Here is a 57,671-nt window from a genome sequence, read left to right as displayed (position 1 = left end):
GCTCTTGAAATTTTGAGATTAGCAAAAGAAAAAAATGTTCAGGTTCATATTCCTGTTGATGTTATTGCTGCAGACGATTTCTCAAACAATGCAAATACTCAGGTTGTAGATGTAACTGCTATTCCTGACGGATGGCAAGGTTTAGATGCAGGTCCAAAATCTCTAGAAAACTTCAAAAAAGTAATTTTAGAGTCAAAAACAATTCTTTGGAATGGTCCATTAGGAGTTTTTGAAATGGAAACGTTCTCTAAAGGAACAATCGCATTAGGAGATTATATCGCAGAAGCTACAGCAAATGGAGCATTTTCATTAGTTGGTGGTGGAGATTCTGTTGCAGCAGTAAAACAGTTCGGATTTGAAGATAAAATGAGCTACGTTTCCACTGGTGGTGGGGCTATGCTAGAAATGTTAGAAGGAAGAACTTTGCCGGGAATTGCGGCAATTTTATAACAAAATAGGACATTTAACATTTTTTTAAACACTTTTCTTCGATAAAGGGCTTAGATTTGCAAAAATACAACTCTTGTAATTTGTTGAATTACAGAATTTTAAAATAATGTTATATGATTGTAAAAAAATTATCACTAGTGGTTTCCGCTTTCTTTTCGTTAGCTGTATGTGCACAGGAAAAGGCAAAGACAGACATAGAATTGAAGCCAGAGGTTAAGCTTTCATATTTAGATTCTATTAAAAGTACATTCAAAAAGAACGATCTTGCTACAAAAGTAGATAGTTTATGGATGAACGAATTAGTAAGTCTGGATATTTATGATGATCTAACCAAAGACATTCAAACCATTAACAAAGATGTTACTGTTGATGAAGAACTTCCAACCGAACTTTTAAAAGAGCGTTTGGCAGCGATGAATCAGAAATCACCTTTTGAGATTGAATACAATCAAGGTCTAGAAAATATAATAAAGTCATTTCTTAAGAACCGTAAAAAATCGTTTTCTCGATTAATGGCTTTATCAGAATATTATTTCCCAATCTTCGAAGATGCTTTTGCCAAACAAAATGTTCCTCTGGAAATAAAATATTTAGCCGTTGTAGAATCTGCTTTAAATCCTAAAGCAGTTTCTAAAATGGGCGCTACGGGACTTTGGCAGTTTATGTATGGAACCGGAAAACAATACGCTTTGAAAATCGATTCTTATATTGACGAAAGAAGTGACCCTCTTAAAGCTACAGCTGCAGCATCTGAGTACATGACCAAAATGTTCAACATTTTTGGCGACTGGGAACTGGTTTTAGCTTCTTACAACTCAGGTCCAGGAAATGTTACCAAAGCAATTCGTCGTTCTGGCGGAAAAACAAAATACTGGGACATTCGTAACTATCTTCCAAAAGAAACTCAAGGTTATGTTCCAGCTTTCTTAGCAACAATGTACCTTTTTGAATACCACAAAGAACATGGCATTAATCCAGAAAGAGCTGTGGTTAAAAATTTTGAAACGGATACAGTAGCGGTCAAAAATCAAATGTCTTTCAAACAGCTAGCCGATTTGTTAGACATGCCACAATCTCAAATTCAGCTTTTAAATCCGTCATACAAAATGGGAGTTATTCCGTTTTATCAAGGAGAACAGCATTTTATCAGACTTCCAAAAGATAAAATCGCAACATTTGTTTCAAACGAAGAGCAAATTTATGCCTATGTAAAATATGATAAGGAGTTTAGAGCAACATCATCTAGATTAGCTGTAAAATATGCTCCAAAAGCAAAACCAGCAGTTGCAAAACCAGCGGCAGTTGAAAGTGGTGATTTTGAATTTTACAAAGTTAGAAAAGGAGATAATTTAGGTGCAATTGCCGCAAAGTATGATGTAAGTATTTCAGATATTAAAAAATGGAATAACTTAAAAACAAATGCTGTAGCAATCGGAAGAAGCCTAAAAATTAAAGCAGAAGAAGAGGTTCCTGTTAAAACTCTTCCTGCTGTTGTAGATAAGGAACAAGCAATTGCATCTGCAGAAAATAAAGAGAAAACAGCCGTAGATATGGACTATGTTGTAGTGGCTGGTGATAATTTAGGAAGCATTGCAAAAAAATTCGGTACGACTATTGCGGAGTTAAAAGAACTTAATAATTTAACTTCAAATAACATTGGTTTAGGAAAAACATTGATTATTTCTAAAGCAGCGGTCGTTATAGAAGAGCCAGCTTCAACAGCAATTGCATCAAACTCGGTTGATTCATTCAAGAAAAAAGCACCTTCTAAAAACGTTAGTGAAGATTATTACGTTAAAAAAGGAGATTCTTTATATAGCATTTCTAAAAAATATCCTGGAGTAACAATTTCAGATATTAAAAAATGGAATGGCATTAAAGATGAAGATATTAAACCGGGAATGAAACTTAAAATAAACGGATAATAGAATAATCTTATTAAATTTGGGTTTTATTTCATAAATTAAAAAAATGAATAAAACCCATTTTTTATTGCTATTAATTCCATTTTTCCTGACTTCTTGTTTCAAAAGTGAAAAGCAAAATGAAACAGTTTCTGGAAAAACGAATACCATTTCGGTCATTATCGATGACCAATTGTGGTATGGAGAAGTGGGCGATAGCATCAGAAATAAATTTGCCTCTCCGGTTCTTGGACTTACCCAAGAAGAACCGCTTTTTACCATAAATCAATATCCAGCCAGATTGCTTGAAGGTTTTGTGACCGATAGTCGAAGCATTATTGTGGTCAAAAAAGCATCTGTAGATAAATTTGAAATCATTCGAAGTAAAACATTGCCTCACAATACATTCCGTATATACGGGAAATCTGTAGATGATATTATTTGTAGTATTGAGTTAAACGCCCCGCAAATAATTAAAATTATTCATGACGCTGAAATTGAGAAAATTCAGGATGACAACAGTACCTCACTGTTAAATAAAGCAATCATAAAAAATAAATTTCATATTAATATTCAGATTCCGACAGGATATGAATATATGTTGCACAAAAAGAAATTCATCTGGCTTAAGAAAGAAATTATAAGTGGCAATACTAGTTTATTAATTTACCAGATTCCACTTTATAATTTCAAGAAGAAAAAAGATGTTGTCAATGCAATTGTCAAAATGCGGGATTCCATTGGGAAATATATCCAAGGTCGCGAACCTAACACCCAAATGATTACCAGTGAAGCATACGCACCCTATTTTTCAAAAGTAACTTTGGACAGTAAAAATGCATTCGAAACAAAAGGAACGTGGGAATTGAAAAATGATTTCATGACCGGACCTTTTATCAACTATGTTATTATTGATGAAACCTTTAACCGTGTTTTGGTTATCGAAGGATTCTCTTATTCTCCCTCACATCAAGAACGAGATTTAATGCTAGAACTAGAAGCAATCATAAAAACAGTGAGAATCGACAAACGATAAGGGTTTTTTGTTTCAAGTTTCAAGTTTCAAATTCTCGACGATTAACTGTGCGCATTTCTCAGAGAACTTCAACTTCTTAACAGCTTAGCGTCCTCTGCGCAAATATTCTGCGAACTTTACGGTTAAAAAGCCAAAGTATATCAACTTGAAAACGAAAACAAAATAAAACGAACAAGATTTTTTCGTACTTTTATTTATAACAAACATAAAAACAAATAGTTATGAAAAGATTAACCGCAACCTTAGCAATAATAACCCTGTGTTTTATTTCTTGTAAAAAAGAAGTGAAGGAAGAATCGACAACTCCAGCAGCGACAGATTCTGTTAAAACCGAAGAACCTGTTGCCGAAGCACCATTAGATTCTGCGGCGCAGATGAAAGCTTGGCAGGAATATGCAACGCCAGGAGATCCACATAAAATGTTGGCCGATGAAGTGGGAACATGGAATTGCGATATGACATTCTGGTCGGATGCAAATGCGAAACCCGAAAAAGAAACTTCTGTCGCAGAGATCAAAATGGTCTTAGGCGGTCGCTTTCAAGAAGCAACTTATAAAGGAACGATGATGGGACAACCATTTGAAGGTAAAGGAACAGTAGGTTATAATAATGCTAGCAAAGAATATATCTCCACATTTATAGATAATATGGGAACTGGAATGATGACCAGCAGAGGAAAGTATAACGAAAGTACTAAGAGTATAGAATATTTTGGAGAAATGGCCGATCCTGTAACTGCTAAAAATATCAAGTATAGAGAAGTGTACACCATTGTAGATGCTAAAACTAGAAAAATGGAAATGTACGATACAAAAAATGGAACCGAATATAAAAGCATGGAAATCGTGATGACGAAAAAGTAGTTTTCTTTTCTAGGTTCGCAGAAAATAGGCACAAAGTTTTATTTCAATGAGATACAATTTTGTGCCTTTGCGATTTCTATAAAAACTTTAGCGAAGCTAAAAAAATAATATAACTTAGCGCTTTCGTGCCTTCGCGGCAAAAACAATCAAAAATGGAATTAAACTGGAAAATAAAGCCTTTTGAGGCATTAACTGTTCATGAGTTATATGATTTGCTCAAACTACGAAGCAAAATCTTTGTAGTAGAGCAAAATTGCGTTTATTTGGATCTTGACGGGAAAGACAAGAAAGCTTTGCACCTAATTGGCCAGTTTGAAGATAAAATCGTCGCGTATTCACGTTTATTTGATGCCAGAATTAGTTTTGATAATGCTTCTATCGGAAGAGTAGTTGTAGACGCCAATTATAGAGATAGAAAATGGGGACACGAATTAATGCGCGAAGCAATAGCTGGAATTAAATCCAATTTTGGACAAGATAAAATCACGATTGGCGCGCAATTGTATCTGAAGAAATTCTACGAAAGCCACGGTTTTGTCCAAACAAGCGAAATGTATTTAGAAGATGATATTCCGCACATAGAAATGGTGAGAGAATAATTAAAAAGGAAGTAAATCCGCAATGATTTTTAGAATATTCCAATAAGCAAAAAACCTTAGAATTTTAGTAACTCAGCATCTTAGAAGCTTAGTAAAAACTAAATTTTAGTAATCACAAATTCCACTCGCCGATCGTAATTATCGCCTCTTCCCAATGGATATCGATTGCCACACCCAACATATGTCATACGGCTTTTGGAGATTTTTTTTGACATTAAATAATGAAAAACAGTTTTGGCGCGGTTCCAGGAAAGTCTTCTTTCTTTGGTATCTCTGTCAATTCCATCGCTGTAAATTTCTGGAGTGCAACAAACATGACCTCTTATTTCAAAATTAAGATTTCTATGATTTTGAAGTATGCCTGCAAATTTATCCAGTTCCTTTTTAGAATTGGGAGTTAGTTTTGCACTTCCAATTTCAAATAAAATAGATTCTAGATATACTTTATCTCCAACTTTCAGTTTGTCTTTGAAAGAAGTATAGACCCCTTTTCCAAAACTATTTTTCTTAACCACAATCAAATCAACCCGTCGATTTCGCAAACGTGTCTCATACAGATTTTCTACCGTATCCGGTTTTACGACAACACGTCCTTTTCCTTCAAGAATTATAATTTTACTCTGATTGAATCCTTTCTTAATCAATAGATTCTGAATCGTATTGGCGCGATTATTTGATAATCTAAAGTTATACTCATCATTGCCGCGATCGTCACAATAGCCATAAATCTGTATAGACTCAACGTTTGCCGTGTCTATGTTTTTTATAAAGTTTGAAACAACAGTAATTTGTTTATCTGTCAGATCATACCTGTCAAATTCAAAATAAATAGTTTCAACAGGTTTTTGCTGTGCCGTTACTGTATAAAATGAAAAAAGAGTCAGGGCTAGAGTTATCTTCATTCACTACATTTTTAATATCGTTTTATATTCTGTAGGGTTATTTAATACGCTAACTGCTCTTTTAATTTCTGAATTGTTTTTTAGATAGTACTGATATAAACCTTCTTGATATTGATATCTCTTGATCAACTCTTCCAAAATCATGTTTTTGATTTCTTTTTGGTTTTTATCCAGTAAAGTAGTTTCGCTTTTTTCTAAAGCAGTTAACAATTGCTGATATTCGGCAGTAATGGTCTCGTCTATTTTTTCTTTTTTAGCTGCAGCCAAAGTATTTTTCAACGCGACTTCAGTATCTGTGTCAAAAGTGATTTTATTCGTTTTCAGATACTGCTTGAAAGCGGTGTAATCTGCATCTGTCAAAGTTGGAATCTTATCTCCTAAATTTGGATTTTTGTAATAATATGTTGTAGCATAATCAAATACACCGTCGTTTTTAATTAAAGCTGTTGCAATGGCACTGGTTTTTGCCTCTTCCAATTCGATATCTGGCAAAACTCCTCCGCCATCATAAACTGTTCTTCCTTTTCTGGTTTTAAAAGCATTATAATTTTTAGCATCAGTTTTCTGAGCCACGCCATTTTTGTCTTTATGAGCATAATCCAAAGCCTGAATACATCTTCCAGAAGGCGTATAATATCTTGAAATGGTTACTTTCAGCTGAGTTCCGTAGGTTAAATCAACCGAACGCTGTACTAAACCTTTTCCGAAACTTCTGCTTCCTAAAATAACGGCACGGTCTAAATCCTGCAAAGCACCAGAAACAATTTCAGAAGCCGAAGCACTTCTTCCGTTTACTAAAATGGCCAACGGAATTTCAGTGTCAATTGGTTCTTTCTGTGTTTTATAAGTATTGTTATGTTTTTCAATTCTAGATTTAGTCGTAACAATTACTTCATTCTTTGGAACAAACAAATTGCAGATATCAATAGCTTCATTTAGTAAACCTCCAGGATTTCCTCTTAAATCCAAAACAATTTGTTTGGCGCCATCAGCTTTCAATTTTTCTAATGCATCTTTCACTTCCGCAGAAGCTTTTCTGCTAAAATGTGCCAAAACGATATAACCCGTTTTATCATCAATTTTTCCGTAAAATGGAACAGATTTAATATCCACTTCATCCAAAACCAAAACCGTAGTATTTGGTTTTCCCTGACGAAGATATTTAATGTTGATTTTAGTGTTTTTTGTTCCTTTTAATAATTGTGAAGCATCATCTTTAAAATCAGCAATCAAAACGTCACCGATTTGGATAATTTCGTCACCCGCTTTTAATCCGGCTTTGTCAGCAGGATAATTTTTATAAGGTTCACGAACAATCAGACGATCGTTTTTTCTTGAAATTAAAGCGCCAATCCCCGTATATTCTCCAGTATTATTGATTTTAAAATTGACAACATCTTGCTCGTTAAAATAAACCGTATATGGGTCTAAACTTCCTAACATGCTTTTGATGGCTTTATCCATCAAATCGCCTGGATTGGTTTCGTCGACATAATTGGTGTTTACAGCTTTAAACAAAGTTGTAAAAATTTCGATCTGTTTGGCAATTTCAAAAAAATCTTCTCTAAAACTGGTTCCAACAAACAACATTCCCGCCGCAGCGACTGGTATAATAAATTTCTTTTTGAAATACGGATACATGATTATTCTTTTTTTCTTCTTTTTAATCTTTTTCTAATAAAATAGGCTAATACACAAAATAGGATAATAAACGGCCAAATACTGATTAACGAAATTAAAAAATCGGATAAACTAAAGAATCCTGATTTAATTGCGTTCCAAATTTTTGAACCGTAAGATATTTTAACACCTTCTTTTTGAGCTACCGTCTTATAAAAATCAATAGTGACAGTGCTTTCAGAGACACGGCTTTCTAAGTATTTCAGCTGGCCTTCTTTTGATTCTATCTCCTCACGGATAGCTGAAATTTGTTTTTCAATTTCTAAAATCTCGCTTACTTTAGTCGCTTTCTGCAAGATTTGCAAATAGCGCTCTTCAAGTTTTTTCTTTGTATTTAATCTTGAAGTTAAATCAATAAATTGTTCTGTTACATCTTCTGCAGATATATTTTTGACCTCAAAATAAGAAACTCCTTTTGAAACATTATTTATAAAACGATCAAAATTCTGGCTTGGTACTTTTACAGTTAGACTTCTGTAAACACTATTGTAATCTTTTCCTTCAGAATCATTTATGATTCTTGCCTTGTTCTCTGAAACCGCTTTATGAATTTGATTAAAAGTGTTTTCTAAATTATCTGTTTCAAATCGGAGCGATCCCTGTTTGATTATTTTCTGCGGAATCTTAGTTGTTGAAGATTCGTTTAAATCTTGATCTTTTCTATTAGACTCACTCGCTCCAGCAGGTGGCGGTGGCGGAACCATAACGGCGCTTACTGCAACATCATTAGTCTCAGCTTCAGATTTACTGCAACCAGAAAGTATTAAAAATAAAACAGATAAAAAGAAAATATGTCGCATAAAATTTCAATTTAGAGCTAAAACTACGATTTTTTTGTCTAACTTGAATAATAATCTTACGTTTTGAAATTTACGCTTCTGTTTTCGTATCAGAATCTCGTGGTTTGTTGATTTGAGCTGCAAATTTCTCAAACAATTGAATCATTTTGGTATTGATTTCTTCGTAAGACAAACGGTCTTTGGTCTGATAAAAAAGCATGATCGAATAAGGCTGATCTAGATTATCTAAAAGCAAATGTTTGTTCAAACGATAGGTTTCTCTCAAAACTCTTTTAAAGTAATTTCGATCAACAGCTTTCTTGAAATATTTCTTAGAAACCGAAACGCCAATCTTGGTTTGTTCTTCTGAATTTGCTTCCGCTTGACGGTAAACCAAACGAAGCGGATATTTGGACACCGATTTTCCTTCAGAAAACAGTAAACCAATTGTCGTTTTGCTTTTTAAACGCTCGTTTTTAGGGTAAGTAAAGTTCATTTAATTCAGAAAAGATTTGCAAATTCTAGTGCAAAGGTACAATTAAACCATAAAAACAGTTATTGTTTTCAATTTTAATAAGTCTAAAAATATATTTACTACTTTTGCGCATTAATTTTTGAAGCATGGAAAAAATTATTTCTTATCCAATATCGGTAATTTACTATTTATTATTTGGTTTATGTTTGGCTGTTTTTCACCCAATTCAGTGGATTTGTTTAAATGTTTTTGGCTACCAGGCTCACAAAAAAAGTGTTGATTATTTAAATTTCTGCCTTTTAAAATGTACGAATCTTGTGGGAACAAGATATACAATTGAAGGCGTAGACACGGTTCCGAAAGGTGCGCCAATTATTTTTGTGGCAAATCACCAAAGTATGTACGATATCGTGGCAATGATTTGGTATTTTAGACGTTTTCATTGTAAATTTGTAAGTAAGAAGGAGTTAGGAAGCGGAATTCCGAGTGTTTCTTTTAATTTGAAATACGGAGGATCTGTCCTAATTGACCGAAAAGACCCTAAACAAGCGATACCAGTTATCAAAGGCTTGTCTGAATATATCGAAAAAAACACAAGATCTGCCGTAATCTTTCCTGAAGGGACAAGAAGTAAGACAGGAGTACCAAAAGAATTTGCGCAAAGCGGTTTAAAAATTTTATGCAAATACGCACCATCTGCGTATGTTGTGCCGGTAAGTATCAATAATTCTTGGAAAATGGTAAAATTTGGTTTTTTTCCTGTTGGTTTAGGAAATCACCTCAAATTTACAGCTCATAAAGCTTTGGCTGTCAAAGATTACAAATTTGAAGAGCTGATGGAGATTACTGAAAAAGCAGTTAAAGAAGGAATAAATGAGTATAAACAGGTTTAAGTTTTAGTCCGAGCTAAAACGTACAACCCAAATCTATAATAAGTAATGTCTATAAAAAACATTAGATTAGAAGTAATGCAGTTTTTGGAAAAAAACGTGGATAGCTTCGTTGAACAGTATTTAATTCCAGTGGAAAAAATTTGGCAGCCGTCGGATTTCTTACCAGATTCTCAAGGAGAAAATTTCTTTGAAGAGGTAAAAGAATTACGCGAGATTGCAAAAGAACTTCCATACGATTTCTGGGTTACGCTTGTTGGTGATACCATCACAGAAGAAGCTTTGCCTACATACGAGTCATGGTTGATGGATGTAGAAGGAATAGATCAGCAAGAAGGAAGTCAAGGAAACGGCTGGGCTAAGTGGGTAAAACAATGGACTGGAGAAGAAAACCGTCACGGAGATCTTTTAAATAAATACTTGTATTTGTCTGGTCGTGTAAACATGCGTGAAATCGAAATGACAACACAGCATTTGATCAACGACGGTTTTGATATTGGAACTGGAACTGACCCATACAAAAATTTTGTATACACTAGTTTTCAGGAATTAGCAACTTATGTTTCGCACAACAGAGTAGCGCAGATAGCGAAGAAATTTGGCGATAACAAATTGTCTAAAATGTGTAAAATGATTGCAGGTGATGAAATGCGTCACCACCACGCCTATAGCGAATTTGTTACTAGAATTTTCCAAATTGATCCAAGCGAAATGATGTTGGCGTTTCAATACATGATGAAGCAGAAAATCGTTATGCCGGCTCACTTTTTAAGAGAATCTGGCCAAAAAATTAGTACAGCTTTCGAACAATTCTCAGATTCAGCACAGCGTATTGGAGTTTACACTGCAAACGATTATGTTGAAATCATGCAGAAATTAATCAACAAATGGGAAATTGAAAAAATTTCTAATTTAAGTGATGAAGCTGAAAAAGCGCGTGACTATTTAATGAAATTGCCAGCTCGTATGGCGAAAATCTCTGAAAGAATTGTGATACCAAAAGAATCGCATATCTTTAAATGGGTGGAACCAGCGAGACTTTAAATTTTAGATTTTAGAATGTAGATTTCAGATTTTAGATTGGAATTTGGAATTTTTAGATTGAAATTTAAAAAGCAACATTGTTGCTTTAAAAGATATTTGTTGATTGTTGGAGATTTAAAATCTTTGGCAATCAACATTTTTTATAAAACGTAAAAACCTCTTTATGAGTGACTCAGCATTAATTATTAAAACCATTGCTTTTGTAAAAGAAAAACTAAACGATGCCGAAGGCGGTCATGATTGGTTTCATATCGAGCGTGTTTACAAAAACGCGTTGCTGATTGCAAAAGAGACAGAATGTGATCTTACGATTGTAGAATTGGGCGCTTTATTGCACGATATAGCCGATAGTAAATTTCATAACGGAGATGAAACTATTGGGCCAAAAACGGCAAGAGCGTTTTTAGAAGCCGAAAATGTTTCTGAGGATATAATTGACCATGTTGTAAAGATCATTGAAAATATCTCTTATAAAGGAGGAAATTTTGAAAAGAAATTCTCTTCTGTCGAATTAGATGTTGTTCAAGATGCCGATCGTCTCGATGCTATTGGTGCAATTGGCGTTGCAAGAGCTTTTAATTACGGTGGATTTAAAAACAGAGCTTTATACAATCCAGAAATTGCTCCTGTAACCAATATGACAAAAGCGGAGTATAAAAAGAACAACGCTCCAACTATTAATCATTTCTATGAAAAGCTCTTACTTTTAAAGGATAAAATGAACACAACGAAAGGAAAAGAAATCGCTGCCGAAAGACATCGTTTCATGGAAACTTTTCTTGCTCAGTTTTATGCAGAATGGGAAGGAGTGAAGTAGATTTCATTTACATATAAAAAAGAAAACGGCTCTAATCAAGAGCCGTTTTTTATTTGAGATGATTTTTAATTCTTAGAAGCAAGTACAAATTTCTGAATGGTATTCTTAAAATCCTTATTCTGTTCGTAATACAAAATATGGCCACCCTTAATAATTTTAACTTCTTGATTTGGGAATTTAAACAAACGATAATGTTCAGGGCCAATATTATTGTCTTTTGTTCCTGAAATTATAAGCGTTGGAACTTTAATAGAAGCCGTTTCTTTTGTAAAATCTCCAAAGTACAGCGGATCACTTAATGCATGCTGAGCAAAAGAAGAGTTTCTTTTTTCGCTATTATCAATACTGTCAAGCTTTTCAACAGTTGCTCTATTATCAGATAACATTTTATAATCTAAATCTGCTTTTTTAATTTGCTGTTTAGCTTCAAAAAATGTGTTTAGTATTGAGTTTTTGTCTTTTACAGGGAAATCTTTTCCAAGAGTTTTACCCATAAAAGCAATTTGATTGAGAAGTGAATCGTTGATGTCAAGTGTAGCATTTAGCAGAACTAAACCTTTTACATGCTGTGGATGTTTTTTAGCATATTTAGTGGCTAAAATTCCTCCGAAAGAATGCCCAATTAGAAATACCTTATCTGTTTTAAAGTGAGTTCGAATTTCTTCAATATCATCAATCATTCTGTCCATGCTGTAATTATTATATGCGGGAGATCTAGATCTGCCACATCCTCTTTGATCATAATAACACATGGTTAGTTTGTCTTCAAGAACATTTCCTCCAAATTCTTCAAAAGATTTGCTCCACGCACCAGGACCTCCGTGTACAAAAATACAGACTTCACCTTTTCCTGAAACTTTCAAAAACAAAGGAACTCCATCTGAAGTGGTAAACGTAATATTGGGATTTTGCGTTATCTCTGTTTTTGTTTGGCTAATTACACTCTGGGAGAAACAAAGAAACAGAATGAAAAGTAAATGGATTTTTGGGTTCATTTGAAGCCTTTTTTGCTGTTTTTAATAGGATAAAAGTATAATTAAAACAGCAGAGAAAAAACTAATGATTGGTTTTCATTATGAAATAAGTAATGATTGTCGCGCAGAAAAAACCTATCGCGAACCACAGTAATCGAGCCACTCTATTATCTCGTACTATTTCCATTCTATCTTCTGGTGTCATCTTAAATAAAATTTAGTAAGCAAAAATAGTTTTAGAAAATATACTAAAAAGGCGCTTTTGGGTTTTAAAATAACAGAATAAGACATTTTTTCTCATAAAAAAGCTTCAAATAAAAATTAAATCTATTTGAAGCGTTTAGTCTTAGTATCTTAGCGTCTTAGAACCTTAATGTTACGAACATCCACAATCGGTTCCACCTCCGCAGTCTTTTTTCTTTTTCGATTTAAAGAAGAACTTTTTGATCAAAAAAGCAACTGCAAATCCTAATATGGCAAAGGCTATAATTTCCTGAAACATAACTTTTTATTTTAAAAGTTGATACGCAATTAATGCGGTAAAATAAGCTAGACCACTCATGAAGACCAGCTGCATTGCAGGCCATTTCCATGAATTGGTTTCTTTTTTGGTAATTGCTAATGTACTCGCACATTGCATGGCAAAAGCATAAAACAGTAGTAAAGAGATTCCAGTTGCAAAGTCAAATACTTTTTCTCCTGTGTCTGGACGAACTTCTGCCTGCATTTTGCTTTTTATAGTCGATTCGTTATCCGTATCTCCAACACTATAAATTGTCGCCAAAGTTCCAACAAAAACTTCACGCGCTGCAAACGAACTGATTAACGCAATTCCGATTTTCCAGTCGTAACCTAAAGGTTGAATTACGGGTTCAATGGCTCTCCCCATTAGACCAATATAGGAATTCTCTAATTTTTGAGAGTTAACTTCATTTTCAAATTGAGTTTCGTCTAAAGTTGTGTTGGCAAACCTTTCTTTAACGATATTTTCGGCTTCATTAAATTCTTTTCCAGGTCCGTAAGAGGCCAAAAACCATAAAATAACTGATATCGCTAAGATAATTTTACCCGCACCAAGAACAAATGCTTTTGTTTTTTCCAGCACATTGATTCCGACATTTTTGAAAAGCGGCATTTTGTAGCTTGGCATTTCAACAACAAAGTATGTTTTTGATTCCAGTTTTAGAACCTTATTTAAGATGTAAGCCGATAAAATAGCCATAAAGAATCCTAAAACATATAACGCCATTAAGGTTAATCCTTGAAGATTTAATACTCCAAAAACTCTTTTACTCGGAATAACCAATGATATAATAATCGCATATACAGGTAATCTTGCCGAACAAGTTGTGAAAGGAGTTACCAAAATAGTGATTAAACGTTCTTTCCAGTTTTCGATATTTCTTGTAGCCATAATTGCTGGAATCGCACAAGCAGTTCCTGAAATTAAGGGCACGACACTTTTTCCTGAAAGCCCAAATCGGCGCATGATTTTATCCATCAAGAATACAACACGGCTCATATAACCGCTTTCCTCCAAAATGGAAATGAAGAGGAATAAAAAGGCAATCTGCGGTATGAAAATAATTACACCACCAATACCCGGAATAATTCCCTGAGAAAGTAAATCGGTCAAAATACCGCTTGGCAGTTCTGCCGCAACCCAGCTACTCAAAGAGGCAAAAGTGTTGTCAATGAAATCCATCGGAATAGTTGACCAGCTGAATATGGATTGGAAAATCAAAAATAAAATGGCAAAGAAAATCACATAACCAAAAACTTTATGAGTTAAGACACGATCCAATTTGGCACGAACATCTTTAGCCATCGAAGCGTCAATCTTTAAACCTTCTTTTAAAACATCATTGATAAACTGATATCTTTTTATGGTTTCTTTCTGCTGTAAGCGCTTTAATTCTGAATGCGATTTGGTAAAAGTGCTTCGAATTTCATTTCGTTCTAAATTCAAAAAATTGACATCCTGAGTAATTACAAGCCATAATTTGTACAATAATTGATTTGGAAAAGCATGTTGCAGTTTTTTGAAATATTCTTCATCAATTACAGAAGCATTCAAACAAGGTTCGTGCGGGATAGTTTTATAAGAAACAATCAGTTCTTTTAATTCTTCAATTCCTAAACCTTTGCGCGAACTAACTAAAGCAATTTTTGTTTTTAATTTTTCTTCTAAATATGGAATATCCAAAGAAATACCTTTGCGCTCCATACGATCCGACATATTGATAACCAAAATCGTCGGAATCTCAAGATCTTTTATCTGAGTGTAAATCAGTAAATTTCTTTTTAAATTTTCAACGTCAGTTACAACAACAGCAACGTCTGGATATAGCTTGTCATTTTTATTTAGCAAAAGTTCAATAACAACGCTTTCGTCCATCGAACTGGCGTTCAAGCTGTACGTTCCCGGTAAATCTAGAATATTGGCTTTTATGTTATTAGGCAACTTGCAAAAGCCCATTTTTTTCTCAACCGTAATTCCAGGATAATTTCCAACTTGTTGGTTAAGACCAGTTAATTGATTAAAAACAGAGGTTTTTCCGGTATTTGGATTTCCGATAAGGGCTACATTGATATTCTGAACACTCATTACAAATTGGTTTTGATAAGTTCAACTTCAATTTCACGAGCGGTTTCAATTCGGATTGCAACATGAGAGCCGTTAATATCTAAATATAAAGGATCACCAAAAGGAGCCACCTGCAACAATTCAACTAAACTGCCAGGAAGACAACCCATTTCTAATAATTTAAGTGGAATAAGATCGATATCAAAATCTTTGATAATGGCTTTTTCGCCTTTTTTCAGAGTGTGTATTGTATTTTGCAAGCTTATTTAGATTGAATTTAGATTGCAAAAGTAGGCAATTATTCTTTATTTCAAGGCATTTAACACTTCTACAAATGCTAAATGTTTCTAAAAATAAGGGTTTTTACTCTTGAGAGAGGAATTCGATATCTTCTAAAAGACGTTTTATGTCTTCCTTATTCGTTCCGTCATAAAAACCTCTAACGCGGCGCTTTTGATCGACCAAAACAAAATTCTCCGTATGCACCATATCATAAAGCTGATCTGGTCTTCCCATTTTTACGGCCAAATACGATTTTCGAGCCATTTTGTAGATTTCTTTTTTATCTCCTGTAACCAGATTCCATTTGCTATCTACAACACCATATTTAATAGCATAAGCTTTTAAAACAGAAACGCTATCTACTTCAGGAAAAACCGTATGTGATAGCAACATTACTTTTGGATTGTTTAAAACTGCTTTTTGAACATCAACTAAATTGGTTGACATTTTCGGGCAGATGGATCCGCAGGTTGTAAAGAAGAAATCGGCAACGTAAATTTTTCCCTCATAATTTTTCTGGGTAATAGTATCACCATTCTGATTGATGAAAGAAAAATCAGCAATTGTGTGGTATTTGCTTTTATACTGAATTGTACTGTCAACCAATTCAGGATTTACATCTGCTGGATTATAAATCGGAAGCGTTTTTTTAGGTTTCAAAGCAGAGTAAAACAAAGATATAGTAACCACCGAAAATACTATTAAAACAATAAAGAATTTGCGGTATTTGTATAAAAGCGATTTCATAAAAATAATTTGGCGCAAAAATACGAAAAGGAGGTTTTAAAAACTTTAGAACGTAATTTTTTTAACAGGCTTTTGTAACTTTTGACATCAAATTGCAGACTAATAAAAATCGTTATAAGCTCTCATTTGTGAAATTTATTTTTATAAATGGATTTCCTGTTTGAATTTTAACACAATTTTAGAAATAATAACAATATGTTTGTATTTTCCATTAAACTATAAACTTTTATGAAAAAACAATTAGCTAAACCTGTGTTTGGTGTTATATCTGCAATGTTTGCCATAACTGCAGCTCAAGCACAAGCACCAAAAGAACCAGGTATTAATGTATCATATATGGATACAAAAATCAGCCCAAGTCAAGATTTTTTCAAATATGTAAATGGAGCTTGGCTCGAAAAAACAGAAATTCCAAGCGATCGCGCTACTTGGGGAAGTTTTAATGAACTGATTAAAAGAACAGACAAGGATGTGATGGAGGTTTTAAAAGAAGCTTCAAAAAACCCGAAGTATAAGTCTAATACAGATCAGGGCAAAGCAGTTAATTTATTTAACACCTATTTAGATTCTATCGGAAGAAATAAGAAGGGAATCGAACCTTTAAAACCATATCTGAAAAAAATTGATGCAATTAAAAACATTGCTGACGTTCAGAAATATTTGGTTGAAATGGAAAAAGAAGGAAATGCGGGCTTTTTCGGAATTTACATTGGTGCTGATGATAAAGACAGTTCAAAAAACTCTGTAAATTTAGGACCAAGCCAATTAGGACTTCCAGATAAAGATTATTATACTTCTGAGGATAAAGATTCGAAAGAAAAGCGTGCAAAATATGAATTGCATGTTGCCAGAATGCTTCAGTTTATTGGAGAATCTCCAGAAAAAGCAAAACAAAGTGCTGCTGAGGTTTTGGCTCTTGAAACAGAATTGTCAAAACCAAGGTTAAACAGAGTTGAAAGAAGAGACAGCCGTTTGCAATGCAACCCAATGACAATTGCTGAACTTCAAAAATTAACTCCAGCTATCAAATGGAATGAATATTTTGCAGGTTTAGGAATTACTAAATTAGAAACTGTAATTGTTTCTGAGCCTAAATACATGACAGCTTTAGAAACTGTTTTCAAAGAAAATAAAGTGGCACAATGGAAAGAATACCTAAAATGGGATTTGATCAACGGCGCTGCGGGCAAGCTTACAACAGAAATTGACAATGCTAATTTCGATTTTTATAGCAAAACATTAAGAGGTGCAATAAAACAGCTTCCGGCTGAGGAAAGAGCGCTTAATGTGGTTAACGGAAATGTTGGTGAAGCTCTTGGAAAACTTTATGTAGAAAAAGTTTTTCCAGCTGAAGCTAAAACCAAAGCGATTGATATGATTCATAATGTTATTACAGCTTACCAAAATCGTATTAATAATTTGAGCTGGATGTCTAAAGACACTAAAGCAAAAGCTATTGAAAAGCTGAACAAAATCACGATTAAAGTGGGATATCCTGATAAATGGAAAGATTATTCGGCTTTAGAAATTAAAAGCATTGCAGAAGGAGGAAGCTATTTTGAAAATACTAAAAACTTAGCGCAATGGAGATTTAAGAAAAGCATAGATAAATTGTCTAAACCGGTTGATAAAACAGAATGGCATATGTCTCCGCAAACAGTAAATGCTTATTATAATCCATCATATAACGAAATTGTATTCCCAGCAGCTATCTTACAGCCGCCTTTCTACAATTACCAAGCTGACGAAGCAGTTAACTATGGTGGAATTGGCGCTGTAATCGGACACGAAATTTCTCACGGATTTGATGATTCTGGAGCGCGTTACAATGCCGAAGGAAATTTAGTAGATTGGTGGACAGAAGATGATTTAAAACAATTTACAGCTTTAGGAAATGATTTAGCAAATCAATACAGTGCTCTTGAGCCATTGCCAGGAGTTCATGTTGATGGTCATTTTACGTTAGGTGAAAATATTGGAGATTTAGGCGGAATCAACGCTGCATTTGACGGTCTGCAATTGTATTTAAAACAACATGGAAATCCAGGTTTAATTGACGGATTTACACCAGAACAGCGTTTCTTTATTTCTTGGGCCACCGTTTGGAGAACTAAATCAAGAGACGAAGCGATCAAAAACCAAGTTAAAACAGATCCGCACTCTCCTGGAATGTACAGAGCCTATGTGCCAATTCAGAATGTTGATGCTTTCTACAAAGCATTTGATATTAAGAAAGGTGATAAAATGTACGTTGAGCCAGAAAAAAGAGTTAAAATCTGGTAATATATTTTAATGATAAAAAAGGGGCGGTTCCGACTTTCGGAACCGCCCCTTTTGCGTTATTATTTTAAGAAAATCACAGATGTTCTGTAGGAACATTTGATCGGTAGAAAAAAAATATTGACGACCGATTATTTACGTTCCGTAGGAACGTTTGATTTTGACATAAATTTTAACCATTCAGCATATCAGACGTTCCTACGGAACGTAAATGCTTCCAATATAATTTTCTACCGATGAAATGTTCCTACGGAACATCTTGTAATTACTTTAAATTACTGTAGATGTATGCTTCAATTGCTTTTAATTCTTCATCAGACATGGCCTTTGTTATGGCAAAATTGGTTTTCATAACCTCAAACTGACTCGGGTCAACAATTGGTTCTGCATTTCCTTTAAGGAAAGTAACAATATCGCCTTTTTGATCTTTATAAATTTTGGCAATTTCCTTAATGCTCGGTCCAACTACTTTTTGATCTGGCTGATGACAAGCAAAACAATTTCCTGTGCTTTCAAATATTTGTTTTCCTAGTTCTTCTGGACTTTTGGCTTTCGCCGATTCTCCTTCAGAAACAGATTCGGTTGGCGCGTTTGTTGGCTCAGAAGTTTCTTTTTTGCAAGATGCGAAAGCTAAAACAGCAGCTAAAAATAAAATCTTTTTCATCTTATTTCTTTAAAAGTATTGCCGCTTCTTTTGCGAAGTATGTCGAAATAAGATTAGCGCCCGAACGTTTGATGCACATTAATTGTTCCATCATAATTTTATCGTGATCAAGCCATCCTCTTTCAGATGCAGCTTTAATCATAGCATATTCTCCAGAAACCTGATAAACGCTTACGGGAACATGAACTGTATTTTTTATTTCGCGAACAATATCCAAATAAGCAATTCCAGGTTTTACCATAACCATATCGGCACCTTCTTCTACATCTGACAAAGCTTCTTTAATGGCTTCGATGCGGTTGGCATAATCCATTTGATATGTTTTTTTGTCTTTTGGAACCACAACATCAGCTTCTTTTGGAGCAGAATCTAAAGCATCTCTAAACGGACCGTAAAAAGCCGAAGCATATTTAGCAGAATAACTCATGATTCCAACATTCTGGAATCCAGCCGCATCTAAACCTTCGCGAAGGCGTAAAACGCGTCCGTCCATCATGTCGCTTGGCGCAACAAAATCGGCACCAGCTTGTGCGTGTGAAACAGCCATTTTTACTAAAGCATCGACTGTGCTGTCGTTTTCTACATCGCCATTTGTAATAATTCCGTCATGACCGTAGATAGAATATGGGTCTAAAGCCACATCTGGCATAACGATCATTTCTGGACAAGCCGCTTTTATGGCACGAATAGCCTGCTGCATTAATCCGTCAGGATTCCAAGCTTCTTTACCAGTATTATCTTTTAGATTCTCGCTAACTTTTACATAAATGTTAACGGCGCGAATTCCTAAATCATAAAGTTCTTTTACTTCTTCAACTGTTAAATCTATAGATCTTCTGAAAATTCCCGGCATTGATGGAATTTCGACTTTTACATTTTCTCCTTCAGCAATAAACATTGGAAACATAAAATCCGATGGACTTAAACTGGTTTCGCGTACTAAAGAACGAATCGATTCATTTACTCTTAATCTTCTGCCTCTTTGTAATGGGAACATATAAATTTAGATTTTAGATTTTAGATTTCAGATTTTAACCTGAATTTGAAAACAGATTGATAAATCCTTATTCTAAAATTGAAGTTGTTTTTTATTTTTTTGAAGTTTACCTCACTTTTGATAAGTGGCGCAAAGTTAAAGAAAAAGGAACAGAATAAGGAGTTTAGCTTGCTTTAGAATCCGTTAATATTATCTAAAAATTTTGATTTTATTGTTTGAACTAAAGCATGGTTATTCAGAATATTCCATCTAAATTTGTAAAATGAAGAAAATTCTCGCTTTATTTTGCTGTTTGCTCTTAACAAGCTGTTTTGAGATTACAGAAAGAATCAAACATCACGACGATCAAAGTGGTGAATATACGCTGATGATCGACTTTTCGAAATCTTGGTTCAAAACCAAATCTGCCATTTGGCTAGAAGAAGTCGATGGCGTAAAAATTCCGAATGAACAAGAAATTACTCAGAAACTAGAAGATTTTAAATCGAAAGCTGTAAAAATTGACGGGATTTCGAATGTAACTACCAAAACGGATTTTCAGAATTACGTCTTCATTATCAAACTCAATTATGCGAATCTGAAAGCATTAAATGCTGTTGTAAATACGATAAACAATCAGCGCGACCAGATTCACTTTAGCGGAAGCAGCAAAACTTTCGAAAGAATTGCATCATATCCAGTTCCCGAAAAAGTGGTTAACGACCCAAAGAAAAAGAAAGATCTAGAAGAAGCAAGCATTATTTCTATCTACACTTTCGATAAAGATATTATGGCTGTAGACAATGCAAACAGCAAAATTTCAAAAAATAAAAAAACGGTTTTTTTAAAACAAAGTATGTACAGCGTATTTAAGAAATCGACCTTAATGAACAATACTATCCAATTAACGCCTTAATTTTTATGAAGCAATTTTATACTCTAATTTTTCTATTTGCCACGTATTTTACTTTTGGACAAGACAGTCCAGACAAATACGACTATTTTGTACAGTTTAACGGAAATCAGCTTTCTAAAAAAGTCAGTATAAACGAAGTACTGAATCATCCGATATTGACGAAATACATTAGCAAAAAACCTGATTTTGATCTTCGCCAATATACTTCGATAATTCAGTTAGATCAAAAAATTACCATTCATGGGAATTTTTTAGATAGCGTTCCATTTTATCAGGTTACTATTCCGATAAAAAACAAAGAAGCAGTAACACAATATCTGATTGAAAAGCAAGGTGCAAATGGAAAAAATAGTACAATTGAAGAATTTGGAAAATATGCTGTTTTTACACCAAGTGGCGTTAAAAGATCATTTGTATGGAATGACAATTATTTGGTCGTATTCGAATTAACAAAAAGACTTCCTACTAAGTTTTATGATTCTCCTGGAGGACCTCCAATTTTAAACGATCCGATTGTGGCAACAGAAACGTATGAAGAAACTGCAGTAGAGGCACCGCAAGTGTATGACGTTCCACAAGCGCCAAATCCGCCAAAAATAGCAGAATCTTCTGTGATGCGTGATGAACCAATGGTAGCTGATGTACCAGCTGGATCAGCAGAAACGGTAGAACAAGATTATCTGTATGATGGAAATCCGTATGAAGAATATACCGCAGAGCAGGCAGAATTTGATAAAAAACTAGCAGAACAGCAAAGAGAAATTATAAAAGGTTTATTTGAAAATGGTTTTACTGCGCCAAGTTTTTCGAAAATTAATGCTTCGGCAGATATTTCGTCTTGGGTAAATTATGGCGGATTCATGTCGAGTTTTTATTCGTTGTATAATTATCCTTTGGCACTATTTGGAGGTTATGATAAATACTTGCCAATGCAGAAGAACTTTGGAAATTTTATAAAAGGCATCAATTTGGATTTTTATTTTGATAATGATAATGCCCGAATTGAAGAAGTAGTTGAATATGCTGCGGAGATTGCCAGTGTTGTAAGCAAAATAAGCGATAGAAAAATCAACAAAAACATCTTTAATTATTTCCCTTCGGAAAAACCTTTAGGTTACGTTTCGTATCACGCCAATACAAAAGCGGCACTTGAAAATTTTCCATCGTTAATGACTGAATTATTTCAAAATCCAAAATTTGCTAAAGAAGATATTACACTTATCACAGATCTGATTTCGACAATCGTTGATGAAGAAGCCACAGCAAAGCTTTTTGATGGCGATTTAAGCGCTTTTTTATACGATACGAAAGAAGTTGAGGTTATGACCAAAAAGTATGATTATGATGAGAATTATGAAGAAAAAATAACCGAAGAAAAAGTGAAAAAGGATATTCCGCTGTTTTCTGTGATTTTTACTTCTACGCATCCAACTTTTGGAGATAAATTATTGCAATTGGGAGTTCGTAAAAAAGTGTTGATTCCAAATGGGAATTCATACACTGTAGTTGGCACTCAAGAATATGGCGATATTTTTATCATGAAGGAAAAAGATGTAGTAGTTGTTGCTAATACAAAAGATTATTTTGGTTCAGGAAAAGGATCTTTTGCTAAAGACACAAAGAAAGATTTGAGCAAAAATTACATTTCTGGAAAATTGGATATTGCGCAAACGGTGAAAACATTCGGTAAAAAAGCAAAAGATTCTGAATTGGATCGAATGACTAAAATTTCATCCCAATTTTCGGATGTATCGATAGAATCACCTAAAAAGTTAATTGACAATAAACTGAAATTCGTTTTTAAACTAAACTCTTTTAAGTCTGATAAAAACATCATTTTGCAGACTTTAGATTTAGCCGAAGAAATGACTTCGAAATAATTGAAAAGAAAAATCCCTGAACAAGAACGTCTCAGGGATTTTTTTATTTAAAAATAATTCATTCCGTAGGAATGTTTCGTCGGTAGAAAAAATTGACGGTACCATTTATTTACGTTCCGTAGGAACGTTTGGTTATTTCAGTTTGCTAAGTAATTGAAGCCTGATAAATGCCTTTGATAGTTTCTTGTAATTCAGCATTAAAATCTTGATCCGATTGACCGGCAGTAAGTCCCTCAGACAATGCTCTTGAAAAACTGGCAATCAGTCCGTGGTTTTGTGAGAGTTTTTGATTTGCTTCTTCGCGAGAATATCCGCCAGAAAGGGCTACGACACGAACCACATGCGGATCTGAAATAAGATCTTTGTAAAAATCGTTGACAGTCGGAATCGAAAGTTTCAGCATTACTTTTATATCTTTATCCAATAGATTCAGTTGTTTTTGAATTTCTTCTTTCAGAATCTGCTCCGATTTTTCTTTATCAGGACTATAAATATCAACTTCAGGTTCTATAATTGGAATTAAACCTTTGCTGAAAATTTGTTTTCCAACTTCAAATTGCTGGGCAACGACATCTTGTATTCCTTCTGGATTGGCTTCTTTAATTACAGAACGCATTTTAGTTCCAAAAATGTTTCGTTCTACAGCACGATCTAGCAATTCGTCTAAACCAGAAATGGGTTTCATTAATTGTACGCCATTTGCAAGATCTGCAAGCCCTTTATCTACTTTCAGAAAAGGAATAATATGTTTTTTATCCCATAAATAATCGGCTGTCCATTGTCCATCGATTTTACGATCCATTGTGTTTTCAAACAAAATAGCACCGAGAATATATTGGCTGTCAAAAGCTGGACTTTTAATAATTCTAGTTCTCATTTCATGCACAAGAGTGTACATTTCTTCGTCATTTGAATATTGATTTTCTTGTACACCATATTGTGCCAATGCTTTTGGTGTGCTTCCGCCGCTTTGGTCTAAGGCGGCGATAAATCCTTTGCCAGAATGCATGAGATTTAATTGTTCCTGGTTCACATTTGCCATAATAATGAATTTTAGTTTTTTATAAATCCATGTAATTTAAGCAATTTTTGGAACTTATTGATTATGAGATTAGAGAATTCTCAAAGACCTATCTTTTCATTAACCTTATCGTAAACTTCTTTTACTTTTTTTGGAGGATCAAATCGGTAACCGACAGAGAGCTTTACAGTAGCGATGTTATCATTCAGCCTTGGATCGACTTTCTCGTCTTGTGCAAAACTAATTGTGTTGAGACTTGCAAAACCAAAAAAACGGTCATTATTGTATGCAAGCTTTAAATTGAAATCGGCTTGATACAATGCTGAGGTATCGCCATCAATATCATTTATTCCAGCACCCAAAGCAAGTCCAGCTCCAATTAGAACCCGATTGCTGATTACAAAATTGTAAAAATAGGAAGGAGCCAATGTAAATACATAGATATCGCTATGAGATGAGTCTGGAGTATTTAAATCAAGATTGGTATAATAGAAAGAAAAAGACGGGATGAAACTGCCAGAACTTTTCGTCTGCCATTCGTTTTGGCTTACCAATGTTTTAAAGGAAAACTTATCATTCAAAACATAAGAGGTCGATCCGCCAATTTTTGTAGTGCGCATGTGTGGTAGCTGTGCAGTTATATTGTCGTCGCTAATATAAAATCCTTTTTGGTTGATAAAAGTGAACGACTGCATCCATTTTTTTAAGTAAAAACGGGTGTTGAAATTAAAGTGCTTAGAATGGGAATCGCCTTTATTCTGACTTAGGAATTTAGGCGCAAAACCAAAACCAATGTCTATAATTTTATAGTTTAGATTGAAGCCAATCTGTTCTCTACGATTCGGAATTAGATTAACGTATATTTTTGGATCTGTATTGTCTGAAGCAATCTGAAAACTATTGGAAGTGTCTAAATAATAAAAGCTGGCAGTAATTTTATCATTATATGATTTGAAATAAGGATTTCGCAATGAGTCATTTTGGGCGAAACATTCAAAAATGCTGATAAAGAATGTGGCGTAAATTAGTGCTAAACGCATAGAAACATAGTTTTAGATAATTTGAAAAGACGTTTAATTTAAATAATCCACACATTTAGCTATGTGAAAAAATACAATTTTCTAAAATCACCTCTAAGATAGGTCTTTAAATCTATGTTTCTATGTGTTAATTAAATTTTAGGTTACGAAATCCACTCGCGAGGATTTGCCAATATAGTAATCAATTTTTCTTCTTCGCTTCCTGGTTCTGGATGATGGTCATAAACCCATTGTACGTGCGGAGGCAAACTCATTAAAATACTCTCGATTCTTCCATTGGTTTTTAATCCGAATAAAGTGCCTTTATCATGAACCAAATTGAATTCAACATAACGGCCACGACGGATTTCTTGCCAGGTTCTTTGTTCAGGAGTATAAGAAAGGTTTTTTCTTCTTTCTACAATTGGCACATAAGCTTCTAGGAAACTATTTCCTACTTCGGTTACAAAATCGTACCAATTTTCCATAGATATTTGTTCGTTTGCTTTGCAATAATCAAAAAACAAACCGCCAAGTCCACGTGCTTCATTTCTATGCGCATTCCAGAAATAGGCATCGCATTGTTTTTTATATTTTGGATAAAATTCGGGATTGTGTTTATCGCAAGCTGTTTTGCATGTTTGATGAAAGTGTTTTGCATCTTCTTCAAACAAATAATAAGGCGTTAAATCTTGTCCGCCACCGAACCATTGATTGATTACATTTCCAGATTCATCATACATTTCAAAATATCGCCAATTGGCGTGCACGGTAGGAACCATTGGGCTTTTCGGGTGAATAACTAAACTCAATCCGCAGGCAAAGAAATCGGCTTCGCCCACGCCAAACATTTTCTGCATCGTCTCTGGAAGTTTTCCGTGAACGGCAGAAATGTTTACACCGCCTTTTTCGAAAACCGCACCGTTTTCAATAACGCGAGTTCTTCCGCCGCCACCCTCTGGACGTTTCCATAGATCTTCACGGAATTTTGCGGTTCCGTCAACAGCTTCTAATCCAGCGCAGATTTGGTCTTGTAAATTTTGTATGTATGCGTAAAATTTATCTTTCATGATTTAATGTATTCTGATTTAAGAAGTCCGAAGTAAACAGAGTTTTGCAAAGTGCCGTCACCATTTCTAAATTCGTCCCTTAAAATTCCTTCTTGTTTAAAATTATGTTTTAATGCAATTCGCTGGCTTGCGAGATTGATTTCTGAAGTGCAAATAAAAACTTTATTAAGGTTCAATTCGTTGAAACAAAAATCAAGCGCATTAGAAACCATTTTTGAAGTAATTCCTTTTCCTTGGTAATCTTCATCAATAAAATAACCAAATTCACATTTTGAAACGCGATAATCGATGGTTTTTACACATAAATAACCAATTAAATTGTTGGTTTTAATATCTCGGGCATAAAAATGAAAACCTTCGCTGTTTTTTTCTCTGTCTTTACTAACCGAGATAAAATCTTCTGCTTTTTCTGCTGAGTCTGAATTGGCAAGAGTAACAGGAAATGTTTTTCCAATGTGATTTTTATTCTTATCGATTAGTTTGTAAAACTCCTCAGGAAGAATGTTTTCAATTCGGTCTGTTTTCCAATCTGTAAAACTCATTCTTTATTTGTTTTTAAGAGATGAAATTTTCGAATGTATTCCAAAAGAGAAAGCTTTACTTTCGGCTTGAATATATTGATAGACAGCTAAAGCTTTATTTTCAAAATCATAATTTTTGTCTTTTGAAAGTTCCACCAAAACATCAGCAAATTGTTCCAATTGATCCCAATCAAAATGAAGTCGCATCAATAATGTGGTCAAATCTTCATTAGAATAGTCAATCAAACTTTCAAAGTTCAATCCAAATTCCTTCAGTTGCTTTTCAAGATCTGATTTTTGTAAGTCATTCAAAGGATAGGGTACAAAAACAAGCGTTCGTAACGTTTTAAGAACGTTATCAATTCTTATTTTTTCTTCGTCTCGTAAACCTTTGTTGAGCATGTTTTTTTAAGTTGGTGGTTGATGGTTTTTGGTTGATGGTATTTGACGCTTAACCATCAACCATCAACTACTATTGCCCGTATTCCTTCACAGCGTCAATAAACGCTTTTGCGTGGTCTACGGGGATATTAGGTAAAATTCCGTGACCTAAATTTACGATATATTTATCTTTTCCGAACTCGTCGATCATTTCGTGAACCATTTTCTTGATAGTTGGAATTGGAGAAAGCAATCTTGACGGATCAAAATTTCCTTGTAAAGTGATGTTTCCGCCAGATAAATAACGTGCATTTCTAGCCGTACAAGTCCAATCAACACCTAATGCAGAAGCACGGCTTTTGCCCATTTCGCCAAGAGCAAACCAGCATCCTTTTCCGAAAACAATAACTGGAGTAATATCCGCTAGAGCGTCAACAATTTGGTTAATATATTTCCATGAAAATTCCTGATAATCAGCAGGAGAAAGCATTCCTCCCCAAGAATCAAAAATCTGAACGGCATTTACACCCGATTTTACTTTTTCTTTTAAGTATAAAATAGTTGTATCTGTGATTTTTTGTAATAAAGTATGCGCAGCAACTGGGTTTGAAAAACAAAATCCTTTTGCAGTGTCAAAACTTTTAGAACCTTTTCCTTCAACAGCATAGCAGAAAATTGTCCAAGGTGAACCTGCGAAACCAATTAATGGCACTTCATCGTTCAGCATTTCTTTAGTCAATTTTACAGCGTCAAAAACGTAACCTAAAGTTTCATTTACATCTGGAACAAAAACCTGATTTACTTGTTCCATTGTACGAATCGGATTTGGAATAATCGGACCCAAATTATCTTTCAATTCAACATGAATTCCCATTGCGCGTGGTACTACCAAAATATCCGAAAATAATATAGCAGCATCTGGAGCAATTCGACGAATTGGCTGCACTGTAATTTCAGCAGCTAATTCTGGAGTTTCGCAACGTGTAAAGAAATCATACTTATCACGAAGTTCTCTAAATTCTGGTAGATATCTTCCTGCCTGACGCATCATCCATACTGGTGGGCGTTGAACTGTTTCTCCTTTTAATGCTCTTAAAAATAGGTCGTTTTTTAACATGTTTTTTATTTTAGGCGCAAAGTCGTAAAGTGACAAAGTTGCAAAGTTTTTATTTGTATTCGTGAATTACATCTTCGATCACGTCCTCGATTGTCGGCTGATCTGCAATGATAATATTTTTAGTGATTTTTGATAAAGCTTCTGCAGTCGTATCACCGATGCAGAAACAGATTTGCTTATTTATTGTATTATGTTTCAGATAACTTTTAACTCCAGACGGACTAAAAAACAAAATCGCTTCAGGATTTGCTTTTATTTTCTGAGGTTGAAGCGTTGTTTCGTAAACCTGAATTTCATTGAATTTAATTCCGTTTTCTTTTAAAGCTTCTGGCAAAGTGTCTCTTCTTAAATTGCCACTGAAAAAGGTATAACTCTCATTTCCGTAAATCAAAGTGATAATTTCTGCTAAATCGGAAGCATAACCTGTGTAGGCAACAACATTGAAGCCGTTTTCTTCTAAAAGACTTTTGGTTTTAAGTCCAACGCAATACACATTTTTCTTTTTCAGTTCTTCTGATTTTGGATCAGATAAAACGCTGTGAACGGCGTTTTGGCTTGTAAAAATAAGGCTCTCGTTGAGGTCTTTTAATTCGAAAGGTTTGTTTTCAGTTTTGATGAAATCGGCTTCGACTAACTCGACGCCATATTTCATGAGCTCTTGTTTATAAAGAGGAGATAATATTTTAGTAGATAGTATCTGAATTGTATTTGCCATTATTTCTTTAGAGATTCTTTGATTTTCTGCATTAATTCCGTTCCTCCATTATTCAAAATCTCCTGAGCCGAATTGAAACCTAGTTTTTTCCATTCTGAAATATCTACCGTTTTGTCGATTTCAATTTTCTGTTTTCCATCGATAGAAAGTAAAACACCTTGAAAATGTAGTGTATCTTCATCTTCATTATATTTTACTAACGCCCCAATTGGCGCAGTACATCCGCCTTCAAGTGTTCTTAAAAACTGACGTTCGATATGAGTACAGATTTCAGTTTCTATGTCATTTAATTGCGATAGTGCATCCAATGTATAATTGTCATTTTCCATTGCCACAACTAGCATTGCGCCTTGAGCTGGCGCCGGAATCATCCAATCTAGATTGATGTAATTTTCAGGTTTTAAGTTGATGCGCTCCAAACCTGCAGCGGCAAAAACAGCTCCATCCCAATTATTATCTTGTAGTTTTTGCATGCGCGTATTCACGTTCCCGCGTAAATCAACTACTGTATGATTTGGATACTTATTGAACCATTGTGCCTGACGTCTAAGACTTCCGGTCGCAATAGTACTTGGATTTGCAAAATCAGGATTTCCTTTATGAACTAAAATATCCAAGACATTGGCTCTTGGTAAAACGGCACCTTGAACGATACCTTTTGGCAAAGCCGTTGGGACATCTTTCATAGAATGCACAGCAATGTCAATATCGCCATTGATCATGGCAATGTCTAAGGTTTTTGTGAAAATTCCAGTGATTCCTAATTCGTAAAGTGGCTTATCAAGAATAATATCTCCCTGAGATTTTACCGCAACAATTGAGGTTTTATAACCTAAATCGTTTAGTTTTTTTTCTACAGTATGCGCTTGCCAAAGTGCTAATTCGCTGTCACGCGTTCCTATTCTGATTGTTTTTTCTGCCATGTTTTGTTTTTTGAACCATATAAGTTATATAAGGCAATTTAAGCAGTTTGAACTTAAAGACAACAATTAAGAGTTGCAATTAAATGAACTTATATAGCTTATAAGGTTTAAAATTTTGTTTTAAGATGCTTTTATTTTGAAGACTTTTTCGATCCATTCGATGCTTTCATCGACCATCGTATCGTCGTCTTTTAAATGATTTGCAAAATGAGTAGTGATTTTCTGGATGATTCTATTACTGATGATTTCGGCTTGCGCTTCATTAAAATCGGCGATTTTTTTGCTTTGAAAATCTAATTCCGAAACTTTAATCGCATTTAATTTTTCTTTTAATGCATTAATTGTTGGAGCAAATTTTCTTCCTTTCATCCAAGTAACAAATTCTTCTTTGATTTCTTCGATGATCGCTTCAGCCGCCGGAATGTGTAATTTTCTGTTTTCTAGAGTTTCATCTGTCAATTGAGACAAATAATCCATATGGATCAAAGTAACGCCTTCTAATTCTTCTACGTTTTCATTCACGTTTTTTGGAATAGACAAATCCAAAATCAATAAAGGTTTTTTAAGATTCAGAATGGCTTTGTCAACCGTTGGATTTTGAGCGCCTGTAGCAACAACGACAACATCGGCTTTTTGAAGTTCTAAATGTAACTCAGAGTAATCTTTAACAATCAAATTTAATTTTCCTGCTAATTTCTCTGCTTTATCTTTCGTTCTGTTAATTAAAGTGATGTGCTCATTTTTAGTATGTTTTACTAAATTCTCGCAAGTATTTCTTCCAATTTTTCCAGTTCCGAAAAGTAAAATGTTTTTATTGCTGATATCTTCAACATTCTTTAAAATATATTGTACAGAAGCAAAAGATACGGAAGTAGCGCCAGAGCTAATTTCTGTTTCTGTTTTGATTCTCTTGCTCGCCTGAATAACTGCATTAACCAGCCTTTCCATAAAAGCATTGGCTAATCCCATAGATTTTGAATGCGTAAAACTGGTTTTTATTTGAGATATAATTTCGAAATCGCCTAAAATCTGGCTGTCTAAACCAGTTCCAACACGAAAGATATGATTAATCGCTTCTTGATTTTTATAAACGAAACCTACTTTTTGAAAAGCATCAACAGAACCATTGCTGTTGTCGCAGATAAGTTTTATTAATTGAAATGGATGTTCAGCAAAACCGTAGATTTCGGTTCTGTTGCAAGTTGAAGTAACTATTAAACTTTCTATTCCTTCGTTTTTAGCTTGTTCCAGCAATCGAGTCTTTGCAACGGCATCCAAACTAAATTGACCTCTGACCTCAGCATCAGCTTTTTTATAACTCAGACCAACTGAGTAAAAATAAAGGTGTTTCGGTACGTTATTGTTTTCCATAAATTCACTTTCATAAAAGTGCAACAAAATTATTACTATACCATCGATAAAAATAACGCTAAAAGTACTTTTTATGTCGCTGTATGTTTTTTTGATTCTAAACTTGTCTTTTTATTTAGAAATCAGCACTTTTATAGCAAAATCAAGTCGTTTGAAATGTTTTGTTTAGAGTCATTCTAAATAAATGTAGGCAAATGGATAAAATTTGCTTGAAAAAAAATATCGCTAAGGGTTCAAAAACTGATGCACGAATTTTTTCAAATTCTTGACGATCTGAATGGCGTTATTTTCGTAGTAAAATAGGATTGAATAAAAAGCGCTATATTAAATTTAACATAGCGCTTTTTGGGAAGGAAATTATTTTTGAACAATTGGAGTTCTTAATGACTCCAAAACAGCTACGATGTCTGTATAAAGTTCTGTATTAGAAGCAACTCCGTTTGCATTTGCCGCAGCACCAACATAGCCTACAAACTTTGTATAATCTGCATTGCTAGATTTAGTTCCCATTCTAGGGTTTCTTGCAGGATCGTGTGCAGCCGACATGCTTAAACCTGAATAAGTATTTACAGTATTTTTTCCTCCTGTATTAAAAGAGAAGAAATCAGTAAGATTATCCGATAATTTAGCAATATTGGTAGCTTGTGTGCTTCCTGTTTCTGCCAGAAGAGGAGCAAAATGAGCCTGTAAATTACCTGAAGCATTAGACTGGATATCTGCTACAATTAATCCTATGGTAGAATTTACAACTTTACGAAAGCTTAAACGCCCCTTTTCGATCATCTGCCCTGAATTATCTGGATCAGAAACCATAACAGAACCTCCTAATCTCTCATAGATAGTTGGTTTTTCTGCGGGAGTTTTATCATCGTCGTTGCTGCAGGAAGTTAATGAGGCCAATGCAATAATAAATGCGCCAAGTGTAATTTTAGAAAAATTTCTCATAATAAATATTTAAAGGTTAATTAAAAAATTGATTAATTTTTTTTGACAATTTGTAGCTGTAGCTATTTTGATCTACGGGACAAACTTCCTTGTTTGCTAAGCCAGCAGGCAAAATGTAACGTTGGGCCTCGTAATTTCCTTTGCTCATTAATTCGTCATATACTTTTTTTGAATTAGTAATTTTATTGTTGTGAAAGTATACCACTACATTTCTTTTTACGATAATCGAGTCAGAGGTTAATCCTTTTATGGATCTTAAATCTGCGCAAATCTTTTTCGCATAGGCAGAATCTATGTTTTCTTTAAAATCAATTCTGCTTACCTGAAGATTTGGACTTTCATAAACGGCTGGTTTTGCTGTAATTATGTGGAAGATTAAAATGGCAAAAAACAACACGCCTGTTATTGCAACTGCCCAAAGTCCCTTTTTTACTATTTTGTTAATTTTCATAAAAGCTCTTATTTATTTGTTGATTTAGTTTTTTAAGAATCATTTACGGGAGGTTTTTATAATTGGTTTTATCAAACAGTAACAAATCTTCAATTTAGAACAGTTATAAATACTGTAAGAAATAATTTATGTTTAGTTTTAACAAGAAGTAAGTTGAAAATCAGTAAATTACCATTTTAAAAACCAAATTTCGATGTTGGGAGCCTGTGAAGAAAATTGAACACAAAATGAAGGAAAAGACTTTGAAAGAATAAAGAAATTATAAATTTGGAAGCAAGTAAACGATAAACCCATCAAAAAGATTTAATTTTGGAAACGCAAATTATCGTTTCAGTAAAATCATGAATAAGTAATCAAAATGGAGGAAGAAATAAAAATTGAAGATGACTTTACGCTAATTAGGTTTCAGAACGATAGTTCAGAGCCTTTTTATGCGCAACATGAAATAGGTACGGGACTCATTCAGTTTCACTTCGGGATAAAAGGAAATGCCAAATTCTTATTCAATCAAGGCAATTATGCTTTGGAACTAAAAGAAGAAAAATCACTTCTTTTGTACAATCCTCAGAAAGAATTACCGCTGAATTTAGAATTGGCTCCAAATTCTTGGGTGATTTCGGTAATTGTTTCCATCAAGAAATTTCATGCCTTATTTTCTGCCGAAGCCGATTATATTACGTTTTTAAGTCCAGATAATAAGGATAAAAAATATTATAACGAAGGAAATATCAGTCCGTCGATGGCGATAGTTTTGAGTCAGCTGTTTCATTACAATCTTCATCCGTCCATAAAAAACCTTTATTATAAAGGAAAAGGATATGAGTTGCTGAGTTTGTATTTCAATAGAACTGAAGATCCAAATGCAGAACAATGTCCGTTTTTGATTGATGAAGAAAACGTTCTGAAAATCCGAAAAGCCAAAGAAATCGTAATTGCTAATATGGCAGAGCCTCCAGGGTTACAAGAATTGGCTGACGAAATTGGTCTGAATTTGAAAAAACTAAAAATGGGTTTCAAACAAATTTACGGCGATACGGTTTATGGTTTTCTTTTTGATTACAAAATGGATTTCGCTAGAAAACTTTTAGATAGCGGTTCTTATAACGTAAATGAAGTTGGATTGAAAATTGGTTACAGCACTGGAAGCCACTTTATTGCCGCATTTAAAAAGAAATTCGGAACAACACCAAAAAAATATTTGATGTCGATTAATGCGAATGTTTAAACACGAATTTCACGAATTAGCACAAATTAAAATCTGATATATCTCCCGAATCTGCGAGAGAAATTGATTTTAGATATTCTACAATAATTAAAAAGTAATAAATATCATATTTCGAATAAAGTACAGCGTTTACTTTTGCTGAAATTTTAAAAACAAATAAAAGCTTAAAAGCAAAAAAACATAATGAAAGGCGTATTATTAGTAAACTTAGGATCTCCAGACAGTCCAACTCCAAAAGATGTAAAACCGTACTTAGATGAATTTTTAATGGATAAATATGTGATTGATGTTCCGTATTTATTAAGAGCATTATTAGTTCGCGGGATTATTTTAAGAAAAAGGCCAGAAGAATCGGCGCATGCTTATTCAAAAATCTGGTGGGAAGAAGGATCTCCATTGGTGGTTCTTTCAGAAAGAATGCAGAAAAAAGTACAGCCTTTAGTAAATGTCCCGGTGTCGCTTGCAATGCGTTACGGAAGTATGACAATCGAAAAAGGACTTCAAGAATTGAGCGATAAAGGAGTGACAGATGTACTGCTTTTTCCATTATATCCGCAATATGCAATGGCTTCAACTTTGACTATTTTGGTTAAAGCAGAAGAAATTCGCAAGAAGAAATTTCCCCACATGAAATTCACTGATGTTCCTGCATTTTACAACAAACCAGACTACATCAAAAACTTAGCAGATTCTATTCAGAAACATTTAGTTGGATTTGAATACGATCATTTATTGTTTTCATATCACGGAATCCCAGAGCGCCACATTCGTAAAACCGATGTGACAAAATCTCATTGTAAAATTGACGGTTCATGCTGTAACACGCCATCGCCGGCACATGAATTCTGTTACCGTCACCAATGTTATGAAACTACAAGACAAGTCGTTAAGTTATTAGGTCTTCCAGAAGATAAATACAGTTTAACTTTCCAATCTCGTTTAGCTGGCGATAAATGGTTAGAACCTTACACAGATGTTGAAATCGATAACATGCCAGCAAAAGGAATCAAGAAATTAGCAGTTGTAACACCAGCTTTCGTTTCAGATTGTTTAGAAACTTTAGAGGAAATCGCCATGCGTGCCAAAGAAGATTTTGAAGCAAATGGAGGAGAAGAATTCTTAGCAATTCCATGTTTAAATGATGACGAGGAATGGTGCCAGACGGTTGCTAACTGGATTAATGATTGGGCTAAATAGAAAATAGAAGAAAGAGTAAAGAAAAAAGACTTAATGATGGAGTACTATAATTACTTAAAATCACTACATCTTATATTTGTAATAACTTGGTTTGCAGGTCTATTTTATATTGTGCGTTTGTTTGTGTACCAAATTGAAGCTAGTGAAAAACCATCTCCTGAAAAAGAAATTCTGCAGGCGCAATACAAAATTATGGCCTATCGTTTGTGGTACATTATTACATGGCCATCGGCAGTTTTGGCAAGTATCTTTGCTTTTTGGATGCTGTTTTTTACAAATGCAGGACACGTTTGGCTTATACAATCTTGGATGCACGTAAAATTATGTTTCGTTTTCCTTTTATATTTATATCACGGAAAATGTCATCAGATTTTTAAACAATTACAAAGAGATGAGGTAAAATATTCCAATAATTTTATGCGTTTGTGGAATGAAGGCGCTACGATTATTCTATTTGCAGTTGTATTTTTAGTAGTTTTAAAAAGTGCCATCAACTGGATTTTCGGCGTAATCGGAATTATTTTATTCTCGGTTTTAATTATGCTGGGGTTCAGGTTTTATAAAAGAATTAGAGAAAAGAAATAGTTTTCAGTCTCAGTGACAGTTTTCAGTTTTGCTGAGACTGAGACTGAGACTGAGACTGAATACTAAAAAAATGCTAAACTTCAAAATGTCAATGCTTTCCCTTCGTACCAGGATATTCCTGTCGATGATTGTATTGATTGTTGTAGCATCTTTTTTATTGGCTTCGATTTCGATTATTCAATTTAAGACTGAAGCCAAAGAATACCATCAGGAACGTTTAGAACGAAAAGAAAATGCGGTAAAAGAGCACATCAATTATGTGCTTGCAAATACTACTTATCCGCTCAAAACCCAGAATTTAGATTTAATCTTTAAAGATAAAATCCATGAACTGGCTCAGATTCACAAAATTGAAATCAATATTTATAGTCTTGACGGAAAATTACTAAAATCTTCGAAGGAATCTTTCGCTGTTGATAAAGCGCCACCACCAATTCCGGAATATATTTTGAAATTAGTTCGCTCTTCGATTGAAAAGCGATTTGTAGATATCAAAACGATTGACGGAGTTAAAAACAGGTCTTCGTACAGTTTAATTAAAGACGAAAAATTCAAACCGCTCGGAATTTTAAATCTTCCGTATTTGGAAGACGACGGTTATTATGATAACGAATTGAATACTTTCTTGATTCGTTTGAGTCAGGTGTATTCTTTTATGCTGATTGTGGCTTTTGCTTTGGCTTATTTTCTTTCAACGTATATCACAAAATCATTAAAAACGATTTCCGATCGTTTAGAAGAAACCAATCTAGATCAGAAAAACGAAAAAATTGTTCTGGAAGCCAACAGTAAAGAAGTTAATTTCTTGATCAAAGCTTATAACGGAATGGTGGATAAACTAGAGAAAAGTGCCATCAAACTGGCGCAAAGCGAACGTGAAGAAGCTTGGCGCGAAATGGCAAAACAAGTGGCACACGAAATCAAAAATCCGCTTACACCGATGCGTTTGACCGTTCAGAGTTTCCAGCGAAAATTTGATCCTTCCGCGCCTGATGTAAAACAAAAAATGAATGATTACTCCGAAACTTTAATTCAGCAGATAGATACTATGACAGCTGTGGCTTCGGCATTTTCTAACTTTGCTTCGATGCCTGCTCAGCAAAATGAAACTTTGAATGTGGTTGAGGTTGTCGAATTGGCTTTAGATATTTTCAACGAAGATTATATTTCTTTTGAAAAAGAAGAAGAAGAAATCATTTCTAAAATGGATCGTACACAGTTGATTCGTGTCATTACCAATTTGGTTAAAAATGCAACACAGGCTATTCCAGAAAGTCAGTTTCAGAAATCAATAGTCGTATCTGTAAAGAGAAGAGAGAACAATGTTGAAATCGCAGTAAAAGACAACGGAATTGGAATCCAAAAACAAGATATAGGAAGAATTTTCGAACCCAAATTCACAACCAAAACCAGTGGTATGGGACTGGGACTCGGAATTATCAAAAACATTATCGAAAATTACAAAGGAACAATTACCTTTGAATCAACTTACGGAAAAGGAACTACGTTTACAGTTTCTCTACCTATCACCAACTCATAAAATATAGCGTCATGAATTACGAAAATATCTTAATTTCAATCCAAGAAAAAGTTGCTACAATTACAATTAACAGACCTGCAAAATTGAATGCCTTAAATAAAGCAACAATTAGTGATCTGAGTAATGCTATCCAGTTATTAGCTAAAAATGAAGATGTTCGTGTTATTGTTTTAACCGGAAGCGGAGAAAAAGCTTTTGTAGCTGGAGCAGATATTTCGGAATTCGCCAATTATACTGTCGTTGAAGGCGCACAATTAGCAGCTGAAGGTCAGGAATCTTTATTTGACTTTATTGAAAATCTTAAAAAACCGGTAATTGCTGCCGTGAATGGTTTTGCTCTTGGCGGCGGACTAGAATTGGCAATGGCTTGTCATTTTAGAATTGCTTCTGATAATGCAAAAATGGGACTTCCAGAAGTTACTTTAGGATTGATTCCAGGTTACGGAGGAACGCAACGTTTACCACAATTAATTGGAAAAGGCCGTGCAATGGAATTGATTATGACTGCCGCAATGATTACTGCTGAACAAGCAAAAGATTATGGTTTAGTAAATCACGTTGTGCCTCAAGAAGAGCTTTTGTCATTTACGAATGTAATTGCTCAGAAAATCATTAAAAATGCTCCATTTGCTATTGGAAAAGCGATAAAAGCGATCAATGCTAATTTTAAAGATGGCAAAAATGGTTTTGATACTGAAATAAAATCATTTGGAGAATGTTTCGGAACTCAAGATTTCAAAGAAGGAACAACAGCCTTTTTAGAAAAACGTAAAGCAGAATTTACAGGAAAATAGTTTTTTCTTAACCGCAAAGTTCGCAAGGGATTACGCAAAGCACACAAAGAAAATAAAAAACTTAGGGAACATTGCGTAAATCTTAGCGACCTTTGCGGTTAAAAGACAAAGATTGTAAAAACTTATAGCATCTCAGAACCTTAGCACCTTTTAAAAAAAATGTACGAACAAATATTTGCCCTTTTTTGTGAACGAGTTAAAGAAAGCATCCAAAGCGGAACTTTCGCTAAATTGACTTTAGCTAAAACCATGGGCGATACAGAACTTAAGAATGTATATTTCAGATTGGTTCTCAACGAAGATAATACATTCTCAATTTCGTTGACTTTTCGATACAAAACAGAAGAAATCGAAAGCATTCATACTTTAGATGAAGCGTTGTTAATTTTAGGTTCACACATCAAAAATCCTTTTCTCACAGCACTTTTGTTTACAACAAATGATGATGTTACTTTCAAAGTAAATAAAAAGAACGCAGGAAGTATTATAGAACAGCCACCAACGTTTAAAAATGCTTCGCCAGTTATGCTAGAAATGATTGAGAAAGGGATTGTTTAGTTTTTAGGAGCTAATCCCGCTATCCGTTCCATCTTTTGTGGCGAACCCCGCCACAAAAGGATTTCTACTACTATTGGGGCTAGGAATCCCGTTTGCAAAAGGATTTTTATCGGCTAATTGTCATTTCGACGAAGGAGAAATCTTCGCAAGTAACTCCGTAACGAGAATTCAATCTTTGTCGAGCTTCTAGTGGAAATTTCTCCTTAGTCGAAATGACAATATTGTGTATTTATTGGAAGTATTATAAAAACTATTAAATCTTAATGCATCTTTTCGAAATAACCTCTAAACTAGCTTCACAAACAAATTAGAAGCAATTTTGTTTGAAATAGACAATTCTCTATCATTCACTTTAATTTTAACTGACAAATCAAAAGATTCTTTAGAAAGGAATTCAATTTTAGAACCCAAAGCAATTCCTTGTTTGTCTAGATATTTCAAAAACTCCGATGAAGTGTCTTTTACACCAACACAAACCCCAATTTGATTTTCTTCTAGTTCGGATAAAAGCTGTTTTTCGATTTTAATAATTCGTCCGTTTGCATCGGGAATCGGGTCGCCATGAGGATCTTCAGTAGGATTTCCAAGAAAATCATCCAAACGATTAATCAGTTGTTCCGATTTAATATGTTCTAATTGTTCTGCAATATCGTGCACTTCATCCCAGCTGAAATTCAATTTTTCAACCAAGAATACTTCCCATAAACGATGTTTTCTCACAATCATTTTGGCAGCCAGTTTTCCGTTTTCAGTCAAAGAAACTCCTTGATATTTTTTATAATTCACCAAATCTTTCTCCGCCAGTTTTTTAAGCATATCGGTTACAGAGGAAGCTTTCGTTTCCATAATTTCTGCAATTGCATTCGTGCTGACTTCTGTTTCTAATGCAGCAGTCAGATGATAGATTGATTTAAGGTAGTTTTCTTCTGAAAAAGTCATTTTTTTTCTTTTTGGGTAACAAAGTTGCAAAGGACAAAGCTAAAAACTTTGTTACTTTGTCACTCTGAAACTTTGCATCTTCATTTAACAATCAACAAAGGTATCGAAATTTTATGTCTCAATTTATCTACTGTTGTACCGAAAAGTATATCTTTTAGTCCAGTATGGCCGTGGGTTCCCATAACGAGAATGTCGAATTGTCCATCGTTTATGATTTTCGGAATTATTTTGTCTGGTTTTCCAAAACCAAGTTCTGTTTTGATTTTGAATCCTTTTTCTGAAAGGATGTCTTTGTATTTCAGCAATAATTTCTCGTCTATTGTGGTTTCGTAATCATGTATATGCACTCCATACATTAAGGCACCTACCGTTTCTACGATGTGAATGAGGGTATATTCCGTGTCAATGCCACCCAATTCAAAGGCTTTATTCAGCGCCGCTTCGTCGGCACTTGAAAAATCTACAGAGACAGCAATGTTTTTTATGCTCTTGCTTTCTCTTGGCGAAAACTTCAGTTTTAGGTTATGAGGCGAATGATTTATAGCTTTTGATTTGAATTTGGCAATAAATGGTTTGAAAACGATGTATAACAATAAAGCTAAGAATCCGAAAGCTAGCGGCACAACCGTAAACCAAAGCACCATCGGATGATTTGAGCTGGCTAGCCAAGAAGTGATTTCGTCATAAACCAATTTGGCATTTAGAGAAACAATTATGGAGGCAATAATCCAAGAAACGACCTGAGTGGTTCTAGAAATATGAAAACCTTTCATTTTAGATTTGTCACTCACAAAGTGAATCAACGGAATAATAGCAAACCCTAATTGTAAACTCAAAATAACCTGACTTAGAATTAGCAATTTCCCCGTTACGCTTTCGCCATAAATTAAAATTACGATTACAGCAGGAATTATGGCAATCAAACGGGTTATAATTCTACGAACCCAAGGCTGAATTCTGAAATGAAGGTAACCTTCCATTACAATCTGCCCGGCAAGTGTTCCCGTGACTGTTGAACTTTGACCCGCAGCGATTAAGGCCACAGCAAATAAGATCGGTGCCCATTTCGTTCCTAAAAGCGGTTCTAGAAATTGGTGCGCATCTTGAATTTCAGCAACTTCAAACATCCCATTTTTATGAAAAGTAGCGGCGGCAAGAATTAAAATGGCCGCATTTACAAAGAAAGCTAGATTTAAAGCAATTGTCGAATCGATTAAATTGTATTTTAAAGCTTGTTTGATTCCAGCAGGCGTTCTATCAAATTTTCTGGTCTGTACTAAAGACGAATGCAAATATAAATTGTGTGGCATTACAGTTGCACCAATAATTCCGATGGCAATATACAAAGCCGCTGAATTTGGAATCGAAGGAATAAGCCCAGCTAAAACTTTGTGCACTTCAGGTTCTGCAAAAATCATTTCGAAAATAAAAGAGAACCCAATTATCGCCACTAAAGCAATAATGAAGGCTTCCATCTTGCGAATTCCCTTATTGATCAGGAAAAGCAGTAAAAAGGTGTCTAAAACGGTAATTAGAACAGCTTCGAGTAACGGAATTCCGAAAAGTAGATTAATTCCGATTGCCATTCCGAGAACTTCTGCCAAATCGCAGGCTGCAATGGCAATTTCGGCTAAGAAATATAAAATGTAGTTAATGTATTTGGAATAGGTTTCTCGAGAGGCCTGCGCAAGATCGCGCTGTGTTACGATTCCGAGGCGCGCACTTAAACTTTGCAAAAGCAAAGCCATTAAGTTGCTCATCAATAAAACCCAGACTAAAGTGTATCCGAATTGACTTCCGCCGGCAATATCGGTTGCCCAGTTTCCTGGATCCATGTAGCCGACACTTACAAGATAAGCAGGGCCTAAGAAGGCTAAAATTTTTCTAAAACCCTTTTTTTTATTTTCTGTAGAAACCGATTCGTGGACTTCTTCTAAAGATTTGGTCATTGTAAAAGTATTGTTTTCACAAATATAGAGAAAAATTATATTCGCGAAACAATATTTTTAGACGAGTCTAAAAGTTAAATGTTAGAATTTAAACAATTCGGACATAATCCAGATAACGTAAAGTTGATTTCGTTCACTTTGTAATTGTGTGGCATAATATAACTCGGCTTAACATTTTCAAGACAAGTAATCTCATGACAATTCTCGCAGCTAAAATGTGCATGGTTATGAATGTGCACGCGCTGATGCGAATGATTGCATTTGGCATATTTTACCGTTCCATCTAAATTCGAAATCTTATGAATAACATCTTCATTAATCAAACGATCTAAAATTCTGTAAATGGTAACGCGGTCGCACAAATCATTTAATTGTTTGTGAATTTCGGTGTGCGAAAGAGCCGTTTTAGATTTCTCAAACACCTCTAAAACAGCAGTTTTTGCTGCGGTATTACGTGTGGTTTTCATTTTTTATGAAGTTAAAAATTAAACGCAACAATGTTGCAATTAATAAAATTGTATATATTTGCAACAAAATTGCATTAAGCAAATGTACACGAAATGAAGAAAATAAGCACATCCTTTTACGATATTTTAGGAATTTCTAGCGCAACCATCTGTCTGGTTCATTGTTTGATTTTTCCTCTTTTAACGATTCTGCCTTTAGGACTGAGTCACAATCCTTTTATAGATTTACTATTTGCCTCGATTGGTTTATTTGCAATTCTCAAAATTATAAAAAAATCATCTCTTTTGGTATCGTCCATTCTAGTTGTTTCAATGGCACTTATTTGGATTAGCGTTTTGACAGAACTTCTTTTAGATATTCATCTTGATTTGATTTATTTCGGAGGGATTGGAATGATCATCGGGCACTTAATCAACTACAAATTACATAGAAATCAAAATCATTAAAAATAGAAATATGGAACAGAAGCATTTTGAAGTGATTATCATTGGAGGCAGCTACAGCGGATTGTCTGCAGCAATGAGCTTAGGACGTTCTTTACGTCAGGTTTTAGTCATTGACAGCGGTCTGCCTTGTAACAGGCAAACACCGCACTCGCATAATTTTATTACACAAGATGGCGAAAAGCCAGCGGTTATTTCGGCGAAAGCCAAATTGCAAGTAGACATTTATAAAACAGTTCAATTTTATAACGGACTTGCGGTAAAAGCACTTAAAACAGAAAGTGGTTTCGAAATTGAAACGGAATCAGGAGTTGTTTTTACTTCAAGGAAAGTTTTGTTTGCCACCGGAGTTAAAGACTTGCTACCAGAAATTGAAGGTTTTGCTGCCTGCTGGGGGATTTCGGTTTTGCATTGTCCATATTGTCATGGCTATGAAGTTAAAAATGAAAAAACGGCCATTATAGCCAATGGTGAAATGGGCTATGAATATGCAAAACTGATTTCCAATTGGACAAAGGACTTGAGATTATGCACCAACGGAAAATCGGAATTAACTTTAGAACAAACACAAACGCTTAAAAATCATGGTGTTTTAATTCTAGAAGAAGAAATAGATTCTTTTGATCATAAGGATGGATATATTAAAAATATCATTTTTAAGAACGGAGAAAAAGTTGAGGTAAAAGCAATTTACGCAAGACCGCCTTTTGAACAACATTGTTCAATTCCTGAAACTTTGGGATGTGAAAGTAACGAACAAGGATTGCTGAAAGTAGATGCGATGCAGAAAACAAATATTCCAGGCGTTTTCGCAAGTGGCGATTGTACAACTCCAATGCGATCTGTGGCGATTGCTGTTTCTACTGGTTCTTTCGCTGGAGCGGTAATTAATAAAGAACTTATTGACGAAGATTTTTAGTTAATAGAAAGAGCGGTTAAACCATTTAATTTATATAAGCTCATTTAGCACAAACTTAAACTTAAATGGTTTTAAAAAAATATAACATCTAGAATTCAATCAGTTTGAAAAATTTTGTTTCATAATAATTATTTGTCAAATTTAATTTTTAGTTTTGTCTAAATTTAATTTTAAAAGAATGAAATATTTATTTTTGACAATATTAATATTTTCAGCTATAAACCTACACTCACAAAATATCTCAGGAAAAGTGGAATCATCAATTCCTGTAGGTCAGGAAATTAATGTTAGTTTATTAAATACAAACTTTAAAACCCAAACCGATTCTATAGGATTTTATAAACTAGAAAATATTCCGAAAGGGAACTATAAAATAAATGTAACCTCGACGGGATTCAAACCAGTAACTCAAAGAATTTCTGTTTTAGAAAATGAAAATTTGAATCTTGATTTTGAATTAGAAGAAGATCAGAATGAATTGAACGAAGTGGTAGTTTCTGGAACCTTAAAACCTGTAAAAAGATTAGAAAGCGCCGTTCCGGTTGAGGTTTATTCGCCAGTTTTCTTCAAGAAAAATCCAACGCCAAGTATTTATGATGCACTTCAGAATATAAATGGAGTTCGTCCGCAGCTCAATTGCGGTGTTTGTAATACGGGAGACATTCATATAAATGGATTAGAAGGACCCTATACTTTAGTAATGATTGACGGAATGCCGATTGTGAGCAGTCTTTCTACGGTGTATGGTTTGTCTGGAATTCCGAATTCTCTGGTAGAACGAATCGAAATTGTAAAAGGTCCGGCTTCGTCTCTTTACGGAAGTGAAGCGGTTGGAGGTTTAATCAATATCATTACTAAAAACCCGACTAATGCACCCGTTTTTTCTGCCGATTATTTTACGACTTCTTATTTTGAAAGTAATCTTGATTTGGGAATGAAGTTCAATGCTGGAAAAAAAGCAATTTCGCTTATTGGTGTTAATTATTTCAATTACGATCAAGTTATTGATAAGGATCACGACAATTTTACTGATGTTACGCTTTCTGAACGAATTTCTGTTTTTAATAAATGGAGTTTTAAAAGAAATCACAATCGCCTTTTTACGATCGCTGCACGCGGAATGTATGAAGATCGTTGGGGTGGAGATATTCGTTGGGAGAAAAAATATCGTGGCGGAGATGAAATTTATGGTGAAAGCATTTATACCAAAAGAGCTGAGTTGATTGGAAGTTATCAATTGCCTTTTGAAGAAAAACTAATGTTTTCTTTTTCTGGAAATGTGCATTATCAAGACAGCCGTTATGGTACGACATCTTATATTGCTAATCAGAAAATTGGATTTTTACAGCTGACTTGGGATAAAAAAATTGGACGTAACGATTTGCTGGCGGGAATTGCAAGCCGATACACATACTATGACGATAATACGCCTGCAACAAAAGAGGCTGAAAACACTTGGCTTCCTGGGATTTTTCTTCAAGACGAAATTACATTTTCTCCAAAAAGCCAAGTTTTGCTAGGAATGCGTTATGATTACAATTCTATTCATGGATCTATTTTCACACCGCGATTTGCGTACAGATTTAAAGCAAACGAAAACACCATTTTTAGATTAAATGCAGGAACTGGGTTTCGTGTTGTGAATTTATTTACGGAAGATCACGCGGCATTAACAGGTTCAAGAGATGTTATTATTAAAAACGATTTGAAACCAGAACAATCTGTAAATGTGAATTTGAATTATATTCAGAAAATTAATTTCGGAAACGGGACCTTTATGGGAATCGAAACCACAGCTTTCTATACAAGATTCAGCAATAAGATCATTTCAGATTATGAGACCAACCCAAACGAAATTATCTACGACAATATTGATGGTTACGCTTTGAGTCAAGGAATCAGCACGAATATCGATCTTAATTTTCCGTCGGGATTAAAATTTATTGTCGGAGCAACGGTTTTGGATAATAAAAATGTTGAAAATGGTGTTTCTGAAAGGCCTTTTTTGACCGAGAATTTCACAGGAACATGGAGCATTTCGTATAAAATTCAGCCTTGGAATTTATCAATGGATTACACAGGAAATGTTTATAGTCCGATGAAATTGCCTTTGTTGAGTGAAACAGATCCGAGAAGCCCAAATTCTCCTTGGTATAGCATTCAGAATATTCAGTTTACGTATTCGGGATGGAAAGATTTTGAAGTTTATGGCGGAATCAAAAATCTGCTGAACTTTACTCCGAAGCAAAATAATCCGTTTTTGATTTCAAGAACTAATGATCCTTTTGATAAAAATGTGCAATATGATTCAAATGGAAAAGTTCTAGTTACGCCTGATAATCCGTACGGTTTGACATTTGACACGACTTATGTTTATGGACAAAACCAAACTATTCGAGGATTTTTGGGATTGCGATATACTTTTAGGTAATTTTAATAGCAATTATTAGCCACGAATTTTAAGATTCAACCAAATAAAATTACAGGAATTTATCATATTAATTTGTGTAATTTTTCTTTCTGTTGTTTTGCATTACAGATAATTTTTGAAATAATTCGTGAATTCGTGGCTAAAAAACAAAAAAAAATGAAAAAGCTAGTTCTACTTATTTTTTTCTTCGGAATAACTTCAACGGGATTCTGCCAATTAAAAAGCAGCACTTTTGAAGAAGTAGACAGCTTACAGCAAATCCAAAAACGGAAAACCATTGTTTTCATCCATACCGATTGGTGTCAGTTTTGCCAGCGAATGAAAGCCACAACTTTTAAAGATCAAGAAATTATAGAAAAACTAAACTCCGATTTTTATTTTATTGATTTTAATGCAGAGGAAAAAAGAGATATCAGATTCGCAAATCACACTTTCAAATACCTGCCTTCTGGAAATAATGTCGGAGTTCACGAACTGGCATTGCAGCTGGGAACAATTAATAATCAAATTGCCTATCCGACCTTGTGCGTTTTGAATGAGAAAAACGAAATTATTTTTCAGTATAATATTTATTTGAGCACAAAAGAGTTTAAAATTCTTTTGGAAAAATTGGAAAAATAAATTTTCTTATTTTTGAAAATGAACTCTTCACAAATTCCACATTTCGACTACATTTTTACAGGAACTGGACTCGCATCTCTGATGACGGTTTATAAAATGATTTTGTCTGGAAAATTTACCGACAAATCGATTTTACTATTAGATCAAGATGTGAAGAAAACCAACGACAGAACTTGGTGTTTTTGGGAAAAAGAAGAAAACGTTTGGAATCCTGTGATTTCAAAAAAATGGGATTTGGCTTTTTTTGCCAACGAGGATTTTAGACGTGATCTGGATCTAAAACCATATTCTTATAATAAAATCAACGGTTTAGATTTTTATAATTTCGTTTTCGGAGCAACTTCAAAACATCCGAATATTACTTTTTTAAATGAAAAAGTAACCGATATAAACGAACTTGAAACGCATGTTTTTGTTGGAACAGAGCAAAACCGATACACTTGCCAATATCTTTTCAATAGCATTTATACTAAGGCATTCGCCGAAGGGCAAAACAAATATCCCGTTTTACAACAGCATTTTGTAGGCTGGTTTGTAAAAACGGAAGAAGAAGTTTTCAATCCCGAAGAAGTAACTTTCATGGATTTTTCGGTTGAACAAAAAGGAAATACAAGATTTATGTATGTTTTGCCAATCTCAAAGATAGAGGCTTTGGTTGAATATACACTGTTTTCGGAAAAACTGCTCTCGAAAGAAGAGTACGAAAATGAAATTCAAATTTATCTGAAGAAACTCGGCGCAAGCCAATATCAAATTCTCGAAAAAGAGGAGGGAAGCATTCCAATGACCTGTTATCCTTTTTGGGAAAGAAATACTAAACGTGTTTTGAATATTGGCACGGCAGGAGGCTGGACAAAAGCAAGTACGGGTTATACGTTTAAGAGTTCTGACAAAAAATCATCAGCCTTAGTTGAGTTTATTCAGCAAAAAGATTTCCAAATGAAAGACTTTCATAAAAAATCTAAGTTTTGGTTTTATGATTTACTGCTTTTAGATATTCTCTATAGAAAAAATGAATTGGGAAGTTCTATCTTTTCTTCTTTGTTTAAAAAAGGAAATCCTGAATTGATTTTCAAATTCTTAGATGAAGAAACGACTTTTTCTGAAGATGTTAAAGTTATTTTAAAGTGTCCCAAAATTCCATTTATTAAAGCGTTATTTAGAGTGATTTTTCTTTCAAATAAATCTAACTAAAAACGTAACAATTGAAAAACATTACTCTATTATTTAGTTTCTTTTTTACTCTTTTATCTTTTTCGCAAGTTTCTTTTGATAAAGCTCAGGACGCAATTTTGAAAGAATCTGTAACCGATTGTGCGGAAAAACATGACTACAATATTGAAATGGCCAAATGGCAGGCATGCCTTGACGAAGGTTTAAAAAAAGACAGCACAATTGCTCAACTCTGGCAGTTAAAAGCCATGCCGTATTTTAAATGTAAAAAATACGAAGTTGGAATGCTTTATTTGGATAAAGCAGTTCTGTACAATAAACAGGAATGGCTCCCGTATCGAGGGTTTATAAAATGTATTTTTGCCAAAACTTATAAAAGTGCCATAACAGATTTTGAAGAATGCATTAAATTGTATGGAAACAGCTATGTTATGGATCATACATATCGTTTTTACATTGGACTATGCTACTTGCAATTAAATGAATACGAAAAAGCAGAAAAGCTTTTTGATGATTATGTGAATGACATTTACAAAAATAGAAATCAATTAGAACATCCTACGGCATATTTTTATCAAGGAATTGCAAAGTATGAACTTCAAAAGTTAGATGAGGCTATTGTAATTTTTGACAAAGCATTAAAAATATATCCTCAATTTTCAGATGTAAAATATTATAAAGCAATCTGTTGGTATAAAAAAGGTAAACCAAAAGAGGAAATAATGGCTTTGATTGAAGAGGGAAAACAAGATGCTAAAAAAGGATTTTCAATTAATGAAGACAATACAGTTTATGAAACTTATCCGTATCAAAAGAAATTAAGATAATAACAATCAAACTATAACAAAACTTTATACTTCTTAGTAACTAGTTGCGAGTAAACTTTGTAACTTTGCAGTTCAAAAAGTACAATTTAAAAAAACAAGAATATGTATCCACTAGAAATGGTAAAACCAATGGAAGCTGAATTGACAGCTGCTGGTTTTCAAGATTTACATAGTGCTGAAGCTGTTGAGAATGCTATCAAAGCTGAAGGTACCACTTTAGTTGTTGTAAACTCTGTTTGCGGGTGTGCTGCAAGAAATGCACGTCCAGGAGCAAAAATGAGTTTGGAAGGAGCTAAAAAACCAGATCATTTAATTACTGTTTTTGCAGGTGTTGACAAAGAAGCTGTTGATGCTGCAAGACAACATATGTTCCCATTTCCTCCATCTTCGCCATCTATGGCTTTGTTTAAAAACGGAGAATTGGTTCACATGTTAGAGCGTCACCACATCGAAGGACGCCCAGCTGAATTAATTGCTGAGAATTTGCAAGATGCGTTTAACGAGTTTTGTTAATTTTAAAGATACTAAGTTGCTAAGATTCTGAGATACTAAGTTTAGAATTGAAGTGACAAAGATTTAAAAAACCAAAGAGGCTGTCCTTTTGAGATAGCCTCTTTTTGTTTTTATATGTTTAGTTTAAAAAACTTAGAACCTTAGCAACTTGAATCTTAGAATCTCAGAACCTTATAAATTCCATCCCCCGCCAAGTGCTTTGTACAATTCAACCATTGAACTTAATTGTCTTTCAGATAATTGCGCTAAGCTTAATTGTGCGTTAAAAAGATTGGTTTCTACATCTAAAACTTCTAAGTAAGAAACGTAACCACTGTCATATCTTTCGTGAGATAGTTTGTAGTTTATTAAAGCGGCCTGAACCTGTCTGTTGCGTGCTTTCCATTCTTCTTGATAGGTTCTGACATTTTGTATGGATTGTTCTACCTCTGAAACAGCATCGATATACGTTTTCTGATAAAGGAATTTGTACTGTTCTGCCTGTTGTCTGTTTATCTCAACTCTTCTTTTGTTTTTTCCGAAAGCGAATATTGGTCCAGCAATTCCTCCAGAAGCATTTTGCAAATACGAACTTCCTAGAAACAGATTGCTCAAATCGGCGCTGGCAAATCCGGCAATTGCAGCTAGATTGATAGATGGAAATCGCATTGCCTGAGCTACGCCAATTCTTTCATTGGCAGCCGCATATCTTAATTCGGCAGCTTTTACGTCGGGTCTATTTTCTAATAATGCAGACGGAATTGACAACGGGATTTTACTGACAATCTGCAACTCAGTATTGCTTTTCCCTCTCGGAATTTCAGTAGGAAGCTGCCCTGTAAGCAGTGCAATGGCATTTTCCTGATACGTTATCTGTCTTTCAATGTTAGGAATTGCTGCTTCGGCAATGGCAACCTGCTGTTCAATCTGCACTTTGTCAACTTCAGAGATATAGCCTTTCGCAAATCTTTCGCTTATAATTTCATAATATTTTTGTCTTGTTTCAAGCGTATGCTTTGTTATTTCCAGCTGATCATCAAAGTTTCGCATCTGAAAATAGGCTATTGCAATATTGGCAACGATATCGGACAATACTACTTTACGAGCTTCTTCTGTGGCGAGAAGTTCATTTTTGACAGCATTATTTTCATGGCGAAATTTTCCCCAGAAATCAAGTTCCCAAGACATAGTTGCGCCAGCTGTAGATGGAGTTATATATTTTTCATTACTGTTTATTGTAGCTCCATATTGGAAAGCTGGAAATAAATCGGCTTTGGTATAACCCAATTGGGAACGAAACTGCTCAATTCTTGAAACTGCAATTTTTAGATCATAGTTATTCTCAAGACCTTTTTGAATAAGACCTTTTAAGACATCATCATTAAACAGATCGAACCATTTTAAATTGGTTACGGAAGCGAGACTGTCTAAATTTCTTTCGTTTCTATAAGAATCTGATTTTAACTGCTCAGGTTTTTTATATTTTGGACCAACCATACATCCCACCGGAAATAAGGAAAGAACCAATACAATAACGATTATTTTATATTTCTTACTCATGGTCTGTAGTATTTGATTCTACATTGTTTTCTCCTGTTGCGATTGTTTCTTCTTTCTTGTGTCCAATTTTTTCAATCATAACAAATAGACCCGGTACAATTAATACACCTAAAACGGTGGCGATCAACATGCCGCTAAATACAGCCATTCCCATTACAATACGGGCTTGAGAACCTGCACCTGTAGCAGTCAATAACGGAACAACTCCAAGAATGAATGCAAAAGCGGTCATCAGAATCGGGCGAAAACGAAGTCTTGCCGCGTACATTGCCGATTCGTAAAGGGGTTTTCCTTTTTCATATTCTTCTTTGGCAAACTCAACTATAAGAATGGCATTTTTCGCTACCAATCCGATAAGTAAAACAAGTCCGATTTGCGCAAAAACGTTATTGACATAAGCGTCACTTCCAAATCTTGCTAAAAGAAGCCCTAAAAATGCTCCAAATACTGCAAAAGGAGCTCCAAGCAATACACTAAATGGCAACTTCCAGCTTTCGTATTGCGCGGCTAGGATTAAGAACACGAAAACCAATGCCATAATAAACACTGATGATCCTCCAGGCGAATGTTTTTCTTGATACGATAAGTTAATATAATCGTAGCTCATATCTGCTGGTAAGATCTCTTTTGCGACTTCCTCCAATGCAGTTAAAGCTTGCGCACTACTATAACCATCGTTCGGGCTTCCTCCAATCTCAGCGGATCGGAATAAGTTCAAACGATTCGTGAAATCGGGACCAGAAACTTTAGTTGCTGTAACCAGTGTCGAAACTGGAAGCATGTCGCCTTTATTGTTTTTCACGTAAATCATGTTTAGGTCTTCTGGTTTAACACGATTGACAGCTTCTCCTTGCACATAAACTTTGTATTGACGCCCGAAGCGGTTAAAGTCATTTACATAACTTCCTCCTAAAAATGCTCCAAGCGCTTCGGTTACTTTAGAAACAGGTATTCCTAATTTCATTGCCTTGTCGTTGTCGATATCCAGTTTAATTTGTGGAGTACCAGCATTAAATGTGGTGTAAATTCGTTTTATTTCAGGGCGCTGCTGTGCCGCGGCAATAAATTTTTGTGTTTGTTCTGCTAAATATTGTGGTGTATTTCCCCCTCGATCTTGTAACATTAAGCTAAATCCAGCAGAAGCACCTAAACCTTGAATTGCGGGCGGACCAAATGAAAAACAGGTTGCGGTCGTAATTTGAGTGGCCAGTTTTTTATTGAATCGGTCTACAAACTGTTTAGCCGTTTCAGCTCTTTCTTCCCAAGGTTTTAACGAAATAAAGATGAAAGCATTATTAGGCTGATAGGAGTTTGTAAGCATACTAAATCCGTTTATGGTTGTATAAGACAGAATAGATTTCTCTTCTTTAAGAAAACTGTCTACTTTTCTTGATATTTCATCTGTACGCTGTAAAGATGATGCAGGTGGTAAAGCAATATTTACTAAAACATAGCCTTGATCTTCCTCAGGAATAAATCCTAACGGAATCTTTTTGCCTAAAAGTACAATTGACGCGAGGATCACAGCGAGTAAAACAACAATACGCATTGCTTTTTTGGCAAAAAATGTTGCCCCGCCAATATATTTTCCTGTAACATTTTCGAAAACCCTATTAAACCATGAAAAGAATTTAGCAAGCCATCCCTTTTGTTGGTCAAGAGGTTTTGTTGGTTTTAAAAGCATGGCACAGAGTGCGGGACTTAAAGATAAAGCACTAAATGCAGAAAAGGCGACCGAGACGGCAATGGTTATGGCAAATTGCTGATAAAAACGCCCCGTAATTCCAGGTGTCATCGCTACTGGTATAAAAACAGCACACAGAATCAATGCAATGGCAATTACGGGTCCTGAAACTTCTTTCATTGCCTGAACGGTAGCCTCTCGAGGGGTTTTTCCATGTTCGATATGATGTATTACGGCTTCAACAACCACAATCGCATCATCGACTACGATACCAATTGCCAATACTAATCCTAAAAGAGAGAGTGTATTGATCGAAAATCCTAACATTGGGAAAACCGCAATGGTACCAATCAGCGAAACAGGAACTGTAATTAATGGAATTAAAGTAGCGCGCCAGTTTTGCAGGAATATAAATACCACTAGAATAACCAATATAATAGCTTCAAAAAGAGTATGAACAATATCATCAACCCCAGCGGTAATGGCCAGTGTAGTATCTAAGGATTCTTGGTATACAACGTCTTGCGGAAATCTTTCAGACAATTGCTTCATAGTGGATTTTGCAGTTTCTGCCACATCAAGCGCATTACTTCCAGGCATTTGGTATAAAGCTACAACGGCACTTGGAGAGCTGTTTCTTCTGGCTGTTGAACTGTAATTTTCAGTTCCTAATTCGATGCGGGCAATATCGCCCAATAAAACTTGCGCTCCATCATCTTTACTTCGAACTACAATATTTCCAAATTCTTTTTCAGTAACTAATCGGTCTTGAAGTGTTACACCGTATGTAAATTCAGTATTAGGAGGTGCTGGTTCAGCCCCAAATTTTCCTCCTGGACTAATCATGTTTTGTGCATTCAATGCATTTTTGACATCTTCAACGGTTACGCCGAGCTTACTCATCATATCTGCCTTTAACCAAATACGCATGGAGTAATCGCTTCCTCCAAAAAGAGCAACTTCTCCAACTCCTTTTATACGAGCCAATTGATCAACGACATTTATACTGGCGTAGTTATTTAAAAACTTGGCGTCATATTTTGGATTGTTAGACGTAATGGTAAATAACATCATCGGGAACGATAGAGATTTTTTTACCACTACACCCTGTTGTTTTACACTTGAAGGCATAAATGGAGCGGACTGGTTTTGTCTGTTTTGCGTAAGCATATTGGCATTATCCAGATTAGTTCCCACATCGAAAGTAACTTCAATAGTACAAGCACCATCAGAAGTGTTGATCGATTTCATGTATAGCATATTTTCAACACCATTTACTTTTTGCTCAATAGGAGTTGCCACTGCCTGTTCAACATTCAGCGCATTTGCTCCAGTAAAAGAAGTGGTAATTTTTACAACAGGCGGGTTAATATCCGGATATTGCGAAATAGGTGTTTTTTGTAATGCCAGTAATCCAAGTATCACAATAATAATACTAATTACAATGGCAACAATCGGTCTTCGAACGAAAAATTCTCCCATAATAGTATGTGATTTAGATTACTTTGCAGCTACGGTTTCTGGATCGCCTAATTGCCATTGAACGATTTTTGGAGTAATAACACTTCCATTCTTTAATAAAGAAGTGCCTCCCATGGCTATCTTATCGCCTGGTTTTAACCCTTCTTCAATGATATATCCGTTTTTAACAGCTGGACCAGGTTTAACAATCTGCATCTGAACTTTATTATCATTACCCACTACATAAACTTGGTAGATTCCTTGGACTTCGATAACAGCACGCTGCGGAATTACGATTGCTTCCTTACGAATGTCTGTAAGAAGCGCGACTTTTACATATTGTCCAGGACGAAGTAATTTATCTGGATTAGGAAACGTTGCTTCAAATGTGATTGCTCCAGTAGAAGGATCGATCTGTCTGTCGGCAAAACTTACTTTTCCTGTTTCTGGATAAGTAGAACCGTCAGATAATTTTATAGTTACAGTTGCTCCCGAGCCTTTTAAGGCCGAATTAGGTTTGTTGAACTCTCTAAAAAGACGCAGAAATTCTTGTTCGCTAATAGTAAATCGTACCCTTACATCTCCTAAGTCTGAAATGGTATTTAGAATAGACATGGCGCCAGGTCTTACATAATCGCCTACGCGAACTTTGGAAATGCCAATTAATCCTGAAATTGGAGCTAAAATTTGACAATAGCCCAATTCGATTTTAGCATTATCTACTGAAGCATCAGATGCTTTTATTTGGGCTAAAGAAGCATTATACGCCGCTTTTGCCGAGACCAGTTCGCGTTGGCTGACAGCATTCATCTTTGCTAAAGGCGTTATCATGTCCAAATCTGATTTTGTTTTAGATAAACGCGCCTGTGATTCTGCTGCAACTCCCTGAGCTTCGTTAAGCTTAGCTTTGTAAGGTAAAGGGTCAATTGTGTAAAGCACTTGTCCTTTTTTAACAAAACTTCCTTCTTTGAAGTTCATACTTTCGATAATACCATCAACTCGCGGGTTAATTTGTATATCTGATTGACCAAAAGTCTGCCCCGTATATTCAGATTCTAATTTTACATCTTGCTGTAAAACAGAAGTGACTGAAATTTCTAGTGGTTTTGGACTTGGTGGAGTCTCTTTTTTGCAAGAAAAAATAAAAAGACTAAGTAAAATTGCTGAGGAGTAGATTTTGTTCATTGTTAAATTCTTTTATAAAATTAATTTAGATACAACTAATTAAAAACCAGTAAAGTGCATTAGCTAAGTTAGTGTTTTTTGGTTAAATGGATAAATATTGTTTGAATTTTGTTAATTTTAGTTAAAAAAAAATAATTATCTGACTTTCAGATGATAATGAAAAATCGGGCAAACTGCGATATTATATCGATAATCTACATTTTTTGTAGGAATAATTTATTCCGTCTATGTATTAAATAATTCAAACTTTTGTGATTATGTCAAAAAATAACAAGAAAAAACATAAAAAAATAGATGAAGATGACAATGATTTAAAAAAAATAACAAAAAAGGAATTATTGCATCGAGCTAAAAAATTTTCTGACCAATATTGTGTTGGCGATGATAAAGATTTTACATTAAAAGATAAACCTACATCTTATTCTGGTGATGAAGACAAAGCATTGATTCAAAAAACACTAAAAATGGGAGTTAAAGCTCTCGCCGCCATGCAAGATATTTTGTATGCGCAGGATAAATGGTCGGTTCTTATTATTTTTCAAGCTATGGACGCCGCTGGAAAAGATGGTGCAATCAAACATGTGATGTCGGGTATAAATCCGCAGGGCTGTCAGGTCTCCTCTTTTAAAGGACCTAGTTCAGAAGAATTAGATCATGATTATTTATGGCGCTGTCAAAAACATTTGCCAGAAAGAGGCCGAATAGGAATCTTTAACCGCTCTTATTACGAAGAAGTTCTTGTAGTTCGTGTCCATGAACAGATATTAAGAGGGCAAAAAATTCCTGAAAAACTGATTACCAAAGATATTTGGGAAAACCGTTTTGAGGATATTCGAAATTTCGAAAAATATCTTACTAGAAACGGAACCATTGTCATTAAATTTTTTCTAAATGTTTCTAAAGAAGAACAAAAAAGGAGATTTATAGAAAGGGTTGACAATCCTGATAAAAACTGGAAATTTAGTGCAGCCGATGCCAAAGAGCGCGGTTATTCGGACGAATATATGCATGCCTATGAAGAATTAATCAGAAATACATCAACCAAGAAATCACCTTGGTATGTTATTCCCGCGGACAATAAATCGTATGCCCGAATTGCAATTGCTTCAGCAATTATTCATGCTTTAGACGAAATGGATTTAGAATATCCTAAAGTAAGTCCCGAAAAAATAGCAGAATTGAATGAGGTCAAAAAAGCATTGTTAGAAGAAAAAGAGTGACCTTATACAGCTATAAAGATTGATTTCGGCGTTTTTGTTTAAGTAAATGATATTTCGTACAACGTTCTGCAGAGAATCACCAATCGGCTTGATATAGGTTGTAAAATCAATTTATAAGGAGCCAAAAGATGTTAAAAAAATCAGATAATTGGTGCAAGAACATTTTTAATCTCAAAATAAACTCTAAATTTGCCGCAGATTTTAAGGAAAATCTAAAAATATATATTCTTAACTTAAAACTGTTTATAGCATGCAACTGTATAACACTTTGAGCGCAGAAGAAAGAGCCATCATGATCGATGATGCCGGTAAACAACGTCTTACGTTGTCTTTTTATGCGTATGCCAAAATTCAAGATCCACAAAAATTTCGTAACGATTTATTCATTGCCTGGAACGCACTAGATGCTCTGGGGAGAATTTACGTTGCCCATGAAGGAATTAATGCTCAGATGAGTGTTCCTGCAGAAAATTTTGAAGCTTTTAGAGAAACGCTAGAAGCTTACGATTTCATGAAAGGCATACGATTGAATGTTGCCGTAGAACAAGACGATCACTCCTTTTTAAAATTGACCATAAAAGTGCGCCATAAAATCGTTGCTGACGGTTTAAACGATGATACTTTTGATGTTACTAATATTGGCGTTCACTTAAAAGCCAAAGAATTCAATGAAATCCTTGACGATCCAAACACAATTGTGGTTGATTTTAGAAATCACTACGAAAGTGAAGTGGGACATTTTAAAGGTGCTATTACCCCAGATGTGGAAACTTTCAGAGAGAGTTTACCTATTATCAACGAACAGCTTAAAGATTACAAAGAAGATAAAAATCTTGTGATGTACTGCACAGGTGGTATTCGTTGTGAAAAAGCGAGTGCTTATTTCAAACACCAAGGCTTCAAAAACGTTTATCAGTTAGAAGGCGGTATTATTAATTACGCTAAACAATTGAAAGAAGAAGGTTTAGAAAGCAAATTCATAGGTAAAAACTTCGTATTTGATAATCGTCTGGGCGAAAGAATTACAGATGATATTATTTCTCAATGCCACCAATGCGGAAAACCTTGCGATAATCACACCAACTGTGAAAACGACGGATGTCATTTATTGTTTATTCAATGTGACGAATGTAAAGCCGCAATGGAAAACTGTTGCTCTACAGAATGTTTAGAGATTATTCACATGCCTTTGGTTGACCAAGTTCGTTTGAGAACTGGAAAACAAGTTGGAAATAAAGTGTTCAGAAAAGGAAAATCTGAAAATCTGAAATTCAAACATTCGGGCGACTTGCCAGAAACGGCTTTGGCAACAGCTCAAAAGCAGGCTGATATTCGTCAGAAAATAAAAGTAAAGAAAGTACTTCTTGGAAAAGCAGAACATTATTATGTAAAAGCTCAAGTTGGACAATTTACAGTAGAAAATCACGAATTAAATAGTGGTGACAAAATCCTTATTTCAGGTCCAACTACAGGCGATCAGGAATTGGTTTTAGATAAAATCATCGTAAACGGTGCAGAAACTCAATCTGCTAAAATTGGTGATAAGGTTACTTTTGAGGTTCCATTTCGTATCCGTTTGTCAGATAAATTGTATAAAATTGTAAATTAGCGGTTTTTTAATGCTACTTTACAATGTCACATTCTTTTGCTAAATTATGGATTCATGCCATTTGGTCTACCAAAAACCGTAAGGAATTAATTGACTTTTCAATTGAAAAAAAGGTATACGATTATATTCACAATGAGTTAATTGAATTGGGTTGTCCTGTTAGAATCATAAACGGAATGCCTGATCATGTACATATTTTATTTTTATTGAATCCCCAAAAATCTATTTCGGATGTAATTCGTCAAGCGAAAGGAGTTTCATCTCATTGTATAAATGGAGAAAATTTAATTCTTGAAAAATTCGCATGGCAAAAGGGCTATGCGGCTTTTGCTGTAAGCGAGTCTCAGCTTGATCTTGTTTTTAATTACATTAAAAAACAAAAGCAGCATCACCTCAATAAGGATGGACAGCAGGAATTTGATGAATTTGTAAAACTGCATGGGTTTGAAAATTAAATCGATTTCAAGACATAAAAGATATCACAATATAGAATATAGCCCACGGTTTCAACC

General features: G+C 34.6%; 55 protein-coding genes (1 of these 55 running past the window's edge). 27 read left to right on the top strand and 28 right to left on the bottom strand.

Annotated elements, in window-relative coordinates; genetic code table 11:
* The 5 genes from FF52_RS11760 to FF52_RS11740 all read left to right on the top strand — a co-directional run.
* A protein-coding gene (locus FF52_RS11760; protein ID WP_008465719.1) for a phosphoglycerate kinase crosses the window boundary here: on the top strand, positions 1 to 450 show its 3' portion. It extends 735 nt beyond the left edge of the window; the window shows 450 of its 1,185 coding nt (coding positions 736–1,185); its start codon lies beyond the left edge, outside the window; its stop codon occupies positions 448 to 450.
* A gap of 113 nt (positions 451 to 563) precedes the next feature.
* Positions 564 to 2,375 carry a LysM peptidoglycan-binding domain-containing protein gene (locus FF52_RS11755; protein ID WP_008465718.1) on the top strand — a complete coding sequence of 604 codons (1,812 nt, stop codon included), beginning with the start codon at positions 564 to 566 and terminating at the stop codon, positions 2,373 to 2,375.
* 46 nt (positions 2,376 to 2,421) lie between these two features.
* Positions 2,422 to 3,390, top strand: a complete 969-nt coding sequence (locus FF52_RS11750; protein WP_008465717.1) for a DUF4837 family protein — start codon at positions 2,422 to 2,424, stop codon at positions 3,388 to 3,390.
* Between the two features lie 221 nt (positions 3,391 to 3,611).
* Positions 3,612 to 4,253: a DUF1579 domain-containing protein gene (locus FF52_RS11745; RefSeq protein WP_008465716.1), complete on the top strand. Its 642-nt coding sequence runs from the start codon at positions 3,612 to 3,614 to the stop codon at positions 4,251 to 4,253.
* A 152-nt stretch (positions 4,254 to 4,405) separates the two neighbouring features.
* Entirely contained in the window at positions 4,406 to 4,852 is a 447-nt protein-coding gene (locus tag FF52_RS11740) for a GNAT family N-acetyltransferase (protein ID WP_008465715.1), read from the top strand.
* A 98-nt stretch (positions 4,853 to 4,950) separates the two neighbouring features.
* Here FF52_RS11740 and FF52_RS11735 read toward each other — a convergent pair whose 3' ends face one another.
* The 4 genes from FF52_RS11735 to rnpA form a co-directional block, all read right to left on the bottom strand.
* A complete protein-coding gene (locus FF52_RS11735; RefSeq protein ID WP_008465714.1) occupies positions 4,951 to 5,754 on the bottom strand; it encodes an OmpA family protein in 804 nt (267 codons plus the stop codon).
* A gap of 3 nt (positions 5,755 to 5,757) precedes the next feature.
* Complete coding sequence (locus FF52_RS11730; protein WP_008465713.1) at positions 5,758 to 7,395, bottom strand: S41 family peptidase; 1,638 nt, start codon at positions 7,393 to 7,395, stop codon at positions 5,758 to 5,760.
* A 2-nt stretch (positions 7,396 to 7,397) separates the two neighbouring features.
* Positions 7,398 to 8,234 carry a DUF4349 domain-containing protein gene (locus tag FF52_RS11725; RefSeq protein WP_008465711.1) on the bottom strand — a complete coding sequence of 279 codons (837 nt, stop codon included), beginning with the start codon at positions 8,232 to 8,234 and terminating at the stop codon, positions 7,398 to 7,400.
* A 70-nt stretch (positions 8,235 to 8,304) separates the two neighbouring features.
* Entirely contained in the window at positions 8,305 to 8,709 is a 405-nt protein-coding gene (rnpA, locus tag FF52_RS11720) for a ribonuclease P protein component (RefSeq protein ID WP_008465708.1), read from the bottom strand.
* Positions 8,710 to 8,834: 125 nt separating this feature from the next.
* On the opposite strand from rnpA, the gene FF52_RS11715 reads away from it, so the two are divergent.
* The 3 genes from FF52_RS11715 (at position 8,835) to FF52_RS11705 (ending at position 11,439) form a co-directional block, all read left to right on the top strand.
* The gene (locus tag FF52_RS11715; RefSeq protein ID WP_008465706.1) at positions 8,835 to 9,581 is read left to right on the top strand and encodes a lysophospholipid acyltransferase family protein; all 747 of its coding nucleotides are present in this window, start codon (positions 8,835 to 8,837) and stop codon (positions 9,579 to 9,581) included.
* Positions 9,582 to 9,626: 45 nt separating this feature from the next.
* The gene (locus FF52_RS11710) at positions 9,627 to 10,622 is read left to right on the top strand and encodes an acyl-ACP desaturase (RefSeq protein ID WP_008465705.1); all 996 of its coding nucleotides are present in this window, start codon (positions 9,627 to 9,629) and stop codon (positions 10,620 to 10,622) included.
* Positions 10,623 to 10,785: 163 nt separating this feature from the next.
* Positions 10,786 to 11,439 (top strand): HD domain-containing protein, encoded by a 654-nt coding sequence (locus tag FF52_RS11705; protein ID WP_008465704.1) that lies wholly within the window; start codon positions 10,786 to 10,788, stop codon positions 11,437 to 11,439.
* Positions 11,440 to 11,504: 65 nt separating this feature from the next.
* Here FF52_RS11705 and FF52_RS11700 read toward each other — a convergent pair whose 3' ends face one another.
* The 5 genes from FF52_RS11700 to FF52_RS11685 all read right to left on the bottom strand — a co-directional run bounded on the left by FF52_RS11700 (position 11,505) and on the right by FF52_RS11685 (position 16,029).
* Positions 11,505 to 12,434, bottom strand: coding sequence for an alpha/beta fold hydrolase (locus tag FF52_RS11700; RefSeq protein WP_008465702.1), 930 nt, complete (start codon positions 12,432 to 12,434; stop codon positions 11,505 to 11,507).
* Between the two features lie 355 nt (positions 12,435 to 12,789).
* Positions 12,790 to 12,915, bottom strand: a complete 126-nt coding sequence (locus FF52_RS23530; protein ID WP_085949274.1) for a FeoB-associated Cys-rich membrane protein — start codon at positions 12,913 to 12,915, stop codon at positions 12,790 to 12,792.
* A gap of 6 nt (positions 12,916 to 12,921) precedes the next feature.
* Positions 12,922 to 15,021, bottom strand: a complete 2,100-nt coding sequence (gene feoB / locus FF52_RS11695) for a ferrous iron transport protein B (RefSeq protein WP_008465700.1) — start codon at positions 15,019 to 15,021, stop codon at positions 12,922 to 12,924.
* Positions 15,021 to 15,260: a FeoA family protein gene (locus tag FF52_RS11690; RefSeq protein WP_008465698.1), complete on the bottom strand. Its 240-nt coding sequence runs from the start codon at positions 15,258 to 15,260 to the stop codon at positions 15,021 to 15,023. Before FF52_RS11690 ends, feoB begins: the two co-directional genes overlap by 1 nt.
* A gap of 103 nt (positions 15,261 to 15,363) precedes the next feature.
* Positions 15,364 to 16,029 carry an SCO family protein gene (locus FF52_RS11685; RefSeq protein ID WP_008465695.1) on the bottom strand — a complete coding sequence of 222 codons (666 nt, stop codon included), beginning with the start codon at positions 16,027 to 16,029 and terminating at the stop codon, positions 15,364 to 15,366.
* A 228-nt stretch (positions 16,030 to 16,257) separates the two neighbouring features.
* Between FF52_RS11685 and FF52_RS11680 the strand changes: the two genes are divergently transcribed.
* Positions 16,258 to 18,312: a M13 family metallopeptidase gene (locus FF52_RS11680; RefSeq protein WP_008465693.1), complete on the top strand. Its 2,055-nt coding sequence runs from the start codon at positions 16,258 to 16,260 to the stop codon at positions 18,310 to 18,312.
* Between the two features lie 262 nt (positions 18,313 to 18,574).
* Here the strand turns inward: FF52_RS11680 and FF52_RS11675 are convergent, their stop codons facing one another.
* Both FF52_RS11675 and hemB read right to left on the bottom strand, forming a co-directional pair.
* Positions 18,575 to 18,973: a c-type cytochrome gene (locus FF52_RS11675; protein WP_008465691.1), complete on the bottom strand. Its 399-nt coding sequence runs from the start codon at positions 18,971 to 18,973 to the stop codon at positions 18,575 to 18,577.
* A gap of 1 nt (position 18,974) precedes the next feature.
* Positions 18,975 to 19,970, bottom strand: coding sequence for a porphobilinogen synthase (gene hemB / locus FF52_RS11670; RefSeq protein ID WP_008465689.1), 996 nt, complete (start codon positions 19,968 to 19,970; stop codon positions 18,975 to 18,977).
* 262 nt (positions 19,971 to 20,232) lie between these two features.
* Between hemB and FF52_RS11665 the strand changes: the two genes are divergently transcribed.
* Positions 20,233 to 20,865 (top strand): hypothetical protein, encoded by a 633-nt coding sequence (locus FF52_RS11665; protein ID WP_008465688.1) that lies wholly within the window; start codon positions 20,233 to 20,235, stop codon positions 20,863 to 20,865.
* Between the two features lie 5 nt (positions 20,866 to 20,870).
* Complete coding sequence (locus FF52_RS11660; protein WP_008465685.1) at positions 20,871 to 22,745, top strand: hypothetical protein; 1,875 nt, start codon at positions 20,871 to 20,873, stop codon at positions 22,743 to 22,745.
* A gap of 145 nt (positions 22,746 to 22,890) precedes the next feature.
* On the opposite strand, the gene FF52_RS11655 is transcribed toward FF52_RS11660, so the two are convergent.
* The 11 genes from FF52_RS11655 to FF52_RS11605 all read right to left on the bottom strand — a co-directional run bounded on the left by FF52_RS11655 (position 22,891) and on the right by FF52_RS11605 (position 32,279).
* Entirely contained in the window at positions 22,891 to 23,778 is an 888-nt protein-coding gene (locus FF52_RS11655; protein WP_008465683.1) for a fructose bisphosphate aldolase, read from the bottom strand.
* 89 nt (positions 23,779 to 23,867) lie between these two features.
* The gene (locus FF52_RS11650) at positions 23,868 to 24,806 is read right to left on the bottom strand and encodes a DUF4421 family protein (protein ID WP_008465681.1); all 939 of its coding nucleotides are present in this window, start codon (positions 24,804 to 24,806) and stop codon (positions 23,868 to 23,870) included.
* A gap of 143 nt (positions 24,807 to 24,949) precedes the next feature.
* Complete coding sequence (gene hemF / locus FF52_RS11645) at positions 24,950 to 25,855, bottom strand: oxygen-dependent coproporphyrinogen oxidase (RefSeq protein WP_008465679.1); 906 nt, start codon at positions 25,853 to 25,855, stop codon at positions 24,950 to 24,952.
* Positions 25,852 to 26,397, bottom strand: a complete 546-nt coding sequence (locus FF52_RS11640) for a GNAT family N-acetyltransferase (protein WP_008465676.1) — start codon at positions 26,395 to 26,397, stop codon at positions 25,852 to 25,854. The genes hemF and FF52_RS11640 overlap by 4 nt, the downstream gene beginning before the upstream one ends.
* Before the next feature lie 3 nt (positions 26,398 to 26,400).
* Positions 26,401 to 26,778 carry a hypothetical protein gene (locus FF52_RS11635; protein WP_008465674.1) on the bottom strand — a complete coding sequence of 126 codons (378 nt, stop codon included), beginning with the start codon at positions 26,776 to 26,778 and terminating at the stop codon, positions 26,401 to 26,403.
* 70 nt (positions 26,779 to 26,848) lie between these two features.
* Positions 26,849 to 27,874 (bottom strand): uroporphyrinogen decarboxylase, encoded by a 1,026-nt coding sequence (gene hemE, locus FF52_RS11630; protein ID WP_008465672.1) that lies wholly within the window; start codon positions 27,872 to 27,874, stop codon positions 26,849 to 26,851.
* A gap of 49 nt (positions 27,875 to 27,923) precedes the next feature.
* Complete coding sequence (locus tag FF52_RS11625) at positions 27,924 to 28,589, bottom strand: uroporphyrinogen-III synthase (RefSeq protein WP_008465670.1); 666 nt, start codon at positions 28,587 to 28,589, stop codon at positions 27,924 to 27,926.
* Positions 28,589 to 29,512, bottom strand: coding sequence for a hydroxymethylbilane synthase (gene hemC, locus FF52_RS11620; protein ID WP_008465668.1), 924 nt, complete (start codon positions 29,510 to 29,512; stop codon positions 28,589 to 28,591). Before hemC ends, FF52_RS11625 begins: the two co-directional genes overlap by 1 nt.
* A gap of 120 nt (positions 29,513 to 29,632) precedes the next feature.
* Positions 29,633 to 30,883 carry a glutamyl-tRNA reductase gene (hemA, locus tag FF52_RS11615; RefSeq protein WP_008465667.1) on the bottom strand — a complete coding sequence of 417 codons (1,251 nt, stop codon included), beginning with the start codon at positions 30,881 to 30,883 and terminating at the stop codon, positions 29,633 to 29,635.
* A gap of 357 nt (positions 30,884 to 31,240) precedes the next feature.
* Positions 31,241 to 31,828, bottom strand: coding sequence for a hypothetical protein (locus FF52_RS11610; protein ID WP_008465662.1), 588 nt, complete (start codon positions 31,826 to 31,828; stop codon positions 31,241 to 31,243).
* A 16-nt stretch (positions 31,829 to 31,844) separates the two neighbouring features.
* Positions 31,845 to 32,279, bottom strand: a complete 435-nt coding sequence (locus FF52_RS11605) for a hypothetical protein (RefSeq protein ID WP_008465660.1) — start codon at positions 32,277 to 32,279, stop codon at positions 31,845 to 31,847.
* Positions 32,280 to 32,637: 358 nt separating this feature from the next.
* Here FF52_RS11605 and FF52_RS11600 point away from each other — a divergent pair, with 358 nt between their 5' ends.
* The 6 genes from FF52_RS11600 (at position 32,638) to FF52_RS11575 (ending at position 38,178) form a co-directional block, all read left to right on the top strand.
* A complete protein-coding gene (locus FF52_RS11600; protein ID WP_008465659.1) occupies positions 32,638 to 33,504 on the top strand; it encodes an AraC family transcriptional regulator in 867 nt (288 codons plus the stop codon).
* 183 nt (positions 33,505 to 33,687) lie between these two features.
* Positions 33,688 to 34,701, top strand: a complete 1,014-nt coding sequence (gene hemH, locus FF52_RS11595; protein ID WP_008465658.1) for a ferrochelatase — start codon at positions 33,688 to 33,690, stop codon at positions 34,699 to 34,701.
* A 36-nt stretch (positions 34,702 to 34,737) separates the two neighbouring features.
* A complete protein-coding gene (locus tag FF52_RS11590; protein ID WP_008465657.1) occupies positions 34,738 to 35,286 on the top strand; it encodes a CopD family protein in 549 nt (182 codons plus the stop codon).
* Positions 35,287 to 35,410: 124 nt separating this feature from the next.
* Positions 35,411 to 36,826 (top strand): sensor histidine kinase, encoded by a 1,416-nt coding sequence (locus FF52_RS11585; RefSeq protein WP_008465656.1) that lies wholly within the window; start codon positions 35,411 to 35,413, stop codon positions 36,824 to 36,826.
* An 11-nt stretch (positions 36,827 to 36,837) separates the two neighbouring features.
* The gene (locus FF52_RS11580; protein ID WP_008465655.1) at positions 36,838 to 37,620 is read left to right on the top strand and encodes an enoyl-CoA hydratase/isomerase family protein; all 783 of its coding nucleotides are present in this window, start codon (positions 36,838 to 36,840) and stop codon (positions 37,618 to 37,620) included.
* 159 nt (positions 37,621 to 37,779) lie between these two features.
* The gene (locus tag FF52_RS11575; protein WP_008465652.1) at positions 37,780 to 38,178 is read left to right on the top strand and encodes a hypothetical protein; all 399 of its coding nucleotides are present in this window, start codon (positions 37,780 to 37,782) and stop codon (positions 38,176 to 38,178) included.
* A gap of 285 nt (positions 38,179 to 38,463) precedes the next feature.
* On the opposite strand, the gene FF52_RS11570 is transcribed toward FF52_RS11575, so the two are convergent.
* From FF52_RS11570 to FF52_RS11560, 3 genes are all read right to left on the bottom strand, one after another.
* Positions 38,464 to 39,117 carry a metal-dependent transcriptional regulator gene (locus tag FF52_RS11570; RefSeq protein WP_008465651.1) on the bottom strand — a complete coding sequence of 218 codons (654 nt, stop codon included), beginning with the start codon at positions 39,115 to 39,117 and terminating at the stop codon, positions 38,464 to 38,466.
* Positions 39,118 to 39,197: 80 nt separating this feature from the next.
* Complete coding sequence (locus FF52_RS11565; protein ID WP_008465650.1) at positions 39,198 to 41,066, bottom strand: Nramp family divalent metal transporter; 1,869 nt, start codon at positions 41,064 to 41,066, stop codon at positions 39,198 to 39,200.
* A gap of 74 nt (positions 41,067 to 41,140) precedes the next feature.
* The gene (locus tag FF52_RS11560; protein WP_008465649.1) at positions 41,141 to 41,533 is read right to left on the bottom strand and encodes a Fur family transcriptional regulator; all 393 of its coding nucleotides are present in this window, start codon (positions 41,531 to 41,533) and stop codon (positions 41,141 to 41,143) included.
* 93 nt (positions 41,534 to 41,626) lie between these two features.
* On the opposite strand from FF52_RS11560, the gene FF52_RS11555 reads away from it, so the two are divergent.
* The 7 genes from FF52_RS11555 to FF52_RS11525 all read left to right on the top strand — a co-directional run bounded on the left by FF52_RS11555 (position 41,627) and on the right by FF52_RS11525 (position 48,461).
* Entirely contained in the window at positions 41,627 to 41,980 is a 354-nt protein-coding gene (locus tag FF52_RS11555) for a MerC domain-containing protein (protein WP_008465648.1), read from the top strand.
* A 10-nt stretch (positions 41,981 to 41,990) separates the two neighbouring features.
* On the top strand, positions 41,991 to 42,896 hold the full coding sequence (locus FF52_RS11550; RefSeq protein ID WP_008465646.1) for an NAD(P)/FAD-dependent oxidoreductase: 906 nt from the start codon (positions 41,991 to 41,993) through the stop codon (positions 42,894 to 42,896).
* Between the two features lie 178 nt (positions 42,897 to 43,074).
* Entirely contained in the window at positions 43,075 to 45,327 is a 2,253-nt protein-coding gene (locus FF52_RS11545) for a TonB-dependent receptor (protein ID WP_008465643.1), read from the top strand.
* Positions 45,328 to 45,483: 156 nt separating this feature from the next.
* The gene (locus FF52_RS11540; RefSeq protein WP_008465642.1) at positions 45,484 to 45,948 is read left to right on the top strand and encodes a thioredoxin family protein; all 465 of its coding nucleotides are present in this window, start codon (positions 45,484 to 45,486) and stop codon (positions 45,946 to 45,948) included.
* Positions 45,949 to 45,966: 18 nt separating this feature from the next.
* Positions 45,967 to 47,142: a lycopene cyclase family protein gene (locus FF52_RS11535; RefSeq protein ID WP_008465641.1), complete on the top strand. Its 1,176-nt coding sequence runs from the start codon at positions 45,967 to 45,969 to the stop codon at positions 47,140 to 47,142.
* 11 nt (positions 47,143 to 47,153) lie between these two features.
* Positions 47,154 to 47,948, top strand: coding sequence for a tetratricopeptide repeat protein (locus tag FF52_RS11530; protein ID WP_008465640.1), 795 nt, complete (start codon positions 47,154 to 47,156; stop codon positions 47,946 to 47,948).
* A gap of 102 nt (positions 47,949 to 48,050) precedes the next feature.
* Positions 48,051 to 48,461, top strand: coding sequence for a BrxA/BrxB family bacilliredoxin (locus FF52_RS11525; protein WP_008465639.1), 411 nt, complete (start codon positions 48,051 to 48,053; stop codon positions 48,459 to 48,461).
* 171 nt (positions 48,462 to 48,632) lie between these two features.
* On the opposite strand, the gene FF52_RS11520 is transcribed toward FF52_RS11525, so the two are convergent.
* Genes FF52_RS11520 through FF52_RS11510 form a run of 3 tightly spaced genes read right to left on the bottom strand, consistent with a single transcriptional unit; the run spans position 48,633 to position 54,330 of the window.
* Positions 48,633 to 50,000, bottom strand: coding sequence for an efflux transporter outer membrane subunit (locus FF52_RS11520; protein ID WP_008465637.1), 1,368 nt, complete (start codon positions 49,998 to 50,000; stop codon positions 48,633 to 48,635).
* On the bottom strand, positions 49,993 to 53,166 hold the full coding sequence (locus FF52_RS11515) for an efflux RND transporter permease subunit (protein WP_008465636.1): 3,174 nt from the start codon (positions 53,164 to 53,166) through the stop codon (positions 49,993 to 49,995). The genes FF52_RS11520 and FF52_RS11515 overlap by 8 nt, the downstream gene beginning before the upstream one ends.
* Before the next feature lie 18 nt (positions 53,167 to 53,184).
* Positions 53,185 to 54,330 carry an efflux RND transporter periplasmic adaptor subunit gene (locus FF52_RS11510; RefSeq protein WP_008465635.1) on the bottom strand — a complete coding sequence of 382 codons (1,146 nt, stop codon included), beginning with the start codon at positions 54,328 to 54,330 and terminating at the stop codon, positions 53,185 to 53,187.
* 257 nt (positions 54,331 to 54,587) lie between these two features.
* On the opposite strand from FF52_RS11510, the gene FF52_RS11505 reads away from it, so the two are divergent.
* From FF52_RS11505 to tnpA, 3 genes are all read left to right on the top strand, one after another.
* The gene (locus FF52_RS11505) at positions 54,588 to 55,550 is read left to right on the top strand and encodes a polyphosphate kinase 2 family protein (protein ID WP_008465634.1); all 963 of its coding nucleotides are present in this window, start codon (positions 54,588 to 54,590) and stop codon (positions 55,548 to 55,550) included.
* Positions 55,551 to 55,800: 250 nt separating this feature from the next.
* Positions 55,801 to 57,159, top strand: coding sequence for a rhodanese-related sulfurtransferase (locus FF52_RS11500; RefSeq protein ID WP_008465633.1), 1,359 nt, complete (start codon positions 55,801 to 55,803; stop codon positions 57,157 to 57,159).
* 23 nt (positions 57,160 to 57,182) lie between these two features.
* On the top strand, positions 57,183 to 57,614 hold the full coding sequence (tnpA, locus tag FF52_RS11495; protein WP_008465632.1) for an IS200/IS605 family transposase: 432 nt from the start codon (positions 57,183 to 57,185) through the stop codon (positions 57,612 to 57,614).
* Positions 57,615 to 57,671 lie beyond the last annotated feature (57 nt).

Origin of the sequence: Flavobacterium sp. F52, from assembly GCF_000278705.1 — a bacterium.
Classification (GTDB): Bacteria; Bacteroidota; Bacteroidia; order Flavobacteriales; family Flavobacteriaceae; genus Flavobacterium; species Flavobacterium anhuiense.
The sequence above is the reverse complement of the archived record's forward strand: the minus strand, read 5'-3'. Positions and strand labels throughout refer to the sequence as shown.

Bases quoted from the DNA above. Each gene is read 5' to 3' on its own strand.
- FF52_RS11635 (WP_008465674.1), bottom strand. From the start codon at position 26,778: ATGCTCAACAAAGGTTTACGAGACGAAGAAAAAATAAGAATTGATAAC.
- FF52_RS23530 (WP_085949274.1), bottom strand. From the start codon at position 12,915: ATGTTTCAGGAAATTATAGCCTTTGCCATATTAGGATTTGCAGTTGCT.
- FF52_RS11730 (WP_008465713.1), bottom strand. From the start codon at position 7,395: ATGTATCCGTATTTCAAAAAGAAATTTATTATACCAGTCGCTGCGGCG.
- FF52_RS11520 (WP_008465637.1), bottom strand. From the start codon at position 50,000: ATGAGTAAGAAATATAAAATAATCGTTATTGTATTGGTTCTTTCCTTA.
- FF52_RS11560 (WP_008465649.1), bottom strand. From the start codon at position 41,533: ATGAAAACCACACGTAATACCGCAGCAAAAACTGCTGTTTTAGAGGTG.
- FF52_RS11650 (WP_008465681.1), bottom strand. From the start codon at position 24,806: ATGCGTTTAGCACTAATTTACGCCACATTCTTTATCAGCATTTTTGAA.
- hemC (WP_008465668.1), bottom strand. From the start codon at position 29,512: ATGGCAGAAAAAACAATCAGAATAGGAACGCGTGACAGCGAATTAGCA.
- FF52_RS11565 (WP_008465650.1), bottom strand. From the start codon at position 41,066: ATGACCAAATCTTTAGAAGAAGTCCACGAATCGGTTTCTACAGAAAAT.
- FF52_RS11505 (WP_008465634.1), top strand. From the start codon at position 54,588: ATGTCAAAAAATAACAAGAAAAAACATAAAAAAATAGATGAAGATGAC.
- FF52_RS11510 (WP_008465635.1), bottom strand. From the start codon at position 54,330: ATGAACAAAATCTACTCCTCAGCAATTTTACTTAGTCTTTTTATTTTT.
- FF52_RS11540 (WP_008465642.1), top strand. From the start codon at position 45,484: ATGAAAAAGCTAGTTCTACTTATTTTTTTCTTCGGAATAACTTCAACG.
- FF52_RS11550 (WP_008465646.1), top strand. From the start codon at position 41,991: ATGGAACAGAAGCATTTTGAAGTGATTATCATTGGAGGCAGCTACAGC.
- FF52_RS11675 (WP_008465691.1), bottom strand. From the start codon at position 18,973: ATGAAAAAGATTTTATTTTTAGCTGCTGTTTTAGCTTTCGCATCTTGC.
- FF52_RS11610 (WP_008465662.1), bottom strand. From the start codon at position 31,828: ATGAGAAATTTTTCTAAAATTACACTTGGCGCATTTATTATTGCATTG.
- hemB (WP_008465689.1), bottom strand. From the start codon at position 19,970: ATGTTCCCATTACAAAGAGGCAGAAGATTAAGAGTAAATGAATCGATT.
- FF52_RS11575 (WP_008465652.1), top strand. From the start codon at position 37,780: ATGTACGAACAAATATTTGCCCTTTTTTGTGAACGAGTTAAAGAAAGC.
- FF52_RS11755 (WP_008465718.1), top strand. From the start codon at position 564: ATGATTGTAAAAAAATTATCACTAGTGGTTTCCGCTTTCTTTTCGTTA.
- FF52_RS11685 (WP_008465695.1), bottom strand. From the start codon at position 16,029: ATGAAATCGCTTTTATACAAATACCGCAAATTCTTTATTGTTTTAATA.
- hemE (WP_008465672.1), bottom strand. From the start codon at position 27,874: ATGTTAAAAAACGACCTATTTTTAAGAGCATTAAAAGGAGAAACAGTT.
- FF52_RS11570 (WP_008465651.1), bottom strand. From the start codon at position 39,117: ATGACTTTTTCAGAAGAAAACTACCTTAAATCAATCTATCATCTGACT.
- FF52_RS11545 (WP_008465643.1), top strand. From the start codon at position 43,075: ATGAAATATTTATTTTTGACAATATTAATATTTTCAGCTATAAACCTA.
- rnpA (WP_008465708.1), bottom strand. From the start codon at position 8,709: ATGAACTTTACTTACCCTAAAAACGAGCGTTTAAAAAGCAAAACGACA.
- FF52_RS11590 (WP_008465657.1), top strand. From the start codon at position 34,738: ATGGAGTACTATAATTACTTAAAATCACTACATCTTATATTTGTAATA.
- FF52_RS11710 (WP_008465705.1), top strand. From the start codon at position 9,627: ATGTCTATAAAAAACATTAGATTAGAAGTAATGCAGTTTTTGGAAAAA.
- hemF (WP_008465679.1), bottom strand. From the start codon at position 25,855: ATGAAAGATAAATTTTACGCATACATACAAAATTTACAAGACCAAATC.
- FF52_RS11640 (WP_008465676.1), bottom strand. From the start codon at position 26,397: ATGAGTTTTACAGATTGGAAAACAGACCGAATTGAAAACATTCTTCCT.
- FF52_RS11625 (WP_008465670.1), bottom strand. From the start codon at position 28,589: ATGGCAAATACAATTCAGATACTATCTACTAAAATATTATCTCCTCTT.
- FF52_RS11735 (WP_008465714.1), bottom strand. From the start codon at position 5,754: ATGAAGATAACTCTAGCCCTGACTCTTTTTTCATTTTATACAGTAACG.
- FF52_RS11515 (WP_008465636.1), bottom strand. From the start codon at position 53,166: ATGGGAGAATTTTTCGTTCGAAGACCGATTGTTGCCATTGTAATTAGT.
- tnpA (WP_008465632.1), top strand. From the start codon at position 57,183: ATGTCACATTCTTTTGCTAAATTATGGATTCATGCCATTTGGTCTACC.
- FF52_RS11600 (WP_008465659.1), top strand. From the start codon at position 32,638: ATGGAGGAAGAAATAAAAATTGAAGATGACTTTACGCTAATTAGGTTT.
- FF52_RS11555 (WP_008465648.1), top strand. From the start codon at position 41,627: ATGAAGAAAATAAGCACATCCTTTTACGATATTTTAGGAATTTCTAGC.
- FF52_RS11715 (WP_008465706.1), top strand. From the start codon at position 8,835: ATGGAAAAAATTATTTCTTATCCAATATCGGTAATTTACTATTTATTA.
- FF52_RS11665 (WP_008465688.1), top strand. From the start codon at position 20,233: ATGAAGAAAATTCTCGCTTTATTTTGCTGTTTGCTCTTAACAAGCTGT.
- FF52_RS11660 (WP_008465685.1), top strand. From the start codon at position 20,871: ATGAAGCAATTTTATACTCTAATTTTTCTATTTGCCACGTATTTTACT.
- FF52_RS11500 (WP_008465633.1), top strand. From the start codon at position 55,801: ATGCAACTGTATAACACTTTGAGCGCAGAAGAAAGAGCCATCATGATC.
- FF52_RS11700 (WP_008465702.1), bottom strand. From the start codon at position 12,434: ATGAACCCAAAAATCCATTTACTTTTCATTCTGTTTCTTTGTTTCTCC.
- hemH (WP_008465658.1), top strand. From the start codon at position 33,688: ATGAAAGGCGTATTATTAGTAAACTTAGGATCTCCAGACAGTCCAACT.
- FF52_RS11745 (WP_008465716.1), top strand. From the start codon at position 3,612: ATGAAAAGATTAACCGCAACCTTAGCAATAATAACCCTGTGTTTTATT.
- feoB (WP_008465700.1), bottom strand. From the start codon at position 15,021: ATGAGTGTTCAGAATATCAATGTAGCCCTTATCGGAAATCCAAATACC.
- FF52_RS11535 (WP_008465641.1), top strand. From the start codon at position 45,967: ATGAACTCTTCACAAATTCCACATTTCGACTACATTTTTACAGGAACT.
- FF52_RS11740 (WP_008465715.1), top strand. From the start codon at position 4,406: ATGGAATTAAACTGGAAAATAAAGCCTTTTGAGGCATTAACTGTTCAT.
- FF52_RS11725 (WP_008465711.1), bottom strand. From the start codon at position 8,234: ATGCGACATATTTTCTTTTTATCTGTTTTATTTTTAATACTTTCTGGT.
- FF52_RS11585 (WP_008465656.1), top strand. From the start codon at position 35,411: ATGATTGTATTGATTGTTGTAGCATCTTTTTTATTGGCTTCGATTTCG.
- FF52_RS11605 (WP_008465660.1), bottom strand. From the start codon at position 32,279: ATGAAAATTAACAAAATAGTAAAAAAGGGACTTTGGGCAGTTGCAATA.
- FF52_RS11680 (WP_008465693.1), top strand. From the start codon at position 16,258: ATGAAAAAACAATTAGCTAAACCTGTGTTTGGTGTTATATCTGCAATG.
- hemA (WP_008465667.1), bottom strand. From the start codon at position 30,883: ATGGAAAACAATAACGTACCGAAACACCTTTATTTTTACTCAGTTGGT.
- FF52_RS11705 (WP_008465704.1), top strand. From the start codon at position 10,786: ATGAGTGACTCAGCATTAATTATTAAAACCATTGCTTTTGTAAAAGAA.
- FF52_RS11580 (WP_008465655.1), top strand. From the start codon at position 36,838: ATGAATTACGAAAATATCTTAATTTCAATCCAAGAAAAAGTTGCTACA.
- FF52_RS11525 (WP_008465639.1), top strand. From the start codon at position 48,051: ATGTATCCACTAGAAATGGTAAAACCAATGGAAGCTGAATTGACAGCT.
- FF52_RS11750 (WP_008465717.1), top strand. From the start codon at position 2,422: ATGAATAAAACCCATTTTTTATTGCTATTAATTCCATTTTTCCTGACT.